We start from the raw sequence: 57,671 nt of genomic DNA on the forward strand, positions 1-57,671 counted from the left end.
GCCGGCAACCCCAATAGGGCAATGAAGACGATTTCTCGAGATCACCTTTGGCAAGCCCAGACACCTCAGATGTTCGGTTTAAAGCGCCTTCATGATGCAATTGAAGAGGGGATTCGTCTTGAGGCAGACATTACAGATGAGGCCAGCGCTATTGAGCTCTCGGGCTCTAGCCCCTTACTAGTAGAGGGTGCAACCTGCAATTTCAAGGTAACCCACCCAGCCGACTGGGATTTAATGCAAACCATCTTGCGAGCCTGCGATAAATAAGCCCTCAAAATACATCACGACAACTTAATGACCTCAAACGCCCCCCAAATCCCCCAATTTCGCATCGGCCAGGGTTATGACGTTCATGCTCTAGTTGAAGGTCGAAAGCTCATCTTGGGAGGCATTCATGTTCCCAGCGACAAAGGCCTGTTAGGCCATTCTGATGCCGATGCTTTGTTGCACGCTTTAACCGATGCGCTGCTGGGGGCGGCCGGACTCAATGATATTGGTCAGTTATTTCCAGATACGGATCCCCAATTTAAAGATATGGATAGCCGAATCTTGCTGAGAGCTGCTCTGCAAAAGGTTCAGGCAGCCGGTTTTCATGTCGGTAATGTGGATGCAACGATTATTTGTCAAAAGCCCAAATTAGCCACTTTTCTGCCGGATATGGTCCGTAATATCGCGTCTGATTTAGCGGTTACACCAAGCCACGTCAACCTCAAAGCCAAGACCAATGAATCGCTTGGCCATTTGGGGCGAGGCGAGGGCATTGCAGTTCATGCTGTGGCTTTGCTCTACAAGGTCTAAATATCCTCCAAAACCGCTAAGCATTGTAGAATTACGGTCTTTAGAGTGAAGCTTCAGCTCGGTAGTGTTTGCGGAATTCGCGCGAGGATGGCGAAATTGGTAGACGCACCAGGTTTAGGTCCTGACGCCAGCAATGGTGTGGGGGTTCGAGTCCCCCTCCTCGCACCACAAGATAGCTACTTGGCTTGGGCTTCACATATTCCGATTTTCAATTAAGAGACGAGAATGGCTGTGCAGATAGAAAATTTAGGTCAGTTAGACCGCAAAGTGACCTTAGAGTTCGCTCGTGCCGATTTGGCTAAGGCAAGAGAAGACCGTTTGGCTAAATTGGGTAAAACCATGAAGGCTCCGGGCTTTCGTCCAGGCAAAGTGCCTAAGAACATGGTCGAAAAGCAATATGGCATGCAAGTGGATTTCGAGCTTCAGTTCGATAAAGCTCAAGAGCTCTTCTATGACTTAGCGCAAAAAGAAAAAATTCTATTAGCTGGTCAGCCCCGTCTAGACCCTAAATCAGAATTAGACGCAGACAAAATTGTGTTTGATGCTTACTTTGAAGTATTGCCAGAAGTAAAAATTGGCGACTTTAGTAAAGCAGAAGTAACTAAGTACACAACGGATATCTCTGATGCAGAAATTGATCGCGCATTAGATGTATTACGCAAGCAGCAAGTTCATTACCATCCACGTGGCGAAGCTGGCCCACATGGTGATGGCGGCGCAAATACCGCTGCTCAAGCGGGCGACCAAGTGGTGATCGACTTTGTTGGCAAGATTGACGGTGTTGAATTCGCTGGCGGCAAAGCGGAGAACTTTGAATATGTTCTTGGTGAAGGTCGCATGCTCCCAGAATTTGAGGCTGCAACATTAGGCCTCAAGGCGGGTGATAGCAAGACTTTCCCATTAAGCTTCCCAGCCGATTACCACGGCAAAGATGTTGCTGGTAAGACAGCGGATTTCACTATTACTGTGAAGTCAGTCAATTGGGCGCACTTACCAGCTGTTGATGATGCTTTCGCGTTGTCTTTAGGCGTAACTGAAGGTGGCGTTGCCAAGATGCGCGAAGAAGTAAAAGAAAATTTAGATCGCGAAACGAAGCGTCGCATTACTTCCTTGTTAAAAAGTGAAGTAATGGAGAAGCTCAATAGCATTTGCGAACTGGATGCACCAAAATCTTTGGTTGCCCAAGAGCAAGAGCGTTTGGTCGAATCTGCTCGTCAAGACTTGATGCAGCGTGGCATTCCAAATGCTAAAGATGCGCCGATCCCTGCTGAGATGTTCGCTGAGCAAGCCCTTAAGCGTGTTCGTCTTGGTTTGATTTTGAGCGACTTAGTAAAACAGCAGAATCTAGCTGCCACTGCCGACCAAATCAAAGCTGAAATTGATGAGCAAGCGGCAACTTACGAAGATCCAAAAGAAGTGGTTCGTTGGTTCTACAGCAATCCAAGCCGCCTGAAGGACATCGAGAACTTGGTACTTGAAGATAACGTGATTAAGTATTTCACTTCACAAGCTAAAGTGATCGATAAAGCGGTTACTTTCGAAGAACTCAGCAAGCTTAACTAAGCAATACATTAATAAAGGTCTGATCACATGAACCAGAATCATTTCCAATCTGAGAATTTAGAGCCCAAAGGTTTGGGTTTAGTTCCAATGGTCATTGAAACCTCTGGTCGAGGTGAGAGGGCCTATGACATTTACTCTCGCTTACTCAGAGAACGCGTTGTTTTCTTAGTTGGCGAAGTAAATGATCAAACTGCAAATTTAGTTATTGCTCAGTTACTCTTCCTAGAGAGTGAAAACCCAGATAAAGAAATTTCTCTGTACATCAACTCTCCCGGCGGTTCTGTATCAGCTGGCTTAGCAATCTACGACACGATGCAATTCATCAAGCCACATGTCAGCACTTTGTGTATGGGTATGGCTGCCAGTATGGGTGCATTCTTATTGTGTGCTGGCGAGAAGGGTAAGCGTTATGCATTGCCCAATTCACGCGTGATGATTCATCAGCCATTAGGCGGTGCACGTGGCCAAGCTTCTGATATTGAAATTCAAGCACGTGAAATCCTATATCTACGTGAGCGTTTAAATAAGATTCTTGCTGATCGCACTGGTCAATCTATTGAAACAATTGCTAAAGACACAGATCGAGATAACTTCATGTCTGCAGACCAGGCTCAAGAGTATGGCCTGATCGATAAAGTCATCGACAAGCGCCCTTAATCTACCTCCACACTTAGATTGCCATCTTGAGCGAAACAAACAACACCAATAGCGCAGACAAAATTCTGTATTGCTCCTTCTGCGGCAAGAGTCAGCATGAGGTGAAGAAGCTGATTGCTGGACCTTCTGTATTTATTTGCGATGAGTGCATTGACTTATGCACCGACGTCATTCAAGAAGAGTTGGCAAAACTTCCCAAAGCGGAAGGTGATGACGCATTACCAACTCCCCATCAGATTCGTGAGAATTTAGATCAGTATGTCATTGGCCAAGATCATGCCAAGAAGACGTTGGCGGTAGCGGTCTATAACCACTACAAGCGTTTGCAGTATTTGCCAAAACCTAAAAAAGAAAAGTTAGACAAAGACGGCAAGCCTGTTGAAGCTGCTGACAAAAAAGAATCCAAGACTCCCGCTAAAGCAATGGTGGACGGTGTTGAATTGGCAAAGAGCAATATTTTGCTGATTGGCCCAACGGGTTCAGGCAAAACATTACTAGCGCAGACCTTAGCGCGTATGTTGGATGTGCCTTTCGTGATGGCTGATGCTACAACATTAACTGAGGCAGGTTATGTTGGTGAAGACGTAGAAAACATCATTCAAAAACTATTACAAGCTTGTGACTACAACGTAGAAAAAGCCCAGCGCGGCATTGTGTACATCGATGAGATCGATAAGATCTCTCGCAAGTCAGATAACCCGTCCATTACCCGCGATGTGTCGGGTGAGGGCGTTCAGCAAGCCTTGTTAAAGCTAGTTGAAGGTACGATGGCCTCTGTGCCTCCGCAAGGTGGCCGTAAGCACCCAAATCAAGACTTCCTGCAAGTGGATACAACCAATATCCTATTTATTTGTGGCGGTGCTTTTGATGGTCTTGAGAAGGTGATTCAGCAGCGTACTGCGAAGACTGGCATTGGATTTAATGCTACGGTTCCCGGTAAGGATGATCGCGGTGTTAGCGATCTCTTAATCGAAGTGGAGCCAGAAGATCTCATCAAGTTTGGCCTCATTCCTGAGTTGATTGGTCGTTTACCAGTTGTGGCCACTTTGGCGCAATTGGATGAAACGGCTTTGATCCAAATTTTGACTGAGCCTAAGAATGCCCTGGTTAAGCAATATCAAGCCCTATTGACCATGGAAGGCTCTGAGCTAGAAGTTCGTCCAGCAGCACTCTCAGCCATTGCTAAGAAAGCCATTGCACGCAAGACTGGTGCTCGAGGCTTACGCTCCATTCTTGAGGGATCCCTCATGGACGTGATGTACGACCTACCATCCTTGAAGAATGTTCAAAAGGTAGTCATAGATGAAAATACGATTGCTGTAGGCGGAAAGCCGATTTTGGTCTACAAGCAGGGTGAGGAATCTACAGAAATGAGCAAAAAAGCCTAATTTTTGGTCTTTTTTGCTGTTTTCACAGGGTTTTTGCTCACTTTTCGCGTATTTACCCCTTGTTTTTCACTAGGTGGCACCCATATAGGTAGTATCCTATTCTTAATTAATGTCCGTATGTAGTGGTACGGCATTTTTAGAGAATTTTACGGAATGACTATTTTGGAGGAATTGCCCTATGCCTGGCCACTTATTACTACCCTCTGAACCTATTCAACTACCACTTCTCCCTTTAAGGGACGTCGTAGTGTTTCCACACATGGTGATTCCACTATTTGTGGGTCGCCCAAAATCAATCAAAGCCTTAGAAGCAGCCATGGAAACTGGCAAAAACGTGCTTTTAGTAGCCCAAAAGACTGCCGCCAAGGATGAGCCAGGTGTCGAGGACCTCTATGAGGTTGGTTGCATCGCCAATATTCTTCAAATGCTGAAGTTGCCAGATGGCACCGTCAAGGTTTTAGTTGAGGGTGTTCAGCGAGCTGAAGTCAGCCAGGTTGAGGATAGCCAAGGCTATTTCGGCTGTGAAGCTACGCCAACTCCAATGTCCTCCTTAGATGCTCATGAGACTGAGGCATTGCGTCGCGCCATCATGGCTCAGTTTGATCAATACGTAAAACTCAATAAAAAAGTTCCTCAGGAGATTTTGTCTTCACTGGGTGGTATTGATGATCCAAGCCGTCTGGCCGATACGATTTGCGCTCATCTTCCAGTTAAGCTTGAGCAGAAGCAACGCTTGCTTGAGATGACCGATGTAGTACAACGCTTAGAGAGTCTCTTAGCCGATCTCGAGAGTGAGATTGATATCTTGCAAGTTGAGAAGCGCATTCGTGGACGTGTGAAACGTCAGATGGAGAAAAGTCAGCGCGAGTACTATTTAAACGAACAAGTTAAGGCCATTCAAAAAGAATTAGGTGAGGGCGAAGAGGGTGCTGATCTCGAAGAACTTGAGAAGCGCATCAAAGCTGCGCGTATGCCGAAAGAAGCATTGAAGAAAGCAGAGTCTGAGCTCAAGAAGCTCAAGCTCATGTCGCCAATGTCTGCTGAGGCAACGGTGATTCGTAATTTTATTGATACCTTAGTCACTCTTCCGTGGAAGAAAAAAACCAAGATCAATAACGACCTAGCTAATGCCGAAAAAGTCTTGGATGAAGATCATTACGGACTTGATAAGGTTAAAGAACGCATCCTGGAATATCTCGCAGTTCAACAGCGTGTTGATCGTGTTAAGGCTCCGATCCTCTGTTTAGTTGGCCCTCCAGGTGTTGGTAAAACCTCTCTCGGTCAATCTATTGCACGCGCAACAAACCGTAAGTTTGTGCGCATGGCCTTAGGTGGCGTGCGCGACGAGTCTGAGATTCGCGGCCATCGTCGCACCTATATCGGCTCTATGCCAGGCAAGATTCTGTCTAGCTTGACCAAGGTAGGCGTACGCAATCCTCTGTTCCTTCTGGATGAAGTAGATAAGATGGGCATGGATTTCCGTGGCGATCCTGCTAGCGCCTTGCTGGAAGTTCTAGATCCAGAGCAAAACCACACATTCCAAGATCACTATGTCGAAGTTGATTTTGATCTGTCTGATGTGATGTTTGTTGCAACATCGAACTCTTTGAATATTCCTGGCCCATTGCTTGATCGCTTAGAAATTATTCGTCTTGCGGGCTACACCGAAGATGAGAAGACAAGTATTGCGATCAATTATTTAATTCCTAAACAGATTAAAAATAACGGTCTTAAGAAGGATGAGTTGAAGATCGAAGAATCTGCTGTTCGCAGCATGATCCGTTACTACACACGTGAAGCTGGTGTGCGATCTTTAGAGCGTGAAATCAGCAAGATCTGCCGAAAAGTAGTGAAGTTGCTACTTCTCAAGAAAGAAGCTGCACCTGTTACCGTGAATGCGGACAATTTAGAGAAGTTCCTCTCAGTCAAGATGTATGACTTTGGTCTTGCTGCAAAAGAGAACCAAGTTGGCCAGGTAACGGGTTTAGCTTGGACTGAAGTTGGTGGCGATTTGTTGACCATCGAAGCAGCAGTGATGCCCGGTAAAGGTGTGATTACACGTACTGGCTCGATCGGTGATGTGATGAAGGAGTCAGTCGAGGCGGCAAAGACCGTAGTCCGCTCTAGAGCGAGAGCTTTGGGAATCGCTGATGAAGCCTTTGAGAAGAAGGATATTCACATTCACTTCCCAGATGGCGCAACACCTAAAGACGGTCCATCTGCCGGCATCGCAATTACGACGGCCCTGGTGTCTGTATTTACAGGTATTCCAATCCGCTCTGATGTGGCAATGACCGGTGAGATTACTTTGCGAGGTGAAGTGCTTCCAATTGGTGGCTTAAAAGAGAAGTTACTAGCTGCTCATCGTGGTGGTATCAAGCTAGCCTTGATTCCCGAGGAAAACGTCAAGGACTTGATTGACATTCCAGATAACGTGAAGAATGCGATTGAAATTGTGCCGGTACGCTGGATCGATAAAGTTCTCGAGTTGGCTTTAGAGAGAAAACCGGTTGCTTTGCCAGATCCGACGCCAGAAGAACTTGCTAAAAAGGCTGCTGAAGCTAGCAAAGCCAATGAAAAGATTTCTTCTGGAGAGGCTCTCAAGCATTGATAGCTAGGGATATTTGAGGGATTTTGAGTCATTTTGTACGCTTTATTTAAGTTCATTTTGATGAAGAATCTCTCTTTTATTCCCGCACTAGGTTACAATCTCGTCTGTATTAATTTGGGGCGCTTAGCTCAGATGGTAGAGCGTCTGCCTTACACGCAGAATGTCGGCGGTTCGATCCCGTCAGCGCCCACCAGTTTCCCAGATCGCATTTGTTTTCCCTCTCTTAGGCTTTCTAGTTCCTCTAGACCTTCAGCCTAGTACACTCGCATCATTGACTTTATTTTCGAGCGATTAATTCATGTTTGATTCCGTACGTAAGCACCAAAGAGTTTTGCAGTTTGTATTGATGCTATTTATTGTTCCGTCTTTTGCTTTATTCGGGATTTCGAGTTATTCCGAATTTATGGATAAAGAAACCGATATTGTTAAGGTCAATGGCAAGCCTATTACTGCACAAGAAGTTGATGTAGCTGCAAAACGTCAGGCTGAGCGTGTTGGTGGTAATGCACAAATTGCACAAAGCCTGCCATTTCGTCAGGCAATCCTCAATGAGTTACTACAACAACGCATCTTGGGTTTTGCAGTGAGTGATTTGCGTTTGCAAGTCGGCAAGCAAGAGCTAGTGAATAGCCTGCAAAAGATTCCTCAGATTCGCGCTCTATATCGTCAGGATGGCACGTTTGATGACGTCCGTTTTAAGCAGCTATTGGCTAGTAACGGTATGAATGAGGAACAGTTCTATGCCGGCCAGAGTTTTGATTTAAAAATCCAGCAGTTAGTGAATTCAGTAGCCCGTACAGAACTTGCTAGCCCAAAATTATCTGAAGTTGTCTCATCGTTATACGAGACTGAGAGACAGGTTCAGACCCTCCAGTTCAATGCTAAAGATTACTTGTCTAAAGTGAATCCAAGCGCCGAAGAGTTACAGGCTTTTTACGAGGCTAATGCTAAGTTATTCGAGCGCCCTGAATACATTGATGTTGAGTACATTGTCCTCAAGGCTGATCCCAAGGAAGATTCCAAAGCCTTTAATGAAAAAGCCGATCAATTTGCGAATATGACTTATGACCAGTCTGATAGTTTGAAGCCTGCTGCTGATAAATTGAAGCTCAGCATCCAGACTCAGAAGGGCGTTACTCGTGGTGGTGCTCCTGGCGTATCCAGGGATCATCCTTTAGCCAATCCCAAGGTGGTTCAGTCGCTTTATGGTGACGAGGCCCTGAAGAACAAGCGAAATACTGAGGCTGTACAAACAGCACCGGGCGTATTTGTATCGGCTCGCGTGGTGACTTTGCATCCCGCTCAAATCATGCCTTACAAGGATGTTGCTGCAGAGGTGAAGCGTCAGGTTAGCCAACGTGCTGCAGAGAAGCTAGCTATTGCCGCCGCGAGTGAGAAATTGGCTGCCCTTGAAAAAGATCCGAAGAATGCTGCTGGGTTTGGTGCTGCTAACTGGATTTCCCGCAATAAGCCTGGTAGCTTAGTGGGCCCATCGATGGATGAAGTCATGTCGGTCAATGCTGATAAATTACCCGCTGTAGTTTCGGTCTCCAATCCTGGTGTAGGTACAACTATTTACCGTATAGATTCGGTCCGTCAACCGACATCAGTGGATGCCAAAGTTCATAAGGCACAAGCGCAACAAATTCAAGCTTTGGCAGCACAGTCAGAATTTGCTGGCTTCATGGCTTATTGGCGCAATAGTGCCGGAGTTAAAGTCATCAATCCACTCAAGCAAGCAAGCTCAGCTAGCGCAGGTAGTTAAGGCTAAGGTATTTTTTTCAGCAAGTTACTGTATGGGGCCATCGAGCCCCATACGTTTTTGAAGATAACGCTTTGCGCTTGAACGTTTGGATGCAATTGATCTGCCTGAAAGAACTCTGGTTTAGTTGCAACGCCTTCCAAGAAGAACGGTAGCAACTCAATGCGTTCTTGATCTGCAAGTTGTGGATAGAGTTTCTTAAATTGCGTGGTGTAAGTTTGGCCGTAGTTCGATGGGATTTGTATGCCACAGAGCAAGACTTTGGCCCCAGATTTTTTACTCATCTGAATCATCTTGCTTAAGTTGCTCTCGGTTTCATTCACCGGCAATCCGCGTAAGGCATCGTTTGCTCCAAGCTCTATTAAAACGATGCCGGGTTTTTTCTGATTCAGTAGTTTAGGTAGTCGGGTCAGCCCGCCCGAACTTGTTTCACCGCTAATGCTGGCATTAAATACGGTCCAAGGGCTTTTATCTCTGACGAGTTGCTCTTCAAGAAGATTGACCCAGCCCGTGCCACGAGGCAGTCCGTATTCAGCAGAAAGACTATCCCCCAGCACCAGGATCACGGGGTTTACTTGTGCCCAAGAAGAAATGCTCATTACGAGGCAAAATAGGCCTGCTATACATTTATTAGTAGTTAAGATTTTGATCCGCATCTTTCCATTCTAGAAACTTTTCCATATGAACAAACAGTCTAATTCCATTGTTGCCGATCAGATAGGCAAGCTGGTAAATACAGCTGATGGAGACTTGGTCATTTTGCATGATCTCAGCTTTCAAATTGGGCAGGGCGAAAGCGTAGCCATTGTGGGTGCATCTGGATCTGGGAAAAGCACTCTTTTGAGTCTTTTGGCCGGATTGGATGTGCCGAGTGCAGGTCATATTCAGTTAATGGAGCAGAACCTCAATCAATTGGATGAGGATGGTCGGGCACGCCTAAGAGGTGAGTTTGTTGGCTTTGTTTTTCAGTCATTCCAGCTACTGCGGCATCTAACAGCCCTCGAGAACGTGATGCTGCCCTTGGAAATGTCTGGCATGGGCCAAGCGCAAGCCAGGATAGCCGCCCGCCAATGGCTTGAAAAGGTTGGTCTAGATACGAGGGCAAATCATTTCCCGAAGACACTTTCAGGTGGTGAGCAGCAGCGCGTAGCCCTGGCTCGCGCCTTTGTCAATAAGCCCGCTATTCTCTTCGCCGATGAGCCAACTGGAAGCTTGGATGAGGTCAGTGGAAATAGGGTAATTGAGCTCCTTTTTGAGCTGAATCGGGAGAATTCCTCGACCCTGGTTCTGGTAACCCATGATCCAGCCTTAGCCGCTCGGTGCCAACGCCAATTAACCCTTCAGGGCGGACGCCTCGTCTGATCAAAACCTTATAATCTTGGCATGTCATCATTCTGTTGCTTGCCCGGGGCAAATGCCCTTTCAGCCTTCCGCCAACAGCGACTTTTAGCTTCGCTCGCAGCCCAAGGAATTCAACTTGAGTCTATTGAGGCTCAATACCTACATTTCATTTGGTCTGAGTCTGAGCTCAATACCAAAGACAAAGAGGTGCTTGAGAGTCTTTTAACTTACGGCCAACCTTTTGTGTCGCAGATAATGCTTGGGGGCTCCTTATTTAGCAAATCTGCTGACAAGCAATCAGCAATAGCTATTCCTCGTTTCGGCACAGTTTCTCCATGGGCTAGTAAGGCAACTGATATTGCTCGTCAATGTGGACTTCAAGTATTGCGAATTGAGCGCGGTGTTCAGTATGCGTGGCAGAGTAAAAAATCACTCGATAAAGCACAAGAGCAACTGGTATTAAGTGCTTTACATGATCGGATGACGGAAGCGGTTATTTCTGATATCAACGAAGCTAGCGCTTTATATCAATCTCTGCCTGATCGCCCATTTGTCCGCATCCCTGTTTTAGCAGAGGGTAGGGCTGCACTAGATAAGGCGAACCAAGAACTTGGGCTTGCATTGTCAGAAGATGAGGTGCTTTATCTGGTTGACAATTTCACTCGCCTAGAGCGCAATCCGAGCGACGTTGAATTAATTATGTTTGCGCAGGCGAATAGTGAGCATTGTCGTCACAAGATATTTAATTCCAGCTGGACAATTGATGGTGATGATCAAGAGAAATCTCTATTTGCGATGATTCGCAACACCCATCAGCTGCAACCCGAAGGAACGATCGTTGCTTATTCTGATAACTCAGCGGTGATGGTGGGGGCCGAGTCAGAAACTTGGTCGCCAAAAGGCCAGGATCGTCGATACGAAAAAGATACGCGTCTAGTACATACCTTAATGAAGGTGGAGACGCACAACCATCCAACTGCAATTGCGCCATTTCCAGGAGCCTCCACAGGCGCTGGTGGTGAGATTCGTGATGAAGGTGCTACCGGTATCGGTGGACGACCTAAAGCTGGCCTTACTGGCTTCTCTGTATCCAATCTCAATATTCCTGGCACTGATTTGCCATGGGAATCTGAAAAGTACGGTAAACCAGAACGGATTGCAACGCCACTCCAAATCATGATTGATGGCCCATTGGGCGGTGCTGCATTTAACAATGAATTTGGCCGCCCGATTTTGGGTGGTTATTTCCGCGTTTTCGAGCAGACCTTAGAGGGCGTTCGTCGTGGTTACCATAAGCCAATCATGATTGCGGGCGGTATCGGTAGTATCGATTCAATTCATACTGCTAAAAAACAAATTAAAGCAGGGCACTTATTTATTCAATTGGGTGGTCCTGGTATGCGAATAGGTATGGGTGGTGCAACTGGAAGTTCTGTTGCAACCGGTACCAATACGGCAGATCTCGATTTTGACTCTGTTCAACGCGGTAATCCTGAAATGGAGCGCCGTGCTCAAGAGGTGATTAACTCCTGTATTGCTATGGGTCAAGCCAACCCGATTATTTCCATTCATGACGTTGGTGCTGGTGGTATTTCAAATGCATTCCCTGAGCTTGCTGATGGTGCAGGCTTAGGCGCACAATTTGAATTACGTAAAGTACCTCTTGAAGAGAGTGGTATGAGCCCTGCAGAGATTTGGTGCAATGAATCTCAAGAGCGCTATGTGCTTGCAATCGAAGCTAAAGATCTGGAGCTTTTTAAGTCGCTCTGTGAGCGTGAGCGTTGTCCATTTGCCGTAGTTGGTGAAGCAACAACTGAGCGTCAACTTCAGCTCGCTGATAGCAAAGAATTGACTGGCAGCGATGCGGCTATGCCGATTGACATGCCGATGGAAGTGTTGCTTGGTAAACCCCCGCGCATGCATCGCGATGTGAAGCGTGTTGCTCAAGAGTTTGAGGAGCTAGATGTCACGGATGCTGATCTGGCTCAATCGATTGCCTGGGTTTTGCAGCAGCCAACCGTTTCCAGTAAATCATTTTTGATCACAATCGGGGATCGTACTGTTGGTGGTCTCAATGCACGTGATCCATTTGTAGGTCCTTGGCAAGTTCCCGTTGCCGACTGTGCTGTTACCTTGATGGATTACAAAGGCTACCGCGGTGAAGCAATGTCGATGGGTGAGCGTACCCCATTAGCCGTTATCGATGCGCCAGCTGCTGCCAAAATGGCCGTAGGTGAGTCCATCACTAATTTATTAGCTGCAGATATTCGTCGGATAGAAGACGTCAAGCTTTCTGCTAACTGGATGGCTGCGTGTGGCGCACCCGGTGAAGATGCAAAGCTGTATGACTCAGTTCAAGCAATTGGCATGGACTTATGCCCAGCACTGGGAATTTCGATCCCAGTCGGTAAAGATTCCTTATCCATGGCTACCGCATGGCAAGACGGCGATCAATCCAAGAAGGTGGTGTCACCAGTTTCATTAATCATCTCTGCTTTTGCCGCGGTTCAGGATGTGCGCAAAACAACGACTCCTTTGCTGAAGCTCAAGGATGAGTCTGGAGCTCCTCTAGAAACAGAATTGATTCTCATTGATTTGGGACGTGGTAAGAATCGTATGGCTGGAAGCATCTTGGCTCAAGTGCTGAACCAATCTGGCAAATCGGCTCCTAACGTAGATCATCCAGAGGATCTCAAAGCTTTGGCTGCCGCCATGATTGAGTTGCGCCAAGAAGATCAATTGCTTGCCTATCATGATCGCTCTGATGGTGGATTATTTGCTGCTATTGCGGAGATGGCTTTCGCATCACATACAGGTATTTCGATTAATGTCGACATGATTGCGGTGGATGTTGGTCAAGAGGCTGATTGGGGCGATGCTAAGAATTGGGCACAACAAGTTTCCGGCCGTCGCCATGAGCAAACCATGCGCGCTTTGTTTAACGAAGAGCTTGGTGCCGTAATCCAGATTCGCAAAGCTGATCGTGATTCAGTATTTGCAGTCTTGCGTAAGTTAAATCTCAGTGCATATAGCCATGTAATCGCAAAGCCCAATACCAATGGTCGCATCGAAATTTGGCGTGACGCTAAAAATATCTTTGCAGAGCCTCGTGAAGTACTTCAAAAGATGTGGGCCAACACGAGCTATCAGATTGCCCGATTACGCGATAACCCAGACTGTGCTGATAGTGAGTTTGCGTTACTAGACGACGTCACTGATGCAGGGATGTCGCCAAAGTTGACATTTGATGTTGCGGACGATATTGCGGCGCCGTTCATTAATAAGAATGCTCGACCTAAGGTCGCTATCCTGCGTGAGCAGGGTGTTAACTCTCATGTAGAGATGGCTTATGCCATGAACTGGGCTGGTTTTGATAGTTATGACGTGCACATGTCAGATTTACTCTCCGGTAAATCCAAGTTAGATGATTTCCGTGGGCTGATTGCCTGCGGAGGCTTTAGCTATGGAGATGTATTGGGAGCTGGTGAGGGTTGGGCAAAGACTATTCTCTTTAATAGTCAATTGCGTGATCAGTTTTCCGCTTTCTTTGACCGTCAAGACAGTTTTGCATTAGGCGTTTGTAATGGTTGCCAAATGATGAGCAATCTCTCTGGAATTATTCCAGGGGCAGAAGCCTGGCCTAAATTTACTCGTAATCAATCTGAGCAGTATGAGGCTCGTCTAGTGATGGCTGAAGTAATGGCGTCACCTTCGATCTTTACGCAAGGCATGACGGGCAGTCAGTTGCCGATTGCGATTGCTCACGGTGAAGGCTTTGCTAACTTCAGTCAACAAGGCAATCTCGACACGTTGCAGAAGCAGGGATTGGCAGCACTGCGTTTTGTGGATCACCAAGGTAATCCAACTGAAACCTATCCAATGAATCCCAATGGCTCTCCTGGTGGCTTGACTGGTGTTACCACTCCTGACGGTCGCTTTACAGTCATGATGCCGCATCCTGAGCGAGTGTTCAGAGCCGTACAAATGAGCTGGGCACCAAAGCAATGGTTAGAAACACCCGATGGAGCTAGCCCTTGGATGCGTTTATTCCGTAATGCCAGAGTCTGGGCTAAATAATTCATGTCAGATGTTTCTATGGCTATGGAGTCAGTAACGTTTTCTGAGAGTGGTGGGGTGCGCTATCTGCACTTTGGTAGCGAGTTGATACAAGGTGCAATGCGTATTCGCGACCCGGATGAGATTTACCTTGAGTACAACCAACAAATGATGGCTTGGCTTCTATTCTTGGAAACTAAGCCAGGAATGCGGATTGCCCAACTTGGTCTGGGTACTGGAGCGCTTACCAAGTTTGCACATCGTTATTGCCCTGCAGTCAAAACAACTGTTGTTGAGCTGAATCCCGCGGTAATTGTTTCTGCTCGCAGTATGTTTTTCACTCCGGATGATGATCGTCGCTTAGAAACTTTACAAGTAGATGCCAAGGCTTTTGTTCAGAATGCGAAGTATCAAAATCATTTTGATGCAGTTCAGGTCGACCTATATGACGCTATTTGTGATGGGCCCGCAGCGAGCTCCCTGGATTTCTATAAAGGCTGTTACAGCATTCTGAAATCCCCTGGGGTTTTAACAGTGAATTTGTTTTCACGTCACAAGAGTTTTGATGTCAACCTCAATAACATATGCGAAGCTTTTGATAATCGCGTGCTGCTATTTCCTGAATCACATGATTGCAATGTAGTTGCTTTGGCTTTCAAGGGGCCGAAATTAGATGTCGAGTGGAAAGAGGTCTCTAAGCGGGCTAAGTTATTGATGGAAAAAACAGGATTGCCAACCAATACCTGGGCATCGGGCTTAAACCGCGAAAATGCCCATCAAGAAAATAAATTGTCTATCTAAAAAATGATGACAAGAAAAAAGGCGATCGGTTGATCGCCTTTTTTACTGCCCCTAACATCAGGGCACATCGATGCTTAGACTGTCACCGTATCAGCAACATCGCTGAATGATTTAATCTTGTCAAAGTTCATGTACTTATAGACTTCACCAGCTTTAGCATTCAAGGGTTCAACTTGCTCGAAGTATTCCTGAGGTGTAGGTAAGCGACCCAAGAGTGCTGCGACCGCTGAAAGCTCAGCAGAGGCAAGGTACACGCGAGTATCAATACCCAAACGATTCGGGAAGTTACGTGTTGAAGTAGATACGGCAGTAGAACCTTTACGGATCTGCGCCTGATTACCCATACAGAGAGAGCAGCCCGGAGTTTCCATGCGGGCACCTGTAGCACCAAGAATGCCGTAGTAACCCTCTTCAGTCAGGATCATCTGGTCCATCTTGGTTGGCGGAGCCACCCAGAGACGAGTGGGCATATCTTTTTTACCTTGAAGCACTTGGCCAGCTGCACGGAAATGACCAATATTGGTCATGCAAGAGCCAATAAATACCTCATCGATTTTTTCGCCAGAAACTTCAGACAAGAACTTCACATCATCTGGGTCGTTAGGACAAGCCAAGATTGGCTCTTTGATTTCGCTCATGTCGATTTCAATGACTTCAGCATAGTCTGCATCTGCATCAGCCTTCAGTAAATCTGGTTTGGCAATCCATGCTTCCATTGCTTTGATACGACGACCTAGAGTGCGCTTATCTTCATAACCATTGGCGATCATCCACTTCATTAAAGTGATGTTAGAGCGCATGTATTCAATGATTGGCTCTTTGCTCAGAGCAATCGCGCAACCAGCGGCAGAGCGTTCAGCTGAAGCATCTGACAACTCAAATGCTTGTTCAACTTTAAGATCAGGCAAGCCTTCGATTTCTAAGATGCGGCCAGAGAAAACATTCTTCTTGCCTTGTTTCTCAACAGTGAGCAAACCTTTTTTAATTGCATATAAAGGAATTGCATTTACCAGATCACGCAAGGTGATGCCAGGCTGCATTTTTCCTTTGAATCGAACCAATACAGACTCAGGCATATCCAAAGGCATGACACCAGTAGCCGCCGCAAAGGCAACTAAGCCTGAACCGGCGGGGAAGGAGATGCCGATTGGGAAGCGTGTATGGCTATCACCGCCAGTACCGCAGGTATCGGGTAGGAGTAAGCGGTTTAACCAGCTGTGGATCACGCCATCACCTGGACGCAAAGCCACGCCACCACGATTAGTCATAAATGCTGGTAACTCATGGTGCGTACGAATGTCTACTGGCTTTGGATAGGCAGATGTGTGGCAGAAAGATTGCATTACCAAGTCAGCAGAGAAGCCTAAGCACGCTAGGTCTTTCAATTCATCACGAGTCATTGGACCTGTGGTGTCTTGAGAGCCTACAGTCGTCATGTGTGGCTCGCAATAGGTGTCTGGGCGAACGCCTTGACCTTCTGGCAATCCACATGCACGACCCACCATTTTCTGCGCCAAGCTGAAACCTTTTTTATTGTCAGGCGGGCTAACTGGAATGCGGAATTCTGTAGAAGCTGGCAAACCAAGCGCAGCGCGCGCTTTGGCTGTAAGGCCACGACCGACGATCAAAGGAATGCGACCACCCGCACGAACTTCATCCAGGATGACTGGTGACTTTAATGAGAATGAAGCAATTTCTTTACCGTTTTTAAATGCTTTACCTTCGTATGGTCGCAATTCAATTTCATCGCCCATGTTCATATCAGATACATCGAGCTCAATTGGCAATGCACCAGCATCTTCCATGGTGTTGAAGAAGATTGGAGCGATTTTGGTACCCAAGCAAACGCCACCAAAGCGCTTATTTGGTACAAAAAGAATATCTTGGCCGGTCCACCACAAAACAGAGTTCGTTGCGGACTTACGTGAAGATCCTGTACCAACTACGTCTCCAACATAGGCAATTTGATTGCCTTTCTTTTGGAGTGCTTCAATTTGCTTCATTGGGCCGCGAACCCCAGCTTCGTCAGGCTCAATACCTGGACGTGGGTTCTTCAACATAATGGTTGCGTGCAGTGGAATATCTGGACGGCTCCATGCATCAGGAGCAGGGGATAGATCATCCGTATTGGTTTCACCAGTCACCTTAAACACGGTGAGCTTCATGCTTTCTGGAACGGCAGGGCGACTTGTAAACCACTCGGCATCAGCCCAGCTTTTCAGTACGCCTTTAGCTTCTGCATTCCCTTTTTCTGCCAACTCCTGAACATCATGGAAGTAGTCGAACATCAATAGGGTTTTTTTCAATGCTGCTGCAGCAGTAGCAGCGCACTCAGCATCAGATAACAATTCGACTAGAGGCTTAATGTTGTAGCCGCCCAGCATAGTGCCTAAGAGCTCAGTAGCTTTGATGCGTGAGATCAAGGGAGTCTTTTCAGTACCCTTGGCAACGGCATCCAAAAACTCTGCCTTTACTTTAGCTGCTTCATCAACACCAGCAGGTACACGATTGGTAATCAACTCAACCAGTTCCGCTTCTTTTCCTTTTGGAGGATTTTTCAAAAGGCCGACGAGCTCAGCTGTTTGATCTTTTGTCAGAGGGAGGGCTGGAATTCCAAGGGCTGCGCGTTCGGCAACTTGGGCGTTATAGGCTTCTAGCATCGTGTTTCCTATTGGGTAAGAGTTATCAACAGTAAGGCTAAGCAGGGTGTATTTCCCTAACCAGTCTATTGTAATTCCTAATTCATGTCTTATATAAGACTTAATGATCAAAATACCTAAAATTGCTTAAAAAATAGGCAATTAATGGCCATGTACTCAAATTATTGGAGAAAGCGAGAGTTTCAACACAGGAAATTAGGGGGTTGTAGTTTTGGAAGAGTGCTTATGGTTAGCAAATATAGGTAGCAAATCAACAAAAATTGAGCAAAAAAATGGGCTCGGTAATCAGTAAAACCGTCTAAGCCTTTGAGTAATTGGGTGGGTTAAGAAATCTTGATGACATAGTCGCTATCGTTATAATTACTTTTTCCAACAGAGCTTAAGCGATGACCAAATACGTTTTTGTCACTGGTGGTGTGGTTTCTTCTTTAGGGAAAGGAATCGCAGCTGCCTCGCTTGCCGCGATTCTCGAATCCCGCGGCCTGAAAGTCACCCTCCTAAAATTAGACCCTTATATCAACGTTGACCCTGGGACTATGAGCCCACTTCAACACGGCGAAGTGTTCGTAACCGAAGATGGCGCTGAGACTGACTTAGATCTGGGGCATTACGAGCGCTTTGTTTCTGCAAAGATGCGCAAGAGCAACAACTTTACTACTGGCCAGATCTACGAATCTGTTATCAGCAAAGAGCGACGTGGTGAGTACCTCGGCAAAACAGTGCAGGTGATTCCCCATATTACGAATGAGATTCAAGCATTTGTAGAGCGTGGAGCAAAAGCCAGCCATGATGGCAATGCTGATATTGCTATCTGCGAAATCGGGGGCACAGTAGGTGACATCGAGTCTCTGCCATTCCTTGAGGCAGCACGCCAAATGAGTATTCGCCTACCAAGGCACAGCTGCGCTTTTGTGCACCTTACCTTGGTTCCTTACTTGAGTAGCGCAGGCGAATTAAAAACCAAGCCGACTCAACACTCCGTTCAGAAGCTACGTGAAATTGGCATCATGCCCACAGTTCTTTTGTGTCGTGCAGACCGTCCTATCCCAGAGGATGAGCGCTCAAAGATTTCGCTTTTCTCTAATGTACGCGAAGAGGCTGTCATCTCTGTATGGGATGTAGATACCATCTATAAGATTCCTGAGATGCTTCAAGCGCAGGGTATGGATGATCTAATTTGTCGTGAGTTAGATATTCAGGCTAAGCCTGCAGATTTATCTGTTTGGGCTAATCTTGTTTACGAGCTAGCCAATCCCCAGCATGAAGTCACCATTGGTATGGTTGGAAAGTATGTTGAGTTAACTGAATCCTATAAGTCTTTGATCGAAGCCTTGCGTCATGCAGGTATTCATAACCATACTCGCGTGAATATCAATTACATTGACTCTGAAGCGATCGAAAAAGATGGTGTTGATTGTCTTCAGAATTTAGATGCGATCTTAGTACCCGGTGGTTTTGGTAAGCGGGGCACCGAAGGTAAAATTGCCGCCATTCGTTATGCCCGCGAGAACAAAGTGCCTTACCTTGGTATCTGTTTAGGTATGCAGTTAGCTGTGATCGAGTTTGCCCGTCATGTCGCCAATATTACACAAGCCAATAGCACTGAGTTTGATCCAGAGACTGAAAGTCCAGTAGTCGCCTTGATTACTGAGTGGCTTGACCGCGAAGGTCGTGTTGAGAAGCGCACTAATGATTCCGATCTTGGCGGGACTATGCGTTTAGGTTCACAGCGATGCCCAGTTAAAGTGGGTACCTTGGCTCATGAGATCTATGGGCCTGAGGTAAATGAGCGTCACCGTCATCGCTATGAAGTAAATAATGTTTATGTGCCACGCCTTGAGAAGTCTGGTCTCATTATTTCCGCCAGAACACCGAACGAATCTTTGCCTGAAATGATGGAGTTGCCGAGCACTATGCACCCTTGGTTCTTTGGTGTGCAGTTCCATCCAGAGTTCACCTCGACTCCTCGTCATGGCCATCCATTATTTTCCGCTTTCATTAAGGCTTCATTAATGCATCAAGCTGCTGTTCAAAAGCAAGCAGCCTAGGAGATCGCAATGAGTGCATTTAAGTTATGTGGTTTCGATGTTGGTTTGGATCAACGCTTTTTTTTGATTGCGGGTCCATGCGTCATTGAATCTGAGCAATCGGCTTTAGATATTGCTGGTGAACTAAAAGAAATTACTTCTGCATTAGGCGTTCCATTTATCTACAAGTCTTCTTTTGATAAAGCCAACCGTTCCTCAGGTACTTCTTTCCGTGGTTTAGGGATGGAGAAGGGTCTTGAGATTTTGGCTCGCGTTAAAAGAGAAGTCGGTGTTCCAGTATTGACTGATATTCATGACATCAGTGAAATTGCGCCCGTATCCAAGGTGGTTGATGTGCTTCAGACGCCAGCATTCTTATGCAGACAGACTGATTTCATTCGAGCTTGTGCTCAGAGTGGTAAGCCCGTTAATTTTAAGAAGGGTCAATTCTTATCACCTCATGAAATGCTCAACGTGATTGATAAAGCACGTGCAGCCGCTTCTGAAATGAATCTGCCAGATCAGTTTATGGTTTGTGAGAGAGGCGCCTCTTTTGGTTACAACAATCTAGTTTCAGATATGCGTAGTTTGGCAATTCTTCGTGAAGCAAAGGCACCAGTTGTTTTTGATGCAACGCATTCAGTTCAGCTTCCTGGCGGACAGGGTAATGCAAGTGGTGGGCAGCGCGAGTTTGTTCCTGTATTAGCCCGTGCTGCAGTTGCAGTAGGTATTAGTGGCTTATTTATGGAGACGCATCCTGACCCAGCTAAAGCGCTTTCAGATGGCCCAAATGCTGTACCGCTAAATCGCATGAAAGAACTGCTGACTTCTTTAGTGGCAATTGATTCTGTCGTGAAGAAGCCCGGATCATTTTTAGAAGATAGCTTTAAGTAACACCCCAAATTCATTTTTACTTAGGAGAAGGTGCATGAGCGCCATTGTTGACATTATCGGTAGAGAAGTTTTAGATTCACGCGGCAACCCAACGGTGGAGTGTGATGTATTGCTCGAGTCTGGTGTTATGGGTCGCGCAGCAGTACCCTCAGGTGCATCAACAGGTTCACGTGAAGCCATTGAGCTTCGTGATGGCGATAAGGCACGTTACTTAGGTAAGGGCGTTCTTAAGGCTGTTCAGAACATCAATATCGAGATTGCTGAATCGATCTTGGGTCTAGATGCAAGTGAACAAGCATTTCTCGATCGCACTTTGATTGAGTTAGATGGAACGCACAATAAAGCACGCTTAGGTGCTAATGCTACCTTGGCCGTTTCTATGGCTGTGGCACGTGCAGCTGCTGAAGAGGCAGGCTTGCCTTTATATCGCTACTTCGGTGGATCAGGCGGGATGCAGCTACCTGTACCAATGATGAATATTGTTAACGGTGGAGCACATGCCAATAACAGCTTAGATATTCAAGAATTTATGGTGATGCCGGTTGGCGCCCAAAGCTTTCGTGAAGCCTTGCGTTGCGGTGCTGAAATCTTTCATGAATTAAAGAAAATTTTAGGCGCCCAAGGCATGCCAACTACGGTCGGTGACGAAGGTGGTTTTGCCCCAAACTTCAAGAGCAATCAAGAGTGTTTACAGACCATCATGAAGGCTATTGAGGGTGCAGGCTATCAAGCGGGTGAAGATGTCTTATTGGCTTTGGATTGTGCTGCGAGTGAGTTCTATAAGGATGGCAAGTACCACTTGTCAGGCGAAGGCTTGCAACTATCTTCAAGTGAATTCTCGGACTACCTTGGTAACTTAGCTGATCAATTCCCGATCGTATCTATTGAAGATGGAATGCACGAGAGTGATTGGGATGGATGGGCTGACATTACTCAAAAATTAGGCAAGAAGATTCAATTGGTTGGAGATGATCTATTTGTTACCAACACCCGCATTCTCAAAGAAGGTATCGAGAAGGGTATTGCTAACTCCATCCTTATTAAGATCAATCAAATTGGTACATTGACTGAAACTTTTGCTGCGATTGAAATGGCTAAGCGTGCTAACTACACCGCAGTAATTTCTCATCGCTCTGGTGAGACGGAAGACAGCACGATTGCTGATATTGCAGTTGGTACGAATGCTGGTCAGATTAAGACTGGCTCTTTGTCCCGCTCTGATCGCATTGCCAAGTACAACCAGTTATTGCGTATTGAAGAAGACTTGGGTGATGTTGCTACTTATCCAGGTAAATCTGTTTTCTACAACCTGAAGCGCTAACTGATAGTCCTTACTAGCCTATGCGTATCGTCATCTACTCCATGCTGCTATTGCTCATTGCAATACAGTACCCACTTTGGTTGGGTAAGGGTGGGTGGCTTAAGGTTTATGAGATGGAAAAGCAACTCGAGCTGCAGCAAGCTAAAAATAGCCTGCTCAGCTTACGCAATGCGAAGCTGACAGGTGACGTGAAGGACTTAAAAGAAGGAACTCGCGCAATTGAAGAACGGGCTCGTGTTGAGCACGGTATGCTAAAGGAGGGCGAGTTCTTTGTGCAAATTCTGCCAACCGAAAAATCAGCTAGCAATGCATCTGATGGCGAAAAGCCAGCAACTACTAAGCAATAAACAGTGCTTAATGTCCGCTTGATGGCGGCCTGGTTGCATCTGCAAGAAGATCTGTTTTGAAGACTTGCCTGCAATCTACTGCATCAAAGCGATACGCTTTAGCGCAAAAATCACACTCCGTTTCCACTGCTCCTTGCTCTGCAAGGATGCTTTCTACCTCTTCTTCGCCGAGCATTCTGAGGACATCTGCAACCTTAGCTCGCGAGCAACGACAAGCAAACCGAACAGGGCGGGGCGGGAAGCTGCGGACACCGCTTTCTGTTGATTCTTCTAAAAAGAGGCGTCTTAGGATGGTTTCTGGTGTCAGGGTCAGCAGCTCTTCATTGGTAATGGTTTCGCCAAGCGTTTGAATTCTGGTCCAGCCCTCGGCGGCAAGTTGAGGGTCAAGATGGGCATGACCGCCAGAATCTGGTAAGCGCTGTAAAAGTAACCCACCAACATGGGTGTCGTTTGATGATAACCAAATACGGGTATCCAATTGCTCAGAATTCTGCATGTATAGAGCGATAGCTTCAGCAGCACTGGTAACGGGCTTAATGACAGTCCCACGATGCTCTTGGAGAGCCACAATGCCCTGATAGGGTGGTTGACCAGGCTGTCGGTCAGAGGGATCCAGGGTAATAACTAGGCGGCCTGTATTGTTGGCGTCCAGTAGCTCACCCAAGCTTGCATTGGGATCAATACTGTCGGCGTCTACGGAAAGCTTTACGGTTGCCCGCATTGTCAGATCTGACTTGCATTCAACTACGAGAAGCTGAATAGGGCCTTTGCTTTGAGCCTGAATAATCAAGGTCCCATCAAATTTCAGGCTAGCGCTTAAGAGGGTGGCTGCACCCACAAAGTCGCCTAGGATCCGCCGTACTACCGGCGGGTCATTTCTACGCTCTAAAACGGCCTGCCAGGCGCTACTAATAGAAACAATTTCCCCGCGGACCGGGGCGCCATCACACATAAAGACAAGTAATTCATTCATAGGTGAAAGTATCCACTTTTTTATGAATTGGGGTGCTAAAACAAGAATTTCAAGCCCAACCTGAGATAATGTCGTTTATGCATATACGTACACGTTTCGCCCCTAGTCCAACGGGCTTTATTCACTTGGGCAATCTTCGCAGCGCTTTGTATCCATGGGCCTTTGCCCGTCATAACCAAGGCGATTTCATTTTGCGTATCGAGGATACCGATGTTGAACGTTCTACCCAAGAAGCGGTGGACGTCATTATTGAGGGTATGGCCTGGCTGGGTCTAGATTTAGATGAAGGCCCGATTTATCAAATGCAACGCATTGATCGTTATCGTGAAGTTGTTAAACAGATGTTGGATGCTGGTCTTGCTTACCCTTGCTATATGAGCGAAGAGGAGTTGAATAAACTCCGTGACCAACAAATGGCCAACAAAGAAAAGCCACGGTATAACGGTCTATGGCGTCCTGAGCAAGGCAAAACTCTGCCAACCATTCCAGAAGGTGTTTTACCGGTGATTCGCTTCAAGAACCCCATTGGTGGATCCGTCATTTGGGATGATGCTGTAAAGGGCAAGATTGAAATCAGCAATGATGAGCTCGATGATCTGGTGATTGCTCGTCCGGATGGCACGCCAACCTATAACTTCTGCGTCGTCGTAGATGATCTAGATATGAATATCACCCATGTGATTCGTGGTGATGACCATGTAAACAATACGCCACGTCAAATTAATATCATGAAGGCGCTCGGTGGCACACCACCGGTATACGCTCATTTACCCACAGTTCTGAATGACTCTGGTGAAAAAATGAGCAAGCGCAATGGTGCGATGAGCGTTCGTGATTATCAAAAAGCAGGGTACTTGCCCGAAGCTATTCTGAATTACTTAGCAAGGCTTGGTTGGTCTCATGGCGATGCAGAGATTTTTACTAAGGAGCAATTTGTCAATTGGTTTGATTTGGATAATCTTGGCCGATCACCGGCGCAACACAACCCTGAGAAGCTGCTTTGGCTAAACCATCAATATATTCAGAATGCAGACTTAACTGCACTGGCAGAAGCAACCAAACCCTTTGCACATGAATTGGGTATCGATACCGAAAACGGCCCCGACTTTGTACAAGTGGTTGCGCTTCTCAAGGATCGGGCGAATACCTTGATTGAAATAGCAGAGGGTGCAAAGCTCTTCTATCTGCCAGCTCCCGCACATACTGCCGAACAAATATCTGCAAATATCCCGCCTGAAATTATTCCAGCGCTGAAGGATTTGATTGATGCATTTAAATCTGCTGAACACACAAAAGCAGCTTATGGAGCAGCTTTTAAAGAGGTGTTAGCCAAGCATCAGATCAAAATGCCAGCCTTAGCAATGCCTGTTCGCTACGCCTTGTTTGCCACTACACAGACCCCAGCCATTGATTCTGTCCTGGTTGTTTTGGGTAAGGATGAAGCCGTACAAAGGCTTTCTAAGGTCGTCTAATCCAGAATTTGCGTCCTCCTACAAAAATAGGATAAAATCTTGGATTGTTTTGAGTGTCTTGTAGATTTTTAGCGAGATTTCGGGGGTATAGCTCAGCTGGGAGAGCGCTTGCATGGCATGCAAGAGGTCAGCGGTTCGATCCCGCTTATCTCCACCAAAGATTTACAATGGCAGCATAAGTTTTTGTAGTAGTCCAGGTCCCCATCGTCTAGAGGCCTAGGACATCACCCTTTCACGGTGAGTACGGGGGTTCGAATCCCCCTGGGGACGCCAAATTTTTTGGCTAGTTGTGAGTAGTAAGTAGTGACACAAGTAGCATGCGATGTACTTGGAGCGGTAGTTCAGTTGGTTAGAATATCGGCCTGTCACGCCGAGGGTCGCGGGTTCGAGTCCCGTCCGCTCCGCCAAGTAATATTAAAAGCCTTATAATTCATTGAGTTATAAGGCTTTTTTCTTTTCTTTTTTATCCGCCGAACTCTATATGGAATCGTTGATTTCCATGATTTCCTGGCATTTCCTTACATAATTTCCCGACAAATTTCCCGACATTTTCATGCTGCGTCGCAGCTAGTACAAATTTCACGGGATATTAAAAGATTTGGCTTTGCAGGCCAATGATTACGGGGGCAAATATTACGAACAAAAAAAGGTCGTGGGTTCAGCTCATTAGCTCATCTCAAAGCCCAGAACAATATTTACCAATGAGGATTTTCCGCTTCAAAATCAAGATAATTTACTCGCGTTTTTTATAACCTGTTTGTAGTCACTGTTGAAGTAAGAGATAAGAAATTCGGCCTGCTAGAGGGGTTCTTATCGTGAAAAAATGATGCGAAATTAGATATAACTGAGGGTTTCGATATTGTCATTTATAGCCCCTCTGTCCGTTACACTGATTATGTGATATTTAATAGATTAATAATCATTAATCCCCACTTAGGTCGGACTAAACAACAGAATATAGGCAATATGAGCGAACAAAATTTATCCAGCTTAATTTGGTCTGTAGCAGACCTTTTGAGGGGTGATTACAAGCAGTCTGATTACGGCAAGGTAATCATGCCGTTTACCGTTTTGCGTCGCTTAGACTGCATTCTGGAGCCTACAAAGGCACAAGTCCTAGCTGAGTACGAAAAACGGACTAAAGAGGGCGTAGACCCAACGCCGTTCCTTAACCGCATCTCTCAGCAGTCCTTTTATAACCATTCCCCATTAGATATGAATAAGGTCTTAGCTGACCCAGCTCATATTAAGTCCAATTTACTCAATTACATTAACGGCTTTTCAAGCAACGTTAATGACATTTTTGAGCGCTATGAATTTGACAAGCAAATTGAAAAGCTCGACGAAGCTGGCTTGTTATTCATGGTCACTAAAAAGTTTGCTGAAGTTGACCTACATCCCAATGTTGTTAGCAATGCCGGCATGGGGACCCTATTTGAAGAGTTAATCCGCAAATTTGCCGAGCTTTCTAATGAGACTGCCGGTGAGCACTTCACCCCGCGTGAAGTTATAAGGCTTATGGTTGACTTGCTGCTACATGCTGATAGCGAAGCGTTATCAAAGCCAGGCGTCATTCGCACCATCTATGACCCAACTGCTGGCACGGGCGGCATGCTTTCTATCGCTGAGGAATACCTAACTGGCCCAAATGGTCTTAATCCTGATGCGACCTTAATTGTTCATGGCCAGGAATTAAATCCTGAATCCTATGCAATCTGCAAAGGTGACATGCTCATTAAAGGGCAAGATATCTCAAACATCAAGTTTGGCGATACCCTAAAGAACGATGGTCACCCCGATGCAAAGTTTGACTACGGCATTGCCAATCCACCATTTGGTGTGGAATGGAAAAAGTCGGAAAAAGAAGTAAAGCAAGAACATGAACGCCTAGGATTTGCTGGACGATTTGGTCCTGGATTGCCGCGTATTTCGGATGGAAGTCTTTTGTTCTTGCTTCATCTTATTTCTAAGATGCGTGAGCCTGAAAAGGGTGGTGGTCGCATTGCGATGGTCCTCAATGGTTCTCCACTATTTAGTGGAGCCGCGGGCTCAGGCGAATCAGAGATTCGCAAATGGATTCTTGAGCAAGATTTACTTGAGGCAATCGTTGCTTTGCCAACAAACATGTTTTACAACACTGGAATTTCGACCTACATATGGATTTTGTCTAACCATAAATCCAAAGAGCGTCGTGAAAAAGTGCAGTTAATAAATGCTGCTGAGTTTTATCAAAAGATGCGAAAAAATTTAGGCTCAAAAGGTAAGGAATTGAGCGATTCTGATATTGAAAAAATTGGCAAGCTTTATTCTGATTTTAAAGAAACAAAGGAAACAAAAATCTTTGATTTCCAGGATTTTGGCTACACGACTATAACGATTGAGCGTCCGCTCAGGGATGAATTGGGCAATCCGGTTGCCTCCACTAAGGGTAAAACCAAAGGGCAGCCCCAACCCGATTCAAATCTTCGCGATACTGAAAATGTGCCCCTAAAGGAAGATATTGCGGAGTATTTCAAGCGAGAAGTTTTGCCGCATGCGCCAGATGCCTGGATTGATGAATCCAAGTCAAAAGTTGGTTATGAGATTCCATTTGCGCGCCACTTTTACGAATACATACCGCCGCGTTCGCTGGCTGAAATTGATGCCGACCTTAAAAAAATAACCGCAGAAATTCAGTCATTACTTGCTGAGGTTGCTGAATAGTTATGGCTTTGCACAAGAGGTACCCATCCTATAAATCAACATCTGATGCTTGGTTTGGTGAAGCCCCATCTCATTGGGATGAGCTTCCAAATAGAGCATTTTTAAAAATTCATAAAGATGTAGTTGGTGATAAATCGTCGGACTTGGATTTACTTTCCCTGACGCTTAGAGGTATTGTTTGGCGCGATAAAGATAGCGGTGAGGGCAAGTTCCCGGAAAGTTTTGATGGTTATCAACATGTAGCAATAGGTGATTTAGTTTTTTGCTTATTTGACATGGATGAAACACCAAGAACCGTAGGGCTTTCACAATATTCGGGAATGATTACTAGTGCATATACAGTAATGAGGCCGTCTGAGCGGGCTTATTCAAAATATGTTTACTACTACTATTTGAATCATGACACCCAAAAAAGTCTTAAACCCTACTACAGCGGCTTAAGAAAGGTTGTTACAAAGGATATATTTAAGTCAATAAAGGTTTCATTGCCGCCATACGAAGAACAGGTCTGTATCGCCAATTTCCTGGACCGTGAAATATCAAAGATTGATGAGTTAATTAACAAACAAGAAAAGTTAATAGCTTTAATTGGTGAGCAAAAGAACTCATTAATTACCGAGGTTCTCACAAAAGGCTTAAATAAAAAGACAGATTTGATGGGTTCTGGCAATAGATTCGTGCGCGAAATACCGTTAAATTGGGCTATGAGGCCATTGAAGTATTGCCTTAAGGCTAATAGAGGTGCGTTAAGAACTGGACCGTTCGGTAGTGAGCTAACCGCAAAGGACATTCTTGATGAGGGTGATATAAAAATATACAACCAAAGAACAGTGATAGATAATGACTTTTCTGGCGGTGAAAATTTCATCACGCGGGAGAAGTATGAAAATCTAAAATCATTCGAAGTTTCTCCAGGTGACATTTTAGTTACCAGTAGAGGCACAATAGGCAGAGCATCTATAGTTCCGAAAAGTATTAAGAAAGGGGTTCTTCATCCTTGTCTAATTAGAATGCAGATAGATGAAAATATTCTTCTGCCAGAATATTTAGTATTGGCAATGAATGAAAGCAATCTTTTGATTAATCAATTAGCTTTTTTGAGTAATTCAACAACAATTGAAGTTATCTACTCTTACACTCTAGCTAACATAGTTCTCCCAATACCACCTCTATCAGAGCAAATAGAAATACTATCGTTTGCTAACAAAAAAATTGACGAAATAAAAGCATTAAAAGACAAGGCAATTTGCTCGGTTAATCTTCTTAAAGAACATCGTGGAAGCCTAATATCTGCAGCAGTTACAGGCAAAATCGACGTGAGAGAAATGGCTCTATAAGAAAGAAAATAAATGGCTATACATAACGAAATCGAATTTGAAAAAGACCTTTGCGACTACTTAAAGTCTCATGGTTGGCTATATTCAAAAGATGACACTGGCTACGATGTGGAACGTGCATTATTTCCAGAGGACCTTTTGGGCTGGATTCAAGATACCCAACCAGAAGCTTGGGCTAGATTGAAGAGTTTTCACAATGGCAAAAGCGAAACGGTTGCTCTTGACCGTTTGGTAAAGGTCACGGAGACCGAGAGTTCTTTACATGCTCTACGAAAAGGCTTTAAAGCCACTGGTGCGGGTTCAGGCGGCTTTGAGCTTATTCAATTTGCCCCTGCGCATAGCTTTAATGAAGAGGTGAAGGCTAAGTACAACAAAGTGCGTCTTCGCGTCATGCGTCAAGTGCATTACTCTGCACATAATCGCAACTCCATTGACCTAGTTCTTTTCGTTAACGGCATTCCAGTCGCTACTCTAGAGCTCAAAACTGATTTCACTCAAGGGATTGACGATGCAAAGAATCAATATCGTACTGACCGAAATCCAAAAGACCCTACAACAAAACAAATTGAGCCACTGCTTCAATTTAAGCGTGGTGCCTTAGTTCACTTCGCCGTTTCTACATCAGAGGTATGGATGACTACCAAGCTGGCTGGTATGGATACCTACTTCTTGCCATTTAATAAGGGATTTAATGGTGGCAAAGGTAATCCACCTAATCCAGCTGGCTATCAAACCGCCTACCTTTGGGAGCAAGTGTTTCAAAAGGACCAATTCCTCAAGATTCTAGAGAGCTTTATTCAGCTAGAGAAAAAAGAGGTTATTGAAAAGAATGGCGAAAAGAAAACCAAAGAAACCCTCATTTTTCCTAGATACCATCAACTTGATGCTGTGACTAAGCTTGTCGCGGCCGTCAAGGAAGAGGGTGCAGGTAAGAATTACTTATTCCAGCACTCTGCAGGTTCTGGCAAGTCCAACACAATTGGTTGGAGTGCTCATAAGTTGGCGACTATCCATGATGCTAAGGACAAAAAGATATTCGATACGGTCATTGTGATTACTGACCGTACGGTCTTAGATGAGCAATTGCAGGACACAATCAATCAATTCTCGCAAACTCCAGGCTTAGTTGTTTCCATTGATTCTGAAAATGGCTCAAAGTCTGGGCAGCTCGTTGAGGCACTACGAAGTGGCGCCATGATTGTTGTCGTCACCTTACAAACATTTCCATTCATTCTCAAAGAAATTCGAGAAACTGCCGACCTATCTAAGCGTAACTTTGCTGTTATCGCTGATGAGGCTCACTCATCTCAGACTGGGGCATCCGCAGGCAAGCTACGTAAGGCTCTTAGCTCCGAAAAGGTTGAGGTTGATGAAGATGAGACCTATGAGGACTATTTGGAGCGTGAAACTGCAAGCCGAGCTTTACCTCCAAACGTCAGCTTCCTGGCTTTTACAGCCACACCAAAATCCAAGACGCTTGAACTGTTTGGTAGAAAAGATGTCAACGGTATCCCAAGGCCTTTTCATCAATACACCATGAAGCAGGCTATCGAAGAAGGCTTTATTTTGGATGTATTGCAGAACTACACGCCTTACAAGGTGGCATATAAGCTTGCACATAACGGTAAAGATTGGGACGATAAAGAGGTTGATAAATCGGATGCTGCTAAAACGATTGCTCGTTGGGTAAGGCTGCATCCGCATAATATCTCCCAAAAGGTAGCCATTATTGTTGAGCACTTTAGAGCTAACGTTGCTTGGCGCTTAAACGACGAAGCAAAAGCTATGGTCGTTACCGATTCTAGGCAGGCAGCTGTGCGATACAAGATTGAAATGGATAAGTACATTCAGTCTCAGGGCTATGCAAAAGAGCTCGCTACTTTAGTTGCTTTTTCTGGCGATGTTGAAGACCCCGAGTATGGTGGCGAAAAGTTCACTGAAGGTAGTATGAATAAGCAACAAAAGGGAATGGGAATTCGCGAGGCTTTTGCCACCGACGAATTTAAGGTTCTGATTGTTGCTAATAAATTTCAAACTGGCTTTGACCAGCCCCTACTAATGGCGATGTATGTCGATAAGCGCATTGATGGTATTACAGCTGTTCAGACCTTATCTCGCCTAAATAGAACAACTTTTGGCAAAGACATTACTTATGTCTTAGATTTCGTAAACGATACAGAAACTATCCGCTTGGCTTTCGAGCCTTATTACGAAACTACAGAGTTACAAGCAACAACGGACCCAAATATGGTCTATGACTTGGAGACCAAACTTGGCAAACAAGGCATATATTCAGAGCAAGATGTAAAAAACTTTGTTGAGGCTTATCGCAAACCTAAAGCTCGTCAGCAAGATATTCAGGCGGCCTTATCCTCACCAGTTTCACGCTTCAATGGATTATTTAACGCAGCAGAAGAGAGTGATGACAAAGAAGAGCTTGACCGATTGGCTCTCTTCGAGAAGGACTTAGGAACATTTTGCCGTTTCTATGATTTCTTGTCCCAAATCGTCAATTATGCTGATACGGACTTGGAGGCTAAATACCTATTTTTCAGGCATTTAGCTCCATTAATTAAACCCGAGAATCGTCGCCTGCCAATTGATTTGACCGGTCTTGAGATGACACACTACAGGCTTGAGGCCGATAAAACACGTGCAATTAAGTTAACTGGTGATGATGCAACCCTCAAGGGTGGCACCGGGGCTGGTAGTGGTAAGTCCAAAGACCCAGAGGTAGTTCGTCTTGAAGAGCTTCTAAATAAGCTTAACGACTTATTCCCGGATATAACCGATACAGACCGAATCAATCTCTTTAATAATGCCAAAGCAAAGATGATGGATAACGAAGAGCTTCGCAAGCAGGCTATGGCTAATAGTGAAGACCAGTTCAGTCAATCTCCAAAGTTTGAGGAAGAAATGCTTGATAGCTTAATTTCCAGTATGGATAGCCATAGAGCAATGACTACTAAGCTATTAAATGACGATAAGCTAAGAGCTAGATTTAAAGATTTACTTGCTAAGAGCGTTTTTGAAGATATAAATAATTCTAAAACCGCTATTTAACTACCAGCCCTTTAGTGCTGGCGCTTGAGGCGCTTGGCGTGGAGTATTGATGGTTGTATTTGGCGTTGCTGGGGCAGGGGTAGCGGTATTTGTACCTACATAAGCACCATTTGGTGAATAGTAGTTAGTTTGGCCATTATCAATCTGGGAAGACCCGACTGATTGACCGCTTGGGGTGTAAGTAGTTGTAACACCGCTTGGCGATGTTTGCGTATAACCCTTGTATTGGCCATTGGCATCATAAATAGCCTGAGCGGATAGAGTTATTGAGAACAAAGACAGAACTGCCAAAATGAGCTTTTTCATAGTTTCATTTTAAGTCTGTATGCATAGATATGGAAATGCATAGGATGTGTATTTAAAGCATTTCTGGGGTGCTTCATGACGGCATTGCTTGTGGATAACTTTCCCTACATTTTCCCGACATTTGATGGTCAGGCCTGAAACATCATATGCAGACGGGCTTTTAGCCGGACGTCCGCTCCGCCAAGTAAGTTTAAAAAGCCCCTACATCAGGGGCTTTTTTCATTCCCGCACAGTCTTTCTTAGGGTTTTTTAGTGGGCACCGGTTTTGGCGCCACCTTATATAGAGGCTCAACCGCTGGCATTAATGCTGTTAATTGCTCAATACGGGTTTCACCAGAGGGGTGCGTGGATAAAAATTCTGGTGAGCTTTTATCTTTTGTTGCCTTCAGCATCTTTTGCCAAACGCTAATAGCACCGTTTGGGTTATAGCCCGCTCTTGCTGCAAGCTCCAATCCAATGGCATCTGCCTCAGACTCATTTTCTCTGGAGTTGGGTAAAACGATTGCGTAATGGGCCACTTGATTAGCAGCGCTCACTGCGGAACCGTAGGGACCGGCAACAGCCATAGCAATGTTGACTAATACATTTTGGGCGGCAGCTTGGGATACACGCTCTCTACCATGCTCCCTGAGGGCGTGAGCAATCTCATGTCCCATGATGGCGGCAATTTCATCATCACTTAAATTCAGTTGTTCAATAATCCCCGTGTAAAAGGTAATTTTCCCCCCGGGTGCGCAGGTGGCGTTAAGTATTGGCGCATCAATAAGAGTTAATCGCCAATCCCATTGCCTTGTGTCATCACGAAATACCTCGGTCTGTGGGATCAGTCTATTCGCAATCAACTTTAAGCGATCATAAGTAGGCCCAGATGTGACTAGGATGTTTTTCTCTTTGGCTTTTTGATTCTGCTCGTTATAACTAGCCGCAGACATGCGATTGACATCCTCAGAAGAGGCCATCATGAACTGGGAGCGATTGATGCCTACAACCCCTGAGCGAGTAGTGTTAGCGCAAGCTGAGAGCAGGGCGATGAGTGCAAGGACCCATAAGATGCGAATACTCAAATGAGATCCCTGCATTTAAAACGAACTACTTTTTTCTTTATTTCTTCTTAGGCGTTGTAATTGATGCAGCCATTGCATCAAAATAAATCACCTTAACTTGCTCACCAACATTAACGTCCGCTAATAGCTGGGGATTCTTAACGGTAACTACCGTGACTTTGCCACTTGGACCTTTAACTGATACTAATTTTTTGGCACGATCAACATCAACAATATCAGCAATGATGGTTGTTGTATTAGTGATAGTGCGAGTTGGTTTTTCGCCTGGCTTTGATGCTACTTCAGATGAAGTTTCTACCTTGCTGCGGATACCATCACTCTTGGTTTTAATGAGCTCAATTGCAACAGCGAGTTCATAGGTAACACTGAGGCGATCGCCTTTTTTGATTTGATCAAAGTTCTTGATCTCAGGACCGGCAACAAACTTGGATTCACCTTCATTGTTTTTAAAGAAAATCGTGCGCGTTTTCTTATCAATCTTGGTCACTGTACCTTCATACAACTGGAATATGTTGTCGGTTACAGCCGCATCAACAACTACAGCATTTGGAGCAGTTGATTGAGCCATCACCAATGCTGGACCAGCCAGCAAAGCGGCGGCAACGAGAGTAATTGGAGCGAATTTAATTTTCATAACTTTCCTTAATATTAAGTATTGCTATTCTCATATTAGCGTATTTTTAAGCCAAATTTCACTTAAAGTGCCAACACTTGCTGCCCACAGAAATTTATTAGCTTCTTTGATAACATCAGTCCTTTCTCATTGATTGAACTCAAAGGAACGAGATGCCCCGTTTTGCCGCCAACCTCACCATGCTATTCAACGAAGCCCCCTTCTTGGAGCGCTTTGCGCTTGCCAAGACCGCTGGATTTAAAGCTGTAGAATTTCTGTTTCCTTATGCATTTGATGCGCAAGCTATTAAATCTGCATTAGATAACAATGCCTTGAAGCTAGCCTTACATAATCTACCGGCAGGGGATTGGGATGCTGGAGAGCGTGGAATCGCCTGCCTACCGGATAGGGTTGCTGAGTTTCGTACTGGCGTTGCCAAAGCGATTGAATATGCCACCATCTTGGGTGTACCGCAGCTCAATTGCCTAGCCGGTAAAGTGCCTGCAGGGGCTGACCCCAAAGCATTGCACGATACTTTTGTTGCCAATGTGCAATACGCTGCTAGCGAACTCAAAAAAGTGGGGCTAAAGCTTTTAATTGAGCCAATCAATATCTTTGATATCCCAGGCTTTTACCTATCTAAGACGGAGCAGGGCATAGCCATTTTGGATGCGGTTGGCGCAGATAACGCCTTTTTGCAATACGACATCTACCATGCTCAGCGCATGGAGGGGGAACTGGCGAATACGATTCAAAAGTACTTTAGCCGAATTGCGCATATCCAATTGGCTGATAATCCGGGTCGTAATGAACCTGGTACTGGCGAAATTAATTACGACTATCTCTTTGGATTGCTAGATCGTCTTGGGTACGCCGGCTATATCGGCTGCGAATACAAACCCCTTAAATCCACCGAAGCTGGTCTTGGGTGGATGGGTCAATACGAACAAGAATAAATCAGAAAGACATCATGAATAAGTTAAAGCTAGGATTTGTTGGTCTCGGAATCATGGGCGCTCCCATGGCAGGCCATTTAGTGGCTGCTGGCCATGAGGTGTTTATCAATACTCGCAGCAAAATCCCAGAGGAGCTGGCTAGCAGCGCGGCCATCCCATGTTCAAGCCCAGCAGAAGTAGCCAGCAAAGCCGACATCATTATCACGATGGTACCGGACACTCCGGATGTAGAAAAAGTTCTCTTTGGTGAAAATGGCATCGCTTTAGCATTGACCAAAGGAAAAATTGTGGTCGATATGAGCTCAATATCACCAATCGCTACTAAAGAATTCGCTAAAAAAGTTAATGATCTGGGATGTGAGTATTTGGATGCCCCCGTCTCAGGAGGTCAACTTGGTGCTAAAGGTGCCACGCTCACTATCATGGTCGGTGGCAGTGAAGCAACTTTTGCAGCAGTGAAGCCCGTATTTGAGTTAATGGGCAAGAACATCACTCTGGTTGGCGCCAATGGCGCCGGTCAAATTACCAAAGTAGCCAATCAAATTATTGTGGCTCTAAACATTGAGGCTGTCGCTGAAGCTCTGGTGTTTGCAGCTAAAGCTGGGGCTGATCCTGCCAAAGTCCGCGAAGCACTCATGGGTGGTTTTGCAAGTTCCAAGATTTTAGAAGTTCATGGTGAGCGCATGATCAAGAGAACCTTTGATCCGGGATTCAGAATTGAATTACATCAAAAGGATTTAAACCTAGCCCTTAGTAGCGCTAAAGCCTTAGGCGTCTCATTGCCTAATACGGCAACTGCTCAGGAGCTCTTGAACTCCTGTAGCGCTCATGGCGGTAAAGCTTGGGATCACTCGGCTATGGTTAAGGCGCTTGAAAAAATGGCGAACTTTGAAATTGGGCAAAAGAGTTAAGCTGCTTAAATGAAAACAACACTATTGGTCTATCTTCACGGCTTTCGCTCATCTCCAAACTCTACCAAGGCAGTGATGACTGGTGAAGCGGTGAGGGCGCTCTCATCAGTAGAAAACACATATGAATGGTATTGTCCTCAATTATTAGCATCACCAAAGCAAAGCATGGATATGGTGGTCAAACACATTGATCAATCGGAAGCTGATCATATCGTCATTATCGGGTCATCCTTAGGGGGCTTCTATACAAACTACCTCGCTGAGAAATATCGATGCAAAGGCATTGTGCTCAATCCTGCTGTATATGCGGCAAGAGAACTTGAGCCTCATGTCGGAATGATGACAGCTTACGACAGTGAAGAGCCCTTTGATTTCAAGGCTGAGTACATTGATCAATTGCGCGCCTTACAAGTTGATGCGATTAGCGATCCCCATTGTTATTTTTTAATTGCAGCCAAAGGTGATGAACTTTTAGACTGGAAAGAAATGGTTGCTTTTTATTCTGGTGCTCAACAGTTAGTTTTGGAAGGAAGCGATCATGGAATTGCTGACTATGCCGATCATCTTCCAGCAGTAATTCAATTTATCGAGCATTAATGTCTTGATTGATACCGGCAACCTGATGCAAGGTATTCGCAGAAAATCTCTCTGGATTCTGGTTGCTGCAATTTTTCTATCGGTATTTGGTCATCTGATTTTATTTTTCGGCTTACCATTTTTTTCTTTTGGCAGTCCACCACCCATCCCTGAAGATCTGATTATCAAAACAGATCTGCGTGTGGAGCCTCCCAAAAAAATTCAGATGGTAAGTTCACCAAAGAAAAAATCTCTTCCCAAACAATCTAATGCAGTGTCAGCGGATCCCCTATCCGATCAAGGTAAAGGAGAGCAGGGTGCACTCGGCAACCAAGCTGGACAAGCATTTCGCCTCCCTGATTCTGGCACCTATTATTTTGATGCCTATATGGATGGGCAGCTTTATCAGACTGCACAGTTAGACTGGATAACCGAAGGTAATAACTATCGCCTTTACATTAATATTCCATATGCTGTAGTTGGCCCCTTTGTGTTTGAATCTCGCGGCTCTGTTGATGCATATGGAATTGCACCATCTATCTATTGGACTCAACGCGGGACAAAGCCTCCACGTTACTCAAGATTTGATCGGGACCAGAGCGGAGCAGGGAAGATGTACTTCTCTGAGAAGCCCGATTACACGCCAGAGTTACTGCCTGGTACTCAAGATCGCTTCAGTTTGATGTTCCAATTGGCCTCCCTTTTAAACGGTAGTGACAAGATTGATGAAGCGGGCAGCGTTAGGGCGCTTCCCGTTGTCGACTACAACACTTTAGAAATGTGGCAGTTTAAAAGCTATGGCGAGACAGAATCCGAGGAGATTCCTAGCTTAGGGAAGTCCGTAAATCGTCATTACGCTCTTATGCAACGCGAAAATGATCCATATAAGCGGCAAGTGGATATCTGGCTCGCCAGGGACTTAGATTGGCTCCCAGGCAGGATGCGATCCCTGGAGTCCAATGGACGAATTTTGGAGCTTGTATTTAAGCAAAAGATGCCGATAGATAAGTCTAAGCTCATCAATTGAGCTATCAATTCCAAAATTAGACTGACTTTTTAGAATCCAGATCCAGATTTTGGGTTTTGATTACCTCTATTGAGTAATGCACCCATCATGGAATATAAGGCCGCACCGGACATCGAGACGGCAAATATGCCCGAGAAGGAAATAATAATCGGAAGGATTCTCCATTGCTCTGACAGACTATAGGAGCCAAAACCGACGGTTGTGTACATTTCACCGGCGAAATAGAAGGTTTGAGGATTGGTAGGAAAAACCTGCAATACAACACAGATATATGCCCAGGCAACAATTTCAACCAAATGACTGGCAATGATCAAAAGAATAGCCACAAAATAGGATAGAAAGTTGGCGCCATATATGCGTCGATTTTCTAGCTTTCGATCTATCCAGTGAAATGTACCTGCGATCATGAGCACTGCAATGCCGTGGAATGTCAGCATAAGGCACGCCAATATCAAAACGAACCAGATCTGGCTGTTTCCCATATCGGTGTTGATCTCTGCAAATAAGGTACTAAAGCTAGGTAGATTGTGAAAGCCGGGGAGTTTGACTATGTGATCGAATAAATACATTTGTTCGCTTATCTAGCCCCTAAAACCGTACGTGAATTTCTTATTTGACATAATAATGATTATACGCAGATGGAACATATATTACTTAAGTAGGAGACTTCTTTGGGCCGCCTGGATAAGGCTCTTTATAGAGTTTTAACCAACGTGACTTTAGGCCATCCCGAATATCATCCTTGCCAAACAGCTGAGCAACGTCAATGGCTGTATAGCCCTCATGATTACGCATACGCAAATCAGCACCGTTATCAAGCAGATACTTAATCAGCTCATCATTGCCAGATCCAATAGCCATCATTAAAGGTGTTGTTTCACTTGGGCTTAAGGCGTTAACCATGGCGCCATTTGCCATCAAGAACTGGACTATTTGGAGATGTCCGTTAGTAGCTGCATAGTGAATTGGTGACCAACCAGGCTTATTGACGGCAGCCTTCTTATCTAAAACAAGCATCTTTACCGTAGGTAAATCACCATCAAATGCAGCCATCATGAGCGCATTTTCACCACTTTTATTAGCCAAATTAACGTTGGTTGATGGATTTGAAAGCAGTAAATCAGTAACCTTCATTGATTTATCCCGGATGGCAAGGATCAACATCGGATTGCCCTTTGGATCTAAGGTATTTGGACTGACCCCAGCCTTCAATAGAGATTGAACCTCAGAGACATCATCAAACTTTGCCGCCTTAGTGAAATCATCAATTTGAGTAGCGGTTTGGGCTAAAGCTAAGCTAGAAATAGAAAAAATGAAGATGCTTAAGGCTGAATCTAATTTAAATGAGTTTCTCATGAAAGCGTTCTATTTATCTGAAAACATTGAAAAAAATTATTTGAAGTTTGCTCAGCTAGCAATTCAACTGATATGCCCTTTAGATCAGCCACAAATTCACCAACCTTAGAGACCCAGGCAGGTTCATTGGTCTTACCGCGGTAAGGAATGGGTGCCAAATAAGGGGAATCTGTTTCAATCAGCATTCGATCTAGAGGTACCTGCTTGCAAGTTTCTTGAAGGTCCTTGGCGCTTTTAAACGTCACAATGCCCGAAAACGAGATGTAAAAACCCATTTCTATGGCGGCCTTGGCAACTTCCGTGGTCTCTGTAAAACAGTGCATCACTCCACCAATTTGATCTGCACCCTCCTCCTTCAGGATTCTGAGGGTATCGGCTGAGGATGAGCGAGTATGGATAATCAGCGGCTTCTTGGAGGCAATAGCAGCTCGTATATGGGTCCTAAAGCGCTCTCTTTGCCATTCCATAGATTCATAGCTGCGATCACCCATGCGGTAGTAATCCAGCCCCGTTTCACCAATGGCAACGATTTTGGGATGCTTAGCCTCCCCAACCAAAAATTCAAAAGTGGGCTCGGGGGTATCTTCGTAGTCTGGATGCACGCCAACAGAGGCGTACAGGTGGGAATGATCCTCGGCAAGCTTTCTTACCTTGGGAAAATCGGGAATATCCACCGAAACGCACAAAGCATGACTAACCTTGGAGGCAGCCATATTAGACAAAACCTCAGGTAAACGGGTTTGAAATTCAGGGAAATCGAGGTGGCAATGTGAGTCTATAAACATGACTCATCATTTTAGTCTTCAAATACCTGCTGGTATTGAGAAAGCAATGCTTCTAGCTGAATGCGGGTAGCTAGGGGGTGGTTTTCATGCCGTCTTGCCTGTGTCAAGGACTTCCAAAAACGGAGTAACTTAGGAAGACGCGCTTGTTGAGCAAGACTTTTGATTGCGGCCTCATGTTTTGGGTAATAGCGAGGCGAGCCCATTTGGGCGCAACTTTGCAAGTCAGAAACCCACCGTTGCATGGTGGCTAACAATATTGAATAACGCGCTTTTTGAGTCTTATCCGCAGCATCCAACCAATTAATCCGAGCACCCTGTGACATTGCCTGAAGCAAATATCGCGATGCTTGAATAGCAATGGTGAGCTCATCCTTTTCGTCCTTATTGTGCCGAGCAATCAAGGAGTCTAAAACAGCATAAGGCGCCCCGCCCTGTTCGTCATAGATAGACTCAACATCGCTATCACTCATTTTTAAACCAGGGATCTTTCCCAGTTGAGTGCGTAACCAATGTAATCCCGTTAAGCGATCTGGCCTTGGCGCAGATATCAAACGACAACGCGAACGAATTGTTGGCAAAACTCGATCCAAGCGATCTGCCAGTAAGATAAAAATAGTGTTTTTGGGGGGCTCTTCAAGAGATTTAAGCAAGGTATTGGCGGAGTCCGATCTCAGCATCTCCAATGGGTAAACCAAAATCACTCGATTGCCACCGCGGTGCGAGCCAATAGAGAGACCTTCGATTGCACCTCTAGCATCCTCAATAGAAATACTTTTCTTTTCTTTTTTCTCGGGTGCATCACCATCAGCATCGGCTTGGCTGGCTTTAGACTTTTTAGGTGAGTCAGAATCAGAATCAAAATCGCCATGAGGCAACAGCTTGCGGTGTGTTTCAGGCACAAGGGCAATAAAGTCAGGGTGATTGCCAGAGTCGAACCACCGACAGGCTTCGCATTGATTGCAAGGCTTTGTCCCGGCTGACGTCTCGCACAAGAGTGCCTTAGCTAATTCAATGGAGAACTCAAACTTACCAATACCTGACTGACCATGAATCAAAACAGCATTTGGAAATGCGTTTAAATCCATACTGCTCCAGACTGGCTCTAGCCAAGGGGCTATTTTTTTGGCCGACTCTTGTGGGAACATCAAGTCACTCATTTAGAGATCAATCTTTAAAGATTCGAGCTCATTCCAAATGGCTTCCGGAGTTTTTGTGGCATCAACCAAGTAAAAGCGTTTTGGATCTGCCTTGGCTCTACGCAAATATTCTTGACGAACTTTTTCAAAAAAATCTAAGTCCATTTTTTCAAATTTATCCGGCGCCCTCACCTTCGATCTTCTAGCCTCTGCAACTGCACCAGGTAAATCAAATAAAAATGTCAGATTAGGCTGAAGCAATGAACCGTCAGGACGACCCTGAACCCATTGCTCTAAATCATTCAGCTTTTGCAAACTTAATCCTCGGCCACCACCCTGATATGCAAAGCTGGCATCAGTAAAGCGATCAGAGATCACAATCTTTCCGGCTTTTAATGCCGGCTCTATCACTTGCGCAATGTGTTCACGACGAGCGGCAAACATGAGCAACGCCTCAGTTTCTAAATTCATCGGGGCATCGAGTAATAAAGCGCGGAGCTGCTCACCCAATTGCGTGCCACCAGGCTCACGGGTCATGACGACTTCACGATCAGAGTAACGCTGTTTGATTAGGTTACTGAAAGCTTCAATATGAGTGCTTTTGCCGGCACCATCAATACCCTCAAAACTAATGAAATAACCTGGAAATTGAGTTGTCATATCGATTGGCATTAATTTGATTGAGGGGAAGCGCTACGTTTTCGTTGAAATTGATCAACCGCACTTTCATGCTCTTTTAAGGTTTTGGAAAAATGGCTGCTGCCATCACCACGCGCTACAAAATAAACGGCATCACTTTTAGCTGGATGCATCACAGCCATCAGCGACTCTTTGCTCGGCATTGCAATGGGTGTGGGGGGTAAACCTTTGTGCATATAAGTATTGTATGGACTGTCCTTGCGTAAATCTGTTTTTCGAAGATTGCCGTCAAATTTAGGGCCAATTCCATAAATGACGGTTGGATCCGTTTGCAATGGCATATTTAGATTCAGGCGGTTAACAAAAACAGCTGCAACGAGGGCTCTATCGCTAGAGCGGCCCGTCTCCTTCTCGACTATCGACCCCAGAATGAGCAGTTCGTAAGGTGATTTGATTGGTGATCGTGCATCTTTTTGCTCCCAAGCGCTGGTAAGTTGCTTTTGCATTGCTTGAGATGCCCTTCGGTATATTGAAATATCAGTGTCATCTGGATCAAATACGTATGTATCTGGATAAAACAAGCCCTCATCGCCTGGATAAGAAAGACCAATAGCCTGTAAAAGCTCCTTAGAGCTCATCCCCTTAGTCTGGTGGATCAGCGCTGGGTGCTTGTCAATTACGCTTCTAAGCTGCCATATGGTCATGCCAGGGATGATCGCAAGACTTTCCCGAACCCGATCACCACGTGAAACTTGTAACAAGATATTGCCTAAACTAGCGCGAGGTGCAAATAGATAGGTACCCGGCTTTAGTTTGGAAGCTATAAAAAGTGACCTTGCTGCAATCTGAACGGTCACAATATTTGCGGATACACCTTGATCTGATAGTTGCTTTGAAATTGCAGATAAGCCCGATTGGGGTGCAATCTTGACTTTGTATGAGCTTCCATCGGGGGTGTTCGATAAAGACGGAACTACGGGCCACAAAAATATTACCCCATACATGAAGGCAATCAGGCCAAGCAGGCTAAATACATAGGGTTTCCATGCCCCACCATTTGTATGTTTTGTGAAAAGAGTTCTTCTCTGAAATTTTCCGCTCATCACGCTATGATAAAAGCTCATGACCCAAAGCCCAGAAAATACCCTAATGCCCACCACTAGCCTGAACAATGGATCCACCCCCCTGACTGATTGGGGTCTGATCCTAGTTGAAGGGCCTGATGCTGCCACTTTGCTCCAAAGTCAATTGAGCAATTCCGTAGTTAGCCTGAGGCGTACAGCCATAGATGGGATCGCGCAAGGTTTTGATTCTGTGCGCTTGGTTGGCTACTGCAGTCCAAAAGGACGGCTTTTAGCCAGCGCTTGGTTAGGATTATTCCCAGAATCTGCTGATTCAGACGACCGTTTTGCACTCTTTATATCTAGAGACATAGCTGCGACTACAGCTAAACGATTATCGATGTATGTATTGCGATCCAAAGTCAAAGTGATGGATGCATCAAACGACTGGGATGTATTTGGGTCCTATCAATACGTTCAGGATGCTGAATCTCCTTCCACGCTAAAGGATTCCATTGCATTACGTATCCCAGATGTCTTGACTCAAAATCGATCCTTTCAGAGAATTCTTTTTGCTAAAAAGAAAACAGAATCCACCAACTTGACGGTTGATGAGGCGTCTTTAAGCCAGTGGAATTCTTTAGAGGTGTTGAGTGCAATCCCCAGAATCGTGATGGCAACCCAAGAACAGTTTGTTCCCCAAATGATTAACTTTGAATCTGTTGCAGGCGTGGATTTTAAGAAGGGCTGTTACCCTGGCCAGGAAATTGTTGCGCGCAGTCAATACCGAGGGGCGGTAAAACGTAGGCTGCAACTTGCTCACACTACTTCAAGCACAACATCCCTTGAGATTGCTAAACCTGGTGTGGAGTTATTTCAAGATAGCGATGCAAGTCAGCCATGCGGCATGGTGGTTCTTGCTGCAGCTAATCCAGAAAATATAGATCGGATTGATCTTCAGTTGGAGTGCAAGTTAGATGCCCTTGAGGCTGGAGCAATTCATTTGGGTAGCTCTGATGGGCCTGTGTTAAAAATAGATCAACTGCCATATCCTTTATTAGAAATTTAACCTCCAGGGATTGATTCATTTTCTTATGTGCCTAATTCTTTTCGCCTGGAAATCTCATCCAGACTACCCCTTGGTGGTCGCGGCGAATCGAGATGAGTTTTATGAGCGCGACACTGATCCTATGGGATGGTGGTCAGACCACCCTCACCTATTGGCTGGCAAGGATCGGGCAGATGTATTAGGAAGTCCAGGAACATGGCTAGGCTTTACAAAGACAGGTCGCTTTGCTGCGCTCACGAATGTCAGAGCGCCTAGTGAAAAAAATCCTGATGCAAGAACTCGTGGTGAACTCAGTCTTCGCTACCTGACTGGTCATCACAAGCCGCATGCTTTCATACAGGAAAATTCTAAGCGCTTTGAGCAATATAACGGCTTTAATTTACTGATGGCAGATTTAAGTGATCCAGCAAATGCTGAAATGCATTGGGTAAGCAACCGCCTCATGATGGGTCAAAATATTCGCCCGAGAAAAGTATTTCCCGAACAGGCCCTCAACCCTGGAGTCTATGGCTTATCGAATGCCATGCTCGATACCCCATGGCCCAAAGTGAATCACCGGGTGGCAGCATTTGCACAAACTCTTGCTATGGATAGTGGTCAACTAAAAAATGCAGATCACTATTTGCGTGTATTGGCCGATACGCATGAAGCCAGTCCGCAGGAATTGCCTAGCACTGGAGTCAACCCAGATTGGGAGAAGGCCCTATCGGCTGCTTTCATCAAGACCCCCTCTTATGGAACCCGCTCCAGCACTATTTTGCGCGTCCGCAAAGATGGTCAATTCGAGATGGTTGAGAGACGATTTGATGCAAATGGCACCGTAGGCCATGATGTTGTTACTGGAGAGCTCAGCGCCGCTCCAGGATCAAACCTTTCGGTCTAAGGACGCAAAAAGCTAAATTACTTTTGCTGACGAGAGTCCTCATTGATGACTCGTTCGCCATTTGCATTTTTAGTTGCTAGACGCTTGATAAACTGAAAAGTCCCTGTCGACATACAGCAGATCTCACCTTGATCGTTGTAGAGCTTAGCCTCGCAAAAAGCCATTGTGGCGGTACGTCGTACAGTGTCTGCTTTTACTCTCAAGATGCCATTGGCAGCCTGCATAAAATTATTTTTCATCTCAACAGTCACCACGCTTCGATCGCCGGGATCGCTAGAGCGAGCAGCAACTGCCATAGCAACATCCATAAGGGTAAGTAATACGCCACCATGAGCTACGTCCCAAGTATTAGTATGCTCAGGTTTCAGCGCTAAAAGGATTTCGCCCTTGCCCATTTCTGCGCTGATCAGACGCACGCCCAGCAGCTTCAAAAAAGGAACATTCAACTCTTCACCTAGGTTGGCAAGCTGAGTTGCCGCATTTAGTTGTACTTTATTTGTCATAGGGTCATTTTAGTAGCTTCTGCGACGCTTGTGAATTGCCCATAGAATACAAATATGCCTTTTACCCTTCGTGGCGATGATGTCTGCCAAGTAACCCCACCTACCCCGCTACCCGATCCTTACTGGGTGGCATTTTCCCCTTCTGTTGCCAAACTGATTGGCTTGGAGCTTGGGGATAATGACCTGCCAAAAGATCCAGGGTGGTTAGCGGTTTTGGCGGGAAATCAACTGCATGTCGGAACACAGACATTTTCAAACCCAATTTCTACAGTCTATAGCGGACATCAATTTGGCTCATGGGCTGGACAATTGGGTGATGGTCGAGCCATTCTGCTTGGCGATATCAATCAGCTGGAACTGCAACTAAAAGGTGCTGGTAGAACGCACTACTCCAGAATGGGTGATGGAAGAGCTGTACTCAGATCTTCAATTCGTGAGTTTCTATGTAGCGAAGCAATGCATGCCCTGGGTATACCCACTAGCCGGGCTCTTGCGCTAGTAGGATCAAAGCAGTCTGTTCGACGAGAAACTATGGAAACTGCAGCGGTCTGTTCTCGTGTTGCCCCAAGCTTTATCCGCATCGGACATTTCGAGCACTTTGCGTCACTTCAGAATGTAACTCGCTTGCAAGAATTGGCAGACCTTTTGATGAATGAATTTTATCCAGAGTGCGCATCCAAAAAAGATTCCTACTTAGAGCTATTTAAGGAAATTAGTGCCCGAAATGCAAAATTAGTTGCCGCTTGGCAAGCGGTAGGATTTTGTCATGGCGTTTTAAATAGTGACAACATTAGCGCCTTGGGTCTTACCATTGACTATGGCCCTTTTGGATTTTTAGATCACTTTGAAATCGATCACATCTGCAATCACAGTGATCATGGGGGTCGTTATGCATACCATCGTCAACCCCAGATCATGCATTGGAATATGGCCTGTCTTGCAAGCGCAATGCTACCCCTATTAGAACTGGAACATTCTGCGGAAGATTCTCAAGAACTGTTGCGCTCTGCCTTAGAAGAGTTTCCTCTTACCTATGCGAAAGAATGGCAACGGACATTTCGCTTAAAACTAGGATTGCAATCTGAGCAAGATGATGACATTCAGCTGATTGAACGACTCTTGCAGTCGATGCATGACTCAAAAGTCGATTTCACCAACTTCTTTCGCAGCCTCAGTAATATCAAAAAAGATTCCAAACCACTAGCAATACCGCAAAGAAATGAATTTATCGATCGTGAAAGTATCGATCAATGGTTTACCGATTACATCAATAGACTTCAGTCCGAGCTCATCAGTGATGATGATAGAAAAGATCTAATGAATCGAGTCAATCCAAAGTACATTCTGAGAAATCATCTAGCCCAAGTAGCTATTGAAAAGGCGCAACAAGATGATTTTTCTGAAGTTGATACCCTATTCAAGATACTGAGCAAACCATTTGATGAGCAGCCAACGTTTGATAGCTACTCGAAACCACCAGCCCTCGATATGCAGCGCATTGAAGTGAGCTGCTCCTCATAACCCAACACACGAAACACCATGACTAAGAAAACAGATCAGGAATACAAAAATATACTCAGTGACATTCAATATCGCGTGACCCGCGAAGCTGCAACTGAAAGACCATTTTCTGGTGAATTTTGGGATCACTGGGCCAATGGTCAATATCGCTGCATTTGTTGCGATACTCCCCTATTTGCATCCTCAACCAAATTTGACGCTGGCTGCGGTTGGCCCAGCTACAGTGCCCCTGAAAATAATGACGCAATCACGGAGATTCGAGATGTATCTCATGGGATGATTCGCACGGAAGTACGTTGCACTCAATGTGATGCCCATTTAGGGCATGTGTTTGAGGATGGCCCTCAGCCCACAGGGCTTCGCTACTGCATCAACTCGGCATCTTTGAAATTTGAACCATCTGCGAATGCTTCCTCCGGTAAACCAGAGTAACTCTTAAATAGCTGGATAATCACTCCATGAAATTTCTTTTCGACCTCTTCCCGATCATCCTCTTTTTTATTGCCTTTAAATTTGGCGATATCTACACCGCAACCATCGTAGCGATGGTTGCCACAATTGGGCAAATTCTTTGGGTCTACTATCGCCATCGAAAAATTGATGCGATGCAGTGGGTTAGCCTCGTCATGATTCTCGTATTTGGAAGCCTGACCATATTTCTCCACGATAAGACCTTTATTCAGCTCAAACCAACAGCGCTCTATTGGCTATTTGCAGGCGCATTATTTATTAGCGCCCAGTTTTTTCAAAAGAACTGGATTCAGGTATTAATGGGCAAACAGATTACGCTGAAAGAGCGCAATTCCAAATCAGTTTGGCATCAAGTGAATATGGCCTGGGCATTGTTCTTCTTTTTTATGGGCGCCCTGAATCTCTACATCGCTTTTGAGTTCTCAGAGGAAACCTGGGTTAACTTCAAGCTATTTGGCAGCACTGCTTTACTGATTGTCTTTGTCATTCTTCAAGGAATCTGGCTAAGTCGCCATATGGAGCAACCTTCAGAATGAGCATCAATCAGCAGAGAATTGCACACTTCGAGGCAGACTTACGATCGGCTTTTCAAGTAGCAAAATTAGCTATCGACGATGAAAGCCATCTGCATGCAGGTCATGCCGGTGCCGCTTCGGGTGGAGGACACTTCAAACTCACAATCGTAGCCCCAGAATTTGAGGGGATGAATAAGGTGGCGCGGCACAGAGCCATTTACGCAGCCCTAAATCAGCACTTTCCAGAGGCGATTCATGCTCTCACTATTCTGGCTTTCACCCCTAGTGAAAGCACTAATTAAACCCAGATTGCTTTAAGATTCACTTTTACCCCTATTTATTTACTAGCCCATGTTGAACACACGCCAAATTTTGACCATTAGCGCTTTTAGCCTAGCACTTCTCTCACCAGCAGTTCATGCGCAAAATGCTGCCATCGTGAATGGAAAGCCTATCCCAAAAGCACAGTTGGATAAATTGATTCAAAAATCGAATCAACCAGACAACCCTCAAGTTCGCGATCAAGGCAGGGAAATGTTGGTGACGCGTGAACTCATTCTGCAAGAGGCAAACAACCGCGGTATCACCCAAAAAGAATCCGTTCGAGAGCAGTTGGAGCAATCTAAGATGGGTATATTAATTGCTGCGGTGTTTGAGGATTACGTTGAAAGAGAAGGCGTAACAGAGGCTGAGCTTAAAGCTGCTTACGAGCAAGTGAAAGGACAGTACACCGGCAAGGAATATCACGTTGAGCATATCCTTGTTGAAAAAGAAGCTGATGCTAAAGCGATTACTGCACAAATTAAGGCTGGCGGTAACTTCGCACAGATTGCCAAAGAAAAGTCAAAAGACCCTGGTTCAGCCCCTAATGGTGGTGATCTTGGTTGGGTCAGCGATAAGTCACTCGTTCCAGAGTTTTCGAAGGCAATGGTGCAGCTTAAAAAAGGCCAGATCACTGACAAGCCAGTAAAGACCCAATACGGCTGGCATGTTATTAAATTAGACGATGTGCGCGATGTCAAGGCACCTAGCATGGATGAAATTAAAGATCAGTTAAAGCAGATGATTGCCGCTGATCAGAATTGGCAAAAGGCAAAATTCTCTGAGTTAATGCAAAAGCTTCGTGCTAAAGCCAAGATCCAATAATTTTGGATCTCTTTAGATGCCCTAACCCAGGCTGACCCCCTGGGTTTTTTCTTGTCCAACGAGAATCCACTTTTACCTTTATATTTGAAAGATGATGATCCTACACACCATGCTCAGAGTCGGCAATATGACTCGCTCGATTGATTTCTATACCAAAGTTCTAGGGATGAACTTACTTCGCACGACTGAACGTCCAGAGCAAAAATACTCTCTCGCATTCGTAGGCTTTGGTAAAGGAAATGCAGATGGACAATCTGAGATTGAGCTCACGTATAACCATGGCGTAGATAGCTATGAGCTCGGTAGCGCCTACGGACACATCGCCATTAGTGTGCCTGACGCTTATGCCGCCTGTGAAAAAATCAAGGCTGCTGGTGGCAATGTTACCCGGGAAGCTGGACCAGTCATGGGCGGGGATACTGTGATTGCCTTTGTTACCGATCCAGATGGTTACAAAATTGAATTAATTCAACACTAAATTCTTCTTAATTGAGTTGAAGCAAGGCGCTATCCAACTTCGAGTCATCAATAGTCTTTCAGATATTACTGAAAGTGCTTGGAATGATCTCCTCTCGCCCAATGCTGGACCCTTTTTAAAGTATGCATTTTTAAATGCACTAGAAACAACCGCTTGTGTTGGTGGCAATACTGGCTGGCAGGTGGCTCACTTACTCGTTGAGGATTCCGATTCCAATCTACTTGGAGCAATGCCTCTTTATCTTAAGCAGCACTCCTATGGCGAGTTTGTATTTGATTGGGCTTGGGCTCAGGCTTATGAACAGAATGGCATGAATTATTTCCCAAAGGCTTTATCAGCCATTCCTTTTACGCCAGTTCGAGGGCCTAGATTACTGGTGTCACCAAAGGCGGATAGAGATGCCATACAAGATATCTTAGCCTCAGGCTTGAAAACACTAGTAAGCCAAAATACCCTTTCCTCGGCTCACGTCCTCTTTCCTGAGAATGATGAATTAGAGCAGTTCAAGAAACAGGGTTTCATGATGCGTGACTCTGTACAGTTTCATTGGCATAACGCTGGATATGCAGATTTTGAAGAGTTTCTTGCTGCACTAACAATGAAACGCCGCAAGAATATTCGGCGAGAACGTGCCGCTGTTGCTCAGCATCAAATTCAATATCGCCATATTCCTGGATCCATCGCCACCAAGGATGATTGGGCATTCTTTTATCGCTGTTACGAAAACACCTATATTGAGCATCGCTCTGCCCCCTACTTGTCGGAGGAATGTATTCAATTACTAGGCCGCGATATGCCTGAGCATTTTCATCTCATTATTGCCATTCTCGATGAGAGGCCGATTGCCGCCTCCTTGCTCGTAGTCGACCAACCCAATTCAAAAGCGTATGGTCGTTACTGGGGTGCCATTGAACATATTCCCTGTCTGCATTTTGAGTTAGCTTATTACCAGTCAATTGAGTATTGCATCAATGAGGGCATCGAGATATTTGAAGGAGGCGCTCAGGGTGAACATAAGATGGCAAGGGGGTTTTTGCCAACCACAATCCAATCAGCACATTGGATAGAGGATCCGGGCTTTTCAAAAGCAGTAAAGCGCTTCTTAGAGCGTGAGCATGAGGGTATGGCTGCCTATGTCGATGAGCTCGAGCAACACATTCCGCTGAAATCGTCTAAAGTACAGCCATGACTTCTTCTAATAACCCATCAGAGCAAGCTGGAGCGAATTCTTTGGCCGTTGGTGATGATGCCTCTGACTCTCCGTGTATTGGAGTTTGCACAACCCTTTACGATGAAATTTGCCAGGGCTGTGGTCGCACTCTAGGTGAGGTCAGTAATTGGGTATTTTTTAGTCAAGAAGAAAAAGATGCGGTATGGAAACGCATTCGTGCCGATGGCACTGCAATGCGATTCCAGCGTCAAGCTAAAGAAAATACTTAGCCAGCTAAAGCTTGGCTGCGCAAATATTCTTCGTAGGTTCCCGAGTAATCAACTACAGTGCCGTCCATCTTCACTTCCAAGATGCGGTTAGCTAAAGCAGATACAAATTCACGGTCATGAGAAACGAAGATTAAGGTGCCATCAAATTTCTCGAGTGCAATCTGCAAACTCTCAATGGATTCCATATCCATGTGATTGGTAGGCTCATCCATTGCTAGGACATTGTATTTTTGAAGCATCAATTTACCCCAAATCATTCTGCCCTTCTCGCCACCAGATAGTACTTTGACAGACTTGCCAATATCATCGCCTGAGAATAGCAAGCGGCCTAATGTGCCACGAATGACCTGATCATCATCGCCTGTATTGCGCCAGTTATTCATCCAATCCATGAGTAATTCGTCTTTTGCGAACATCTCTGTATTGTCTTGCGGCATCACACCCACATTAGCGTTTTCAGCCCATTTCACATCACCGCTATCAGCAGGAATGCCATCGAAGCGTTTGCTTAAGATCGTTTTTAACAGTGTTGTCTTGCCTGCACCATTTTGACCAATGATGGCGATCTTTTCACCTGCACGAATACCAATCTTAAAGTTCTTAAAAATTGGACGATCGTAAGCCTTAGTCAGTGCATTGCACTCAACAGCCATGTTGTGCAGTTTTTTCTCGGTATCAAACCGAATAAATGGGTTCTGACGGGAGGAAGGTTTTACCTCAACAATCTCAATCTTCTCTAACTGTCTTTGACGTGAGGTTGCCTGACGTGCCTTCGATGCATTCGCTGAGAATCGAGCCACGAAAGCTGCTAATTCAGCAATTTTTTCTTTGGCTTTTACGTTGTTGCTGAGCTGTTGTGATCTTGCTTGGACGGACGCCAGCATGTAAGAGTCATAATTTCCTGGATACACCTTGAGGGTTCCATAGTCCATATCGGCCATGTGCGTGCATACCTCATTGAGGAAGTGGCGGTCATGGGAAATAATGACAATCGTGCTCTTAATTTGATTCAGAATATCTTCCAACCAATGAATGGAATGAATATCTAAGTTATTGGTTGGCTCATCCAGCAACAGTACGTCTGGATCAGAGAACAGTGCTTGCGCTAGCAAAACACGCAACTTCCAGCCAGGTGCAACATTGCTCATGAGGCCATTATGTTGCTCGATCGGAATACCGATACCTAATAGCAACTCCCCTGCTTTTGCCTCTGCGGTATAGCCGCCGTACTCAGCATACTTGCCCTCGAGCTCAGCTGCCTTCATGTAATCTTCATCAGTGGCATCTGGATTGGCGTAGATGGCATCTCGCTCGGCTGCAGCCTTCCACATCTCTTCGTGACCCATCATCACCACATCCAGCACGCGTACATCCTCATACGCAAACTGGTCCTGACGTAATTTACCCAAACGAATGCCCGGGTCTAAGCTCACATTGCCGCTGGTTGGCTCTAACTCACCACCCAAGATTTTCATGAAGGTGGATTTACCGCAACCATTGGCGCCAATCAGGCCGTAGCGATTACCGCCACCAAACTTAACGGAGATATTTTCAAACAGGGGTTTTGCCCCAAACTGCATAGTGATATTAGATGCGGACAGCACGGATGTGTTTTTACTTTCTGATAGGTCAATTCGAGGGTGCGGATGCAGGTTTTGCATCAAAGACCATTATTTTAACGGCTTGTGATCAAAAAAGCCGTAAATTAGACTTTCAGCTTAAATGGTGTGAAATCCGTGTTCAGGTCATAGTGATCCTGGTTCTCCTTGCGTTTCAGAAAACCCACCACCCAGTACGTTAATGGGGTTGCTAGAACCTCCCAGGCGGTCTTCAGGACGTATTGGGACGCTGCCACAGCCAAAACCTCATTTACGGGCCACAGGCCGTAAAAAGCCAGCATATAGAACAATGAAGAATCAACCAATTCTCCGCTAGCTGTAGACCCGATCGTGCGCATCCAAAGGTAGCGACCCTGAGTCAAAATCTTCATTTTGGCCAATGTATAGCTGTTGACAAAACTGCCACACCAAAAGGCAAGCATTGAGGCGAGAGCAACACGCCACGAATTGCCAAAAACCGTCTCCATACCCTGCTGGTAATTGGCCATATAGGATCCAGGAGCTACCGGCAAGGCAATGACTAGTTGAGCCATGATTGCAGCAAAGGCAAGTGCAGCAAAGCCAGCCCATACAGCCCTACGGTCATAAGCATAGCCATAGACCTCAGTTAAGATGTCGCCGAAAAAATAGGCGATTGGGAAAAAGAGGATTCCGGCGCCAAAGGTCACATTGCCAAAATAAGGCAAATCTAGAGTAGCAGCCTTACCTGCGCCAATGAAGTTGGAGCAGAGAAGAACCACGACAAAGGCCGTCAAGATGAGGTCGTAGTAGCGGTGGTGACGTCTTGGTGCGTCCATCAATTCAGAAAAAAATGGATAATAGGAAGAGAATATCTGTATTCCAAGAATTTCACAGAGTACACATTAAAAACCTAGATAGGACGACTAAGAACCATGAGTAAAGCCAGTTTTAATTGGGCAGACCCACTACTTCTCGACACACAGCTGACTGAAGAGGAACGCATGGTGCGTGATGCTGCCGCTGAATATGCTCAGGGTCGTTTAATGCCACGTATTCATGATGCTTATCGCAATGAAACTACTGATCCTGCTATCTTCCGCGAAATGGGTGAACTGGGTCTTTTAGGCATCACGATTCCCGAGGAATACGGTGGCGCAAACTTGAATTATGTTTCTTATGGACTAATTGCTCGAGAAATTGAGCGTGTTGACTCTGGGTACCGCTCTATGATGAGCGTGCAGTCCTCCTTGGTCATGGTCCCTATCAACGAATTTGGTAGTGAAGCGCAAAAGCAAAAATACCTTCCTAAGCTAGCTACTGGTGAATGGATCGGCTGCTTCGGATTGACTGAGCCCAACTTTGGATCCGATGCTGGCGGAATGATCACCAGAGCTAAAAAAGTGCCCGGTGGTTTTTCCTTAACAGGCTCAAAAATGTGGATCTCCAACTCCCCTATTGCCGATGTATTTGTTGTTTGGGCTAAAAACGATGAGGGTTTGATTAGAGGCTTCATTCTCGAAAAAGGTATGAAGGGTCTATCAGCTCCTAAGATCACTGGAAAAATGGGTTTACGCGCCTCTATCACTGGCGAAATTGTGATGGATGATGTCTTCGTCCCCGCTGAAAACGAATTCCCAGAAATTACCGGCCTCAAAGGCCCATTCACCTGCTTGAATTCTGCGCGCTACGGTATTGCTTGGGGCACGCTTGGTGCTGCTGAGTGGTGCTGGTATGCGGCTCGTCAATACACTATGGATCGCAAGCAATTTGATCGCCCTCTCGCTGCCAATCAGCTGATTCAGAAGAAGCTCGCGGACATGCAAACAGAAATCACGCTAGCTTTGCAAGGCTGCCTACGCTTAGGTCGCATGAAGGATGAAGGTATTGCCGCTCCGGAAATTACCTCCATGATGAAGCGTAACTCCTGTGGAAAGTCCTTAGATGTAGCCCGTTTAGCTAGGGATATGCACGGTGGAAACGGCATCTCAGATGAGTATGGCGTTGTGCGTCACATGCTCAACCTAGAGGTCGTCAATACCTACGAAGGTACGCATGATATTCACGCCCTCATTTTGGGTCGCGCACAAACTGGAATCCAGGCTTTTAGTTAAGGGTCAACCTTGGTGATGAGGTCTTTGGCTGTTTTTGCAAAGGCTTCATCGCTATCGCTATCAAGTTGTACAAAGTGATCCTCCCGATAACTCGGAAAATTACGAACAATTGAAGATTGGTACGATGGGTCGTAATGCATCACCAATAACTCTTCTACCAAGCTTGCGAAGTCGCCAGCATCAATTGACTGATGCCACTTTTCGATTTGAACTTTGCCATAACGCGATGTAAGCAAGCCGAGTTTTTGTTTAAAGCTCTCCGGACTTGATAAGAAGTGTCGATACTCTCGCATTAACCAAGAAACACGCGTAGAAGTACTGGAGCGAAGTTCAATGCATTGACCCTCGCGAATCCGCTCCATTAAAGGATCAGGGATATGCAAACCACCTACTTTTTTACTTTCAGACTCTACATAAACAACTTTGTTAGGATCTAGTTGATTTAATGCATTCCAGAGTTTAGTTTCAAAAGCTTTTTGGGAGGGTTGCTCAATATTTGGCTCGTTACCAAGTACTGACCCGCGATGGATTGCTAAACCCTCTAGATCCAGAATTTGCTCACCCAAAGCGCCAATCTCCTGAAGAATGCGAGTCTTACCGCTGCCAGTCATACCAGCAATCACTTGAAAAGAAAAATCTTTAGCAGCCTGATCTAGGCCATCAATCACAACACGTCGAAATCCCTGATAGCCACTCTGCAGTTGCATAGCTTTCCAGCCAATGCGATTGAGGATATGAGTAAAGGCACCGCTACGCTCGCCGCCACGCCAACAGTAAACCAAGGGGCGCCACTCCCTCTGAAAATCAATAAGGGAATTTTCTAAATGGTTGGCAATGTTTCTAGAAACATAGGCGGCGCCTAACTTCTTTGCGGCAAAAGGTGAAACCTGCTTGTAGAGCGTGCCAATCTCGATACGCTCTTCATTACTGAGTACTGGCAGATTAATAGCACCTGGAATATGGTCTAAGGCAAACTCAGCAGGTGATCTGACATCAATGATTGCATCAAACTCGCTTAAGGAAGAGGCTAGTTTCTCAATACCAAAAATGTGCGGGTTACTGGGTTGCAAACAATATCCTAGCGTCGCCGAGATTAGCCAACTTGCAGAGCCATTTGATAGAGATTGGTAGAGCGAGCACCTGAACGGCAAAAGGCTAATATTGGGCCAGGCATCGTCTTTAGCAGGCGGGCCATTTCAACAACTTGATCCGGTGTGAATGCACCAGGGATCACTGGTAAAAATGCATAGTTCAAGCCAAGCGCTTCTGCTTGTGCCTGAATTTGTGCATTGGTTGGCTGATCAGGGCCACCTTCAAAATCAGGGCGATTATTGATTACGCTTTTATAGCCTTGTTTAACAATCTCAGCTAAGTGGCTAGGGTCAATTTGACCCAAGGTACCGAATTGAGCGGAATGGCAAGAAATAGGAAGACTCATCTAAACCTCAGAAATGGAGTATGAATTTAAAAAGACAATAAAAGTGATTTTAAATCATGCTGACTTTTTGTGGCCTGTAAAGAAGCGATTGCAAAGCGCCATGCCAGCAAGCATTGCCAATACAAAAACCAAGGCCTTGAGGTGACCGGCCCCCAAAGCAACTATTGCAGGCCCTGGGCAGAAGCCAGCAATACCCCACCCCGCCCCAAAAATAAGGCTACCGATGACGAGTGGTTTTGAAATATCTCTTCTAGTAGGAATATGAAGAGCACCGCCGAAAAAGGCTTCAGTTCTTTTAGAGGCAAGGTAGAAGCCACCAAGACCAACGAGAATCGCTCCACCCATCACGAACATTAAAGATGGATCCCAATTGCCGGCTAGATCAAGGAAGCTGAGGATTTTCTGTGGATTACTCATTCCAGAAATAATCAGACCCAGTCCGAACAAGACACCAATCAAGTATTGGCTAAAGAGGTTAAAGTGTTTTCTCATGATTTATAGCCCCAGCACATGACGAATAACAAACACAGTCAAAAAGCCGGCACCCATAAACGATATGGTGGCCACCAAAGATCGTGGAGATAAGCGAGATAAACCACAGACACCATGACCACTAGTGCAACCAGATCCGTAGTTAGCACCAAAACCCACGAGTACACCAGCGACAATAATGACAATCCAATCGGCATCAATCACTGTGGTTGTTTGAAGACCAAAAAACAAGGCACCTATCAACGGCGCGCTCAATAAACCCAATACCAGGCTAAAGCGCCAATCGATATCACCCCCTTTAGGGCTAAGTAATCCCGAAACAATTCCACTAATACCCAGAATGCGGCCGTGCAAAATCACATATAAGGCAGCTGCTATACCCAATAAAATTCCACCGAAAAAAGCCGGGCCCGGGGAAAAAGCTAACCAATCTATCTGCATATTGTTCAACCCAGTCTAATAATTAACTGCATGGATTAGGCGCATTACGCGTTTCCAAATATCGCAGAGCTAAGTACGCGCCAAAAATAAATCCCGGTAAAGCAAGAATGGAGCCTATTGCCAATGTAGAGATACCACTCAACCCCTGGCCAACAGTACAACCCAGTGCTGTTACACCACCGAAACCCATCAAACTCGCACCAACCAAATGATTGGCCGTATCCTCAGTATCTCGAAAACTCTCCCAGCGAAATGATTTTGTAATAAGGGATACGCAAGCAGATCCTGAAATCATTCCAGCAACAGCGGCGATGCCCACTGTAATCACTTTTGAGGTGTCGCTATACAACATTAACCAATCTAATGAGAACGCATAAGGCGCTACAAACGACAGGCTCTCCATACGCCCAGAATTAGTAAGCAGGAAAACCTCTTCCAAAGTATTGGGATCCTCAGCAACAAAACCCAAGTTACCAGATACAAACCATACGGCACAAATGGCCAGACCAACAAAAATTCCGGCAAACAAATTCTCCACAGTCCAAAACGCCTTATTTGCAAGGGCATATGTAATGAAAGCAAATCCAACGATCAAGCCAAGAGCAAGATGTAGATTATTTCTAGCGATTCCAGTAATGGGGCTCAACATACTAGGTAAATCTTGGGGGGTGCTGAGCGCGATGAAAACAGAATCCAAGGTGTTGATACGAATCACCCCAAGAAAGCCTTTCATCGTCATGTAAGCAGTAAGTCCGAGAACAATGAAGACGATGATGGACTTTAGATTACCGCCACCAATACGAACCAGAGTTTTGCTACCGCAGCCAGATGCAAGCACCATGCCAAAGCCGAATAAGGTGCTACCTACTATAGTAGAAAGCCATAGAAATTTACTGCCGGTATACATACTCTTAAGCGGGTCAATAAGACCTACATACGACATTAAGGCGAATCCAACAACAGCAACACCAATAGCTAGAAACCACTGCTTGAGACGACCCCAGCTAGACATAATAAAAATATCTGAAACAGCGCCCATGCTGCAAAAACCTGTTTTTTGCATTACAGCGCCAAGCAAAAAAGTAATTACAAAAGTAGCAATTAAAACAACTTTGCTAAGAGAAGAAATATCTACTGCATCCATAATCAAAATTCTTTACTGAAATTATTTAAATTTATAAAACTGTTTATTTAGGAAGGCTGTTACATCCGCCTCATCCTCGGGGAAAAGATCAAGTCTTAGCTCTGTGTTGCACAATGCAACCATCGACTTTAAGTTCTGGAGATTTTTAACCTTGCTATCGCTGCGGGTGTAGATCATATCGCCATTGCCAAATCCAGATTTTTTGGCATGACAGGCATAGCATTTTTGCTGGTCA

The 57,671-nt window shown here is 45.4% G+C and carries 54 protein-coding genes and 5 tRNA genes (2 of these 59 only partly in view); 38 read left to right on the forward strand and 21 right to left on the reverse strand.

The window, feature by feature from the left end; translation table 11 throughout:
- The 9 genes from ispD to AOC19_RS04545 all read left to right on the forward strand — a co-directional run.
- Window positions 1–267, forward strand: the 3' end of a protein-coding gene (ispD, locus tag AOC19_RS04505; RefSeq protein WP_215377914.1) for a 2-C-methyl-D-erythritol 4-phosphate cytidylyltransferase. The gene continues 483 nt to the left of window position 1, outside the view; the window shows 267 of its 750 coding nt (coding positions 484–750); the start codon falls outside the window, past its left edge; its stop codon occupies window positions 265–267.
- A 27-nt stretch (window positions 268–294) separates the two neighbouring features.
- Window positions 295–798, forward strand: coding sequence for a 2-C-methyl-D-erythritol 2,4-cyclodiphosphate synthase (ispF, locus tag AOC19_RS04510; RefSeq protein WP_215377916.1), 504 nt, complete (start codon window positions 295–297; stop codon window positions 796–798).
- An 81-nt stretch (window positions 799–879) separates the two neighbouring features.
- Window positions 880–966: transfer RNA gene (locus AOC19_RS04515), tRNA-Leu, on the forward strand.
- Between the two features lie 57 nt (window positions 967–1,023).
- A complete protein-coding gene (tig, locus tag AOC19_RS04520) occupies window positions 1,024–2,361 on the forward strand; it encodes a trigger factor (RefSeq protein ID WP_215377918.1) in 1,338 nt (445 codons plus the stop codon).
- Window positions 2,362–2,388: 27 nt separating this feature from the next.
- A complete protein-coding gene (gene clpP, locus AOC19_RS04525) occupies window positions 2,389–3,018 on the forward strand; it encodes an ATP-dependent Clp endopeptidase proteolytic subunit ClpP (RefSeq protein WP_015421102.1) in 630 nt (209 codons plus the stop codon).
- Between the two features lie 26 nt (window positions 3,019–3,044).
- Window positions 3,045–4,406: an ATP-dependent Clp protease ATP-binding subunit ClpX gene (gene clpX, locus AOC19_RS04530; RefSeq protein WP_215377919.1), complete on the forward strand. Its 1,362-nt coding sequence runs from the start codon at window positions 3,045–3,047 to the stop codon at window positions 4,404–4,406.
- A gap of 178 nt (window positions 4,407–4,584) precedes the next feature.
- Entirely contained in the window at window positions 4,585–7,017 is a 2,433-nt protein-coding gene (gene lon, locus AOC19_RS04535) for an endopeptidase La (RefSeq protein ID WP_215377921.1), read from the forward strand.
- A gap of 117 nt (window positions 7,018–7,134) precedes the next feature.
- Window positions 7,135–7,210 (forward strand) — tRNA-Val (locus tag AOC19_RS04540).
- Between the two features lie 105 nt (window positions 7,211–7,315).
- Window positions 7,316–8,782 (forward strand): peptidylprolyl isomerase, encoded by a 1,467-nt coding sequence (locus AOC19_RS04545; protein ID WP_215374039.1) that lies wholly within the window; start codon window positions 7,316–7,318, stop codon window positions 8,780–8,782.
- 2 nt (window positions 8,783–8,784) lie between these two features.
- On the opposite strand, the gene AOC19_RS04550 is transcribed toward AOC19_RS04545, so the two are convergent.
- On the reverse strand, window positions 8,785–9,378 hold the full coding sequence (locus AOC19_RS04550; RefSeq protein ID WP_251367975.1) for an arylesterase: 594 nt from the start codon (window positions 9,376–9,378) through the stop codon (window positions 8,785–8,787).
- Between the two features lie 82 nt (window positions 9,379–9,460).
- Between AOC19_RS04550 and AOC19_RS04555 the strand changes: the two genes are divergently transcribed.
- The 3 genes from AOC19_RS04555 to AOC19_RS04565 are packed head-to-tail and all read left to right on the forward strand — an operon-like array spanning window position 9,461 to window position 14,977.
- Window positions 9,461–10,141, forward strand: coding sequence for an ABC transporter ATP-binding protein (locus AOC19_RS04555; RefSeq protein ID WP_215374044.1), 681 nt, complete (start codon window positions 9,461–9,463; stop codon window positions 10,139–10,141).
- Window positions 10,142–10,162: 21 nt separating this feature from the next.
- The gene (purL, locus tag AOC19_RS04560; RefSeq protein ID WP_215374049.1) at window positions 10,163–14,197 is read left to right on the forward strand and encodes a phosphoribosylformylglycinamidine synthase; all 4,035 of its coding nucleotides are present in this window, start codon (window positions 10,163–10,165) and stop codon (window positions 14,195–14,197) included.
- A gap of 3 nt (window positions 14,198–14,200) precedes the next feature.
- Complete coding sequence (locus tag AOC19_RS04565; protein ID WP_251367976.1) at window positions 14,201–14,977, forward strand: spermidine synthase; 777 nt, start codon at window positions 14,201–14,203, stop codon at window positions 14,975–14,977.
- Window positions 14,978–15,051: 74 nt separating this feature from the next.
- On the opposite strand, the gene AOC19_RS04570 is transcribed toward AOC19_RS04565, so the two are convergent.
- Window positions 15,052–17,637: a bifunctional aconitate hydratase 2/2-methylisocitrate dehydratase gene (locus AOC19_RS04570; RefSeq protein ID WP_215374052.1), complete on the reverse strand. Its 2,586-nt coding sequence runs from the start codon at window positions 17,635–17,637 to the stop codon at window positions 15,052–15,054.
- A gap of 386 nt (window positions 17,638–18,023) precedes the next feature.
- On the opposite strand from AOC19_RS04570, the gene AOC19_RS04575 reads away from it, so the two are divergent.
- Genes AOC19_RS04575 through ftsB form a run of 4 tightly spaced genes read left to right on the forward strand, consistent with a single transcriptional unit; the run spans window position 18,024 to window position 22,226 of the window.
- Complete coding sequence (locus AOC19_RS04575) at window positions 18,024–19,685, forward strand: CTP synthase (protein ID WP_215374053.1); 1,662 nt, start codon at window positions 18,024–18,026, stop codon at window positions 19,683–19,685.
- Window positions 19,686–19,694: 9 nt separating this feature from the next.
- Window positions 19,695–20,558 carry a 3-deoxy-8-phosphooctulonate synthase gene (gene kdsA, locus AOC19_RS04580; RefSeq protein WP_215374056.1) on the forward strand — a complete coding sequence of 288 codons (864 nt, stop codon included), beginning with the start codon at window positions 19,695–19,697 and terminating at the stop codon, window positions 20,556–20,558.
- Between the two features lie 34 nt (window positions 20,559–20,592).
- Window positions 20,593–21,879, forward strand: coding sequence for a phosphopyruvate hydratase (gene eno, locus AOC19_RS04585; RefSeq protein ID WP_215374059.1), 1,287 nt, complete (start codon window positions 20,593–20,595; stop codon window positions 21,877–21,879).
- Window positions 21,880–21,899: 20 nt separating this feature from the next.
- Window positions 21,900–22,226 carry a cell division protein FtsB gene (gene ftsB / locus AOC19_RS04590; protein ID WP_215374062.1) on the forward strand — a complete coding sequence of 109 codons (327 nt, stop codon included), beginning with the start codon at window positions 21,900–21,902 and terminating at the stop codon, window positions 22,224–22,226.
- Window positions 22,227–22,233: 7 nt separating this feature from the next.
- On the opposite strand, the gene AOC19_RS04595 is transcribed toward ftsB, so the two are convergent.
- Window positions 22,234–23,199, reverse strand: coding sequence for an Hsp33 family molecular chaperone HslO (locus tag AOC19_RS04595; RefSeq protein ID WP_215374065.1), 966 nt, complete (start codon window positions 23,197–23,199; stop codon window positions 22,234–22,236).
- A gap of 68 nt (window positions 23,200–23,267) precedes the next feature.
- Here AOC19_RS04595 and gltX point away from each other — a divergent pair, with 68 nt between their 5' ends.
- The 7 genes from gltX to AOC19_RS04630 all read left to right on the forward strand — a co-directional run bounded on the left by gltX (window position 23,268) and on the right by AOC19_RS04630 (window position 31,774).
- Window positions 23,268–24,671 carry a glutamate--tRNA ligase gene (gene gltX, locus AOC19_RS04600; protein ID WP_215374067.1) on the forward strand — a complete coding sequence of 468 codons (1,404 nt, stop codon included), beginning with the start codon at window positions 23,268–23,270 and terminating at the stop codon, window positions 24,669–24,671.
- Between the two features lie 81 nt (window positions 24,672–24,752).
- Window positions 24,753–24,828 (forward strand) — tRNA-Ala (locus tag AOC19_RS04605).
- Between the two features lie 40 nt (window positions 24,829–24,868).
- Window positions 24,869–24,944, forward strand: a tRNA-Glu gene (locus AOC19_RS04610).
- 57 nt (window positions 24,945–25,001) lie between these two features.
- Window positions 25,002–25,078 (forward strand) — tRNA-Asp (locus AOC19_RS04615).
- A gap of 559 nt (window positions 25,079–25,637) precedes the next feature.
- Complete coding sequence (locus tag AOC19_RS04620; protein WP_215374070.1) at window positions 25,638–27,374, forward strand: type I restriction-modification system subunit M; 1,737 nt, start codon at window positions 25,638–25,640, stop codon at window positions 27,372–27,374.
- A 2-nt stretch (window positions 27,375–27,376) separates the two neighbouring features.
- Window positions 27,377–28,711, forward strand: a complete 1,335-nt coding sequence (locus AOC19_RS04625; protein WP_215374073.1) for a restriction endonuclease subunit S — start codon at window positions 27,377–27,379, stop codon at window positions 28,709–28,711.
- 12 nt (window positions 28,712–28,723) lie between these two features.
- Window positions 28,724–31,774 (forward strand): type I restriction endonuclease subunit R, encoded by a 3,051-nt coding sequence (locus tag AOC19_RS04630; protein WP_215374075.1) that lies wholly within the window; start codon window positions 28,724–28,726, stop codon window positions 31,772–31,774.
- On the opposite strand, the gene AOC19_RS04635 is transcribed toward AOC19_RS04630, so the two are convergent.
- From AOC19_RS04635 to AOC19_RS04645, 3 genes are all read right to left on the reverse strand, one after another.
- Entirely contained in the window at window positions 31,775–32,080 is a 306-nt protein-coding gene (locus AOC19_RS04635; protein ID WP_215374078.1) for a hypothetical protein, read from the reverse strand.
- A 239-nt stretch (window positions 32,081–32,319) separates the two neighbouring features.
- Entirely contained in the window at window positions 32,320–33,144 is an 825-nt protein-coding gene (locus tag AOC19_RS04640) for a M48 family metallopeptidase (RefSeq protein ID WP_215374081.1), read from the reverse strand.
- Window positions 33,145–33,181: 37 nt separating this feature from the next.
- Window positions 33,182–33,778 carry a hypothetical protein gene (locus tag AOC19_RS04645; protein WP_215374084.1) on the reverse strand — a complete coding sequence of 199 codons (597 nt, stop codon included), beginning with the start codon at window positions 33,776–33,778 and terminating at the stop codon, window positions 33,182–33,184.
- Window positions 33,779–33,930: 152 nt separating this feature from the next.
- Here AOC19_RS04645 and hyi point away from each other — a divergent pair, with 152 nt between their 5' ends.
- The 4 genes from hyi to AOC19_RS04665 are packed head-to-tail and all read left to right on the forward strand — an operon-like array spanning window position 33,931 to window position 37,227.
- On the forward strand, window positions 33,931–34,713 hold the full coding sequence (gene hyi / locus AOC19_RS04650) for a hydroxypyruvate isomerase (protein ID WP_215374087.1): 783 nt from the start codon (window positions 33,931–33,933) through the stop codon (window positions 34,711–34,713).
- A gap of 14 nt (window positions 34,714–34,727) precedes the next feature.
- Complete coding sequence (gene glxR / locus AOC19_RS04655; protein WP_215374090.1) at window positions 34,728–35,624, forward strand: 2-hydroxy-3-oxopropionate reductase; 897 nt, start codon at window positions 34,728–34,730, stop codon at window positions 35,622–35,624.
- 9 nt (window positions 35,625–35,633) lie between these two features.
- Window positions 35,634–36,221, forward strand: a complete 588-nt coding sequence (locus AOC19_RS04660) for a YqiA/YcfP family alpha/beta fold hydrolase (protein ID WP_215374093.1) — start codon at window positions 35,634–35,636, stop codon at window positions 36,219–36,221.
- Between the two features lie 4 nt (window positions 36,222–36,225).
- Window positions 36,226–37,227 carry a DUF3108 domain-containing protein gene (locus AOC19_RS04665; RefSeq protein ID WP_251367977.1) on the forward strand — a complete coding sequence of 334 codons (1,002 nt, stop codon included), beginning with the start codon at window positions 36,226–36,228 and terminating at the stop codon, window positions 37,225–37,227.
- Window positions 37,228–37,256: 29 nt separating this feature from the next.
- Here the strand turns inward: AOC19_RS04665 and AOC19_RS04670 are convergent, their stop codons facing one another.
- The 6 genes from AOC19_RS04670 to mltG form a co-directional block, all read right to left on the reverse strand.
- Window positions 37,257–37,664 (reverse strand): ion channel, encoded by a 408-nt coding sequence (locus AOC19_RS04670; protein WP_251367978.1) that lies wholly within the window; start codon window positions 37,662–37,664, stop codon window positions 37,257–37,259.
- A 217-nt stretch (window positions 37,665–37,881) separates the two neighbouring features.
- Entirely contained in the window at window positions 37,882–38,583 is a 702-nt protein-coding gene (locus tag AOC19_RS04675; protein WP_215374098.1) for an ankyrin repeat domain-containing protein, read from the reverse strand.
- Window positions 38,580–39,368, reverse strand: a complete 789-nt coding sequence (locus AOC19_RS04680; protein WP_215374101.1) for a TatD family hydrolase — start codon at window positions 39,366–39,368, stop codon at window positions 38,580–38,582. Before AOC19_RS04680 ends, AOC19_RS04675 begins: the two co-directional genes overlap by 4 nt.
- An 11-nt stretch (window positions 39,369–39,379) precedes the next feature.
- Window positions 39,380–40,525: a DNA polymerase III subunit delta' gene (locus AOC19_RS04685; protein WP_251367979.1), complete on the reverse strand. Its 1,146-nt coding sequence runs from the start codon at window positions 40,523–40,525 to the stop codon at window positions 39,380–39,382.
- Window positions 40,526–41,164 carry a dTMP kinase gene (tmk, locus tag AOC19_RS04690; protein ID WP_251367980.1) on the reverse strand — a complete coding sequence of 213 codons (639 nt, stop codon included), beginning with the start codon at window positions 41,162–41,164 and terminating at the stop codon, window positions 40,526–40,528.
- Window positions 41,165–41,175: 11 nt separating this feature from the next.
- The gene (gene mltG, locus AOC19_RS04695; RefSeq protein ID WP_215374108.1) at window positions 41,176–42,246 is read right to left on the reverse strand and encodes an endolytic transglycosylase MltG; all 1,071 of its coding nucleotides are present in this window, start codon (window positions 42,244–42,246) and stop codon (window positions 41,176–41,178) included.
- Between the two features lie 19 nt (window positions 42,247–42,265).
- Between mltG and AOC19_RS04700 the strand changes: the two genes are divergently transcribed.
- Window positions 42,266–43,273 carry a YgfZ/GcvT domain-containing protein gene (locus tag AOC19_RS04700; protein WP_215374111.1) on the forward strand — a complete coding sequence of 336 codons (1,008 nt, stop codon included), beginning with the start codon at window positions 42,266–42,268 and terminating at the stop codon, window positions 43,271–43,273.
- A 25-nt stretch (window positions 43,274–43,298) separates the two neighbouring features.
- The gene (locus AOC19_RS04705; RefSeq protein ID WP_215374113.1) at window positions 43,299–44,156 is read left to right on the forward strand and encodes an NRDE family protein; all 858 of its coding nucleotides are present in this window, start codon (window positions 43,299–43,301) and stop codon (window positions 44,154–44,156) included.
- A 17-nt stretch (window positions 44,157–44,173) separates the two neighbouring features.
- On the opposite strand, the gene AOC19_RS04710 is transcribed toward AOC19_RS04705, so the two are convergent.
- A complete protein-coding gene (locus AOC19_RS04710; protein ID WP_215374116.1) occupies window positions 44,174–44,659 on the reverse strand; it encodes a PaaI family thioesterase in 486 nt (161 codons plus the stop codon).
- Window positions 44,660–44,713: 54 nt separating this feature from the next.
- Between AOC19_RS04710 and AOC19_RS04715 the strand changes: the two genes are divergently transcribed.
- From AOC19_RS04715 to AOC19_RS04750, 8 genes are all read left to right on the forward strand, one after another.
- Window positions 44,714–46,180: a protein adenylyltransferase SelO gene (locus AOC19_RS04715; protein ID WP_215374119.1), complete on the forward strand. Its 1,467-nt coding sequence runs from the start codon at window positions 44,714–44,716 to the stop codon at window positions 46,178–46,180.
- Between the two features lie 18 nt (window positions 46,181–46,198).
- Entirely contained in the window at window positions 46,199–46,612 is a 414-nt protein-coding gene (gene msrB, locus AOC19_RS04720; RefSeq protein ID WP_215374122.1) for a peptide-methionine (R)-S-oxide reductase MsrB, read from the forward strand.
- A 26-nt stretch (window positions 46,613–46,638) separates the two neighbouring features.
- Window positions 46,639–47,187 (forward strand): septation protein A, encoded by a 549-nt coding sequence (locus tag AOC19_RS04725; RefSeq protein WP_215374125.1) that lies wholly within the window; start codon window positions 46,639–46,641, stop codon window positions 47,185–47,187.
- The gene (locus tag AOC19_RS04730; protein WP_215374128.1) at window positions 47,184–47,468 is read left to right on the forward strand and encodes a BolA family protein; all 285 of its coding nucleotides are present in this window, start codon (window positions 47,184–47,186) and stop codon (window positions 47,466–47,468) included. Before AOC19_RS04725 ends, AOC19_RS04730 begins: the two co-directional genes overlap by 4 nt.
- A 49-nt stretch (window positions 47,469–47,517) precedes the next feature.
- On the forward strand, window positions 47,518–48,312 hold the full coding sequence (locus tag AOC19_RS04735) for a peptidylprolyl isomerase (RefSeq protein WP_215374130.1): 795 nt from the start codon (window positions 47,518–47,520) through the stop codon (window positions 48,310–48,312).
- A 91-nt stretch (window positions 48,313–48,403) separates the two neighbouring features.
- On the forward strand, window positions 48,404–48,790 hold the full coding sequence (gloA, locus tag AOC19_RS04740) for a lactoylglutathione lyase (protein ID WP_215374133.1): 387 nt from the start codon (window positions 48,404–48,406) through the stop codon (window positions 48,788–48,790).
- Between the two features lie 16 nt (window positions 48,791–48,806).
- Window positions 48,807–49,979, forward strand: coding sequence for a GNAT family N-acetyltransferase (locus AOC19_RS04745; protein ID WP_215374136.1), 1,173 nt, complete (start codon window positions 48,807–48,809; stop codon window positions 49,977–49,979).
- Window positions 49,976–50,230, forward strand: a complete 255-nt coding sequence (locus AOC19_RS04750) for a DUF1289 domain-containing protein (RefSeq protein ID WP_215374139.1) — start codon at window positions 49,976–49,978, stop codon at window positions 50,228–50,230. The genes AOC19_RS04745 and AOC19_RS04750 overlap by 4 nt, the downstream gene beginning before the upstream one ends.
- Here AOC19_RS04750 and AOC19_RS04755 read toward each other — a convergent pair.
- Complete coding sequence (locus AOC19_RS04755; RefSeq protein WP_215374142.1) at window positions 50,227–51,834, reverse strand: ABC-F family ATPase; 1,608 nt, start codon at window positions 51,832–51,834, stop codon at window positions 50,227–50,229. The genes AOC19_RS04750 and AOC19_RS04755 overlap by 4 nt on opposite strands.
- A gap of 101 nt (window positions 51,835–51,935) precedes the next feature.
- Window positions 51,936–52,646, reverse strand: coding sequence for a queuosine precursor transporter (locus AOC19_RS04760; protein WP_215374145.1), 711 nt, complete (start codon window positions 52,644–52,646; stop codon window positions 51,936–51,938).
- 96 nt (window positions 52,647–52,742) lie between these two features.
- Between AOC19_RS04760 and AOC19_RS04765 the strand changes: the two genes are divergently transcribed.
- Window positions 52,743–53,921 (forward strand): acyl-CoA dehydrogenase, encoded by a 1,179-nt coding sequence (locus tag AOC19_RS04765; protein WP_215374147.1) that lies wholly within the window; start codon window positions 52,743–52,745, stop codon window positions 53,919–53,921.
- On the opposite strand, the gene mnmH is transcribed toward AOC19_RS04765, so the two are convergent.
- The 6 genes in view from mnmH to AOC19_RS04795 are tightly spaced (at most 54 nt apart) and all read right to left on the reverse strand, a layout consistent with a single transcriptional unit that may run on beyond the window.
- Entirely contained in the window at window positions 53,918–54,991 is a 1,074-nt protein-coding gene (mnmH, locus tag AOC19_RS04770; protein ID WP_215374148.1) for a tRNA 2-selenouridine(34) synthase MnmH, read from the reverse strand. The two genes, AOC19_RS04765 and mnmH, sit on opposite strands and share 4 nt — an antisense overlap.
- Before the next feature lie 23 nt (window positions 54,992–55,014).
- Window positions 55,015–55,359 carry a TIGR01244 family sulfur transferase gene (locus AOC19_RS04775; RefSeq protein WP_215374150.1) on the reverse strand — a complete coding sequence of 115 codons (345 nt, stop codon included), beginning with the start codon at window positions 55,357–55,359 and terminating at the stop codon, window positions 55,015–55,017.
- A gap of 54 nt (window positions 55,360–55,413) precedes the next feature.
- Complete coding sequence (locus AOC19_RS04780) at window positions 55,414–55,851, reverse strand: DUF6691 family protein (protein ID WP_215374152.1); 438 nt, start codon at window positions 55,849–55,851, stop codon at window positions 55,414–55,416.
- Window positions 55,852–55,854: 3 nt separating this feature from the next.
- Window positions 55,855–56,292 carry a YeeE/YedE family protein gene (locus AOC19_RS04785; protein WP_215374154.1) on the reverse strand — a complete coding sequence of 146 codons (438 nt, stop codon included), beginning with the start codon at window positions 56,290–56,292 and terminating at the stop codon, window positions 55,855–55,857.
- A gap of 22 nt (window positions 56,293–56,314) precedes the next feature.
- Window positions 56,315–57,436 (reverse strand): YeeE/YedE family protein, encoded by a 1,122-nt coding sequence (locus AOC19_RS04790; RefSeq protein WP_215374156.1) that lies wholly within the window; start codon window positions 57,434–57,436, stop codon window positions 56,315–56,317.
- Between the two features lie 21 nt (window positions 57,437–57,457).
- Window positions 57,458–57,671 carry the 3' portion of a hypothetical protein gene (locus AOC19_RS04795; protein ID WP_251367981.1) on the reverse strand. It continues 101 nt past the right edge of the window, so only the last 214 of its 315 coding nucleotides appear in the window; its start codon lies beyond the right edge, outside the window; the stop codon is at window positions 57,458–57,460.

Source organism: Polynucleobacter asymbioticus (genome assembly GCF_018687575.1).
GTDB lineage: Bacteria > Pseudomonadota > Gammaproteobacteria > Burkholderiales > Burkholderiaceae > Polynucleobacter > Polynucleobacter asymbioticus_C.

Bases quoted from the DNA above. Each gene is read 5' to 3' on its own strand.
- ispF (WP_215377916.1), top strand. From the start codon at position 295: ATGACCTCAAACGCCCCCCAAATCCCCCAATTTCGCATCGGCCAGGGT.
- tig (WP_215377918.1), top strand. From the start codon at position 1,024: ATGGCTGTGCAGATAGAAAATTTAGGTCAGTTAGACCGCAAAGTGACC.
- clpP (WP_015421102.1), top strand. From the start codon at position 2,389: ATGAACCAGAATCATTTCCAATCTGAGAATTTAGAGCCCAAAGGTTTG.
- lon (WP_215377921.1), top strand. From the start codon at position 4,585: ATGCCTGGCCACTTATTACTACCCTCTGAACCTATTCAACTACCACTT.
- AOC19_RS04545 (WP_215374039.1), top strand. From the start codon at position 7,316: ATGTTTGATTCCGTACGTAAGCACCAAAGAGTTTTGCAGTTTGTATTG.
- AOC19_RS04550 (WP_251367975.1), bottom strand. From the start codon at position 9,378: ATGAGCATTTCTTCTTGGGCACAAGTAAACCCCGTGATCCTGGTGCTG.
- AOC19_RS04555 (WP_215374044.1), top strand. From the start codon at position 9,461: ATGAACAAACAGTCTAATTCCATTGTTGCCGATCAGATAGGCAAGCTG.
- purL (WP_215374049.1), top strand. From the start codon at position 10,163: ATGTCATCATTCTGTTGCTTGCCCGGGGCAAATGCCCTTTCAGCCTTC.
- AOC19_RS04565 (WP_251367976.1), top strand. From the start codon at position 14,201: ATGTCAGATGTTTCTATGGCTATGGAGTCAGTAACGTTTTCTGAGAGT.
- AOC19_RS04570 (WP_215374052.1), bottom strand. From the start codon at position 17,637: ATGCTAGAAGCCTATAACGCCCAAGTTGCCGAACGCGCAGCCCTTGGA.
- AOC19_RS04575 (WP_215374053.1), top strand. From the start codon at position 18,024: ATGACCAAATACGTTTTTGTCACTGGTGGTGTGGTTTCTTCTTTAGGG.
- kdsA (WP_215374056.1), top strand. From the start codon at position 19,695: ATGAGTGCATTTAAGTTATGTGGTTTCGATGTTGGTTTGGATCAACGC.
- eno (WP_215374059.1), top strand. From the start codon at position 20,593: ATGAGCGCCATTGTTGACATTATCGGTAGAGAAGTTTTAGATTCACGC.
- ftsB (WP_215374062.1), top strand. From the start codon at position 21,900: ATGCGTATCGTCATCTACTCCATGCTGCTATTGCTCATTGCAATACAG.
- AOC19_RS04595 (WP_215374065.1), bottom strand. From the start codon at position 23,199: ATGAATGAATTACTTGTCTTTATGTGTGATGGCGCCCCGGTCCGCGGG.
- gltX (WP_215374067.1), top strand. From the start codon at position 23,268: ATGTCGTTTATGCATATACGTACACGTTTCGCCCCTAGTCCAACGGGC.
- AOC19_RS04620 (WP_215374070.1), top strand. From the start codon at position 25,638: ATGAGCGAACAAAATTTATCCAGCTTAATTTGGTCTGTAGCAGACCTT.
- AOC19_RS04625 (WP_215374073.1), top strand. From the start codon at position 27,377: ATGGCTTTGCACAAGAGGTACCCATCCTATAAATCAACATCTGATGCT.
- AOC19_RS04630 (WP_215374075.1), top strand. From the start codon at position 28,724: ATGGCTATACATAACGAAATCGAATTTGAAAAAGACCTTTGCGACTAC.
- AOC19_RS04635 (WP_215374078.1), bottom strand. From the start codon at position 32,080: ATGAAAAAGCTCATTTTGGCAGTTCTGTCTTTGTTCTCAATAACTCTA.
- AOC19_RS04645 (WP_215374084.1), bottom strand. From the start codon at position 33,778: ATGAAAATTAAATTCGCTCCAATTACTCTCGTTGCCGCCGCTTTGCTG.
- hyi (WP_215374087.1), top strand. From the start codon at position 33,931: ATGCCCCGTTTTGCCGCCAACCTCACCATGCTATTCAACGAAGCCCCC.
- glxR (WP_215374090.1), top strand. From the start codon at position 34,728: ATGAATAAGTTAAAGCTAGGATTTGTTGGTCTCGGAATCATGGGCGCT.
- AOC19_RS04660 (WP_215374093.1), top strand. From the start codon at position 35,634: ATGAAAACAACACTATTGGTCTATCTTCACGGCTTTCGCTCATCTCCA.
- AOC19_RS04670 (WP_251367978.1), bottom strand. From the start codon at position 37,664: ATGCTGACATTCCACGGCATTGCAGTGCTCATGATCGCAGGTACATTT.
- AOC19_RS04675 (WP_215374098.1), bottom strand. From the start codon at position 38,583: ATGAGAAACTCATTTAAATTAGATTCAGCCTTAAGCATCTTCATTTTT.
- AOC19_RS04680 (WP_215374101.1), bottom strand. From the start codon at position 39,368: ATGTTTATAGACTCACATTGCCACCTCGATTTCCCTGAATTTCAAACC.
- AOC19_RS04685 (WP_251367979.1), bottom strand. From the start codon at position 40,525: ATGAGTGACTTGATGTTCCCACAAGAGTCGGCCAAAAAAATAGCCCCT.
- tmk (WP_251367980.1), bottom strand. From the start codon at position 41,164: ATGACAACTCAATTTCCAGGTTATTTCATTAGTTTTGAGGGTATTGAT.
- mltG (WP_215374108.1), bottom strand. From the start codon at position 42,246: ATGAGCGGAAAATTTCAGAGAAGAACTCTTTTCACAAAACATACAAAT.
- AOC19_RS04700 (WP_215374111.1), top strand. From the start codon at position 42,266: ATGACCCAAAGCCCAGAAAATACCCTAATGCCCACCACTAGCCTGAAC.
- AOC19_RS04705 (WP_215374113.1), top strand. From the start codon at position 43,299: ATGTGCCTAATTCTTTTCGCCTGGAAATCTCATCCAGACTACCCCTTG.
- AOC19_RS04710 (WP_215374116.1), bottom strand. From the start codon at position 44,659: ATGACAAATAAAGTACAACTAAATGCGGCAACTCAGCTTGCCAACCTA.
- AOC19_RS04715 (WP_215374119.1), top strand. From the start codon at position 44,714: ATGCCTTTTACCCTTCGTGGCGATGATGTCTGCCAAGTAACCCCACCT.
- msrB (WP_215374122.1), top strand. From the start codon at position 46,199: ATGACTAAGAAAACAGATCAGGAATACAAAAATATACTCAGTGACATT.
- AOC19_RS04725 (WP_215374125.1), top strand. From the start codon at position 46,639: ATGAAATTTCTTTTCGACCTCTTCCCGATCATCCTCTTTTTTATTGCC.
- AOC19_RS04730 (WP_215374128.1), top strand. From the start codon at position 47,184: ATGAGCATCAATCAGCAGAGAATTGCACACTTCGAGGCAGACTTACGA.
- AOC19_RS04735 (WP_215374130.1), top strand. From the start codon at position 47,518: ATGTTGAACACACGCCAAATTTTGACCATTAGCGCTTTTAGCCTAGCA.
- gloA (WP_215374133.1), top strand. From the start codon at position 48,404: ATGATGATCCTACACACCATGCTCAGAGTCGGCAATATGACTCGCTCG.
- AOC19_RS04750 (WP_215374139.1), top strand. From the start codon at position 49,976: ATGACTTCTTCTAATAACCCATCAGAGCAAGCTGGAGCGAATTCTTTG.
- AOC19_RS04760 (WP_215374145.1), bottom strand. From the start codon at position 52,646: ATGGACGCACCAAGACGTCACCACCGCTACTACGACCTCATCTTGACG.
- AOC19_RS04765 (WP_215374147.1), top strand. From the start codon at position 52,743: ATGAGTAAAGCCAGTTTTAATTGGGCAGACCCACTACTTCTCGACACA.
- AOC19_RS04775 (WP_215374150.1), bottom strand. From the start codon at position 55,359: ATGAGTCTTCCTATTTCTTGCCATTCCGCTCAATTCGGTACCTTGGGT.
- AOC19_RS04780 (WP_215374152.1), bottom strand. From the start codon at position 55,851: ATGAGAAAACACTTTAACCTCTTTAGCCAATACTTGATTGGTGTCTTG.
- AOC19_RS04785 (WP_215374154.1), bottom strand. From the start codon at position 56,292: ATGCAGATAGATTGGTTAGCTTTTTCCCCGGGCCCGGCTTTTTTCGGT.
- AOC19_RS04790 (WP_215374156.1), bottom strand. From the start codon at position 57,436: ATGGATGCAGTAGATATTTCTTCTCTTAGCAAAGTTGTTTTAATTGCT.